This window comes from Pantoea sp. B9002 (assembly GCF_013385945.1).
Lineage (GTDB): Bacteria > Pseudomonadota > Gammaproteobacteria > Enterobacterales > Enterobacteriaceae > Pantoea.
Window position 1 is genome coordinate 57,672 of sequence record NZ_JACAPA010000001.1, and the last position, 57,671, is coordinate 115,342.

Annotated in this window: 55 protein-coding genes, 2 tRNA genes, 1 pseudogene and 1 other annotated feature (1 of these 59 only partly in view); of the genes and pseudogenes, 26 read left to right on the plus strand and 32 right to left on the minus strand. The window is 52.4% G+C overall.

Annotated features, from left to right (window positions below; translation table 11 throughout):
- Positions 1-125: 125 nt before the first annotated feature.
- Both kdgT and araD read right to left on the minus strand, forming a co-directional pair.
- Positions 126-1,109: a 2-keto-3-deoxygluconate transporter gene (kdgT, locus tag HX773_RS00235; protein WP_007892437.1), complete on the minus strand. Its 984-nt coding sequence runs from the start codon at positions 1,107-1,109 to the stop codon at positions 126-128.
- A gap of 548 nt (positions 1,110-1,657) precedes the next feature.
- The gene (araD, locus tag HX773_RS00240; RefSeq protein WP_176969979.1) at positions 1,658-2,356 is read right to left on the minus strand and encodes an L-ribulose-5-phosphate 4-epimerase; all 699 of its coding nucleotides are present in this window, start codon (positions 2,354-2,356) and stop codon (positions 1,658-1,660) included.
- A gap of 246 nt (positions 2,357-2,602) precedes the next feature.
- Here araD and osmB point away from each other — a divergent pair, with 246 nt between their 5' ends.
- A complete protein-coding gene (osmB, locus tag HX773_RS00245; RefSeq protein WP_008106509.1) occupies positions 2,603-2,821 on the plus strand; it encodes an osmotically-inducible lipoprotein OsmB in 219 nt (72 codons plus the stop codon).
- A 68-nt stretch (positions 2,822-2,889) separates the two neighbouring features.
- On the opposite strand, the gene yciH is transcribed toward osmB, so the two are convergent.
- The 5 genes from yciH to pgpB all read right to left on the minus strand — a co-directional run bounded on the left by yciH (position 2,890) and on the right by pgpB (position 6,496).
- Positions 2,890-3,213, minus strand: coding sequence for a stress response translation initiation inhibitor YciH (gene yciH, locus HX773_RS00250; RefSeq protein ID WP_176969980.1), 324 nt, complete (start codon positions 3,211-3,213; stop codon positions 2,890-2,892).
- The gene (pyrF, locus tag HX773_RS00255) at positions 3,213-3,920 is read right to left on the minus strand and encodes an orotidine-5'-phosphate decarboxylase (protein ID WP_176969981.1); all 708 of its coding nucleotides are present in this window, start codon (positions 3,918-3,920) and stop codon (positions 3,213-3,215) included. The genes yciH and pyrF overlap by 1 nt, the downstream gene beginning before the upstream one ends.
- Before the next feature lie 201 nt (positions 3,921-4,121).
- Positions 4,122-5,291: a lipopolysaccharide assembly protein LapB gene (gene lapB, locus HX773_RS00260; RefSeq protein ID WP_110866246.1), complete on the minus strand. Its 1,170-nt coding sequence runs from the start codon at positions 5,289-5,291 to the stop codon at positions 4,122-4,124.
- A gap of 6 nt (positions 5,292-5,297) precedes the next feature.
- A complete protein-coding gene (locus tag HX773_RS00265; protein ID WP_008106517.1) occupies positions 5,298-5,603 on the minus strand; it encodes a LapA family protein in 306 nt (101 codons plus the stop codon).
- Between the two features lie 128 nt (positions 5,604-5,731).
- Positions 5,732-6,496, minus strand: a complete 765-nt coding sequence (pgpB, locus tag HX773_RS00270) for a phosphatidylglycerophosphatase B (protein ID WP_176969982.1) — start codon at positions 6,494-6,496, stop codon at positions 5,732-5,734.
- A 227-nt stretch (positions 6,497-6,723) separates the two neighbouring features.
- Here pgpB and ribA point away from each other — a divergent pair, with 227 nt between their 5' ends.
- Positions 6,724-7,317, plus strand: coding sequence for a GTP cyclohydrolase II (ribA, locus tag HX773_RS00275; protein ID WP_008106521.1), 594 nt, complete (start codon positions 6,724-6,726; stop codon positions 7,315-7,317).
- 48 nt (positions 7,318-7,365) lie between these two features.
- On the opposite strand, the gene acnA is transcribed toward ribA, so the two are convergent.
- The 5 genes from acnA to topA all read right to left on the minus strand — a co-directional run bounded on the left by acnA (position 7,366) and on the right by topA (position 15,092).
- Positions 7,366-10,047, minus strand: coding sequence for an aconitate hydratase AcnA (gene acnA / locus HX773_RS00280; protein WP_176969983.1), 2,682 nt, complete (start codon positions 10,045-10,047; stop codon positions 7,366-7,368).
- 444 nt (positions 10,048-10,491) lie between these two features.
- Entirely contained in the window at positions 10,492-10,671 is a 180-nt protein-coding gene (locus HX773_RS00285; RefSeq protein WP_064738813.1) for a hypothetical protein, read from the minus strand.
- Positions 10,672-10,674: 3 nt separating this feature from the next.
- Positions 10,675-10,833, minus strand: a complete 159-nt coding sequence (locus HX773_RS00290) for a YmiA family putative membrane protein (RefSeq protein ID WP_071531660.1) — start codon at positions 10,831-10,833, stop codon at positions 10,675-10,677.
- A gap of 493 nt (positions 10,834-11,326) precedes the next feature.
- Entirely contained in the window at positions 11,327-12,301 is a 975-nt protein-coding gene (gene cysB, locus HX773_RS00295; protein WP_064738814.1) for an HTH-type transcriptional regulator CysB, read from the minus strand.
- 193 nt (positions 12,302-12,494) lie between these two features.
- Positions 12,495-15,092, minus strand: coding sequence for a type I DNA topoisomerase (topA, locus tag HX773_RS00300; protein WP_176969984.1), 2,598 nt, complete (start codon positions 15,090-15,092; stop codon positions 12,495-12,497).
- A gap of 370 nt (positions 15,093-15,462) precedes the next feature.
- Here topA and HX773_RS00305 point away from each other — a divergent pair, with 370 nt between their 5' ends.
- Complete coding sequence (locus HX773_RS00305) at positions 15,463-15,711, plus strand: DUF2498 family protein (RefSeq protein WP_176969985.1); 249 nt, start codon at positions 15,463-15,465, stop codon at positions 15,709-15,711.
- Between the two features lie 26 nt (positions 15,712-15,737).
- Here HX773_RS00305 and sohB read toward each other — a convergent pair whose 3' ends face one another.
- Positions 15,738-16,784, minus strand: a complete 1,047-nt coding sequence (sohB, locus tag HX773_RS00310; RefSeq protein ID WP_176969986.1) for a protease SohB — start codon at positions 16,782-16,784, stop codon at positions 15,738-15,740.
- A 173-nt stretch (positions 16,785-16,957) separates the two neighbouring features.
- Here sohB and HX773_RS00315 point away from each other — a divergent pair, with 173 nt between their 5' ends.
- Positions 16,958-17,722 (plus strand): YciK family oxidoreductase, encoded by a 765-nt coding sequence (locus HX773_RS00315; protein WP_176969987.1) that lies wholly within the window; start codon positions 16,958-16,960, stop codon positions 17,720-17,722.
- Complete coding sequence (cobO, locus tag HX773_RS00320; protein WP_176969988.1) at positions 17,719-18,306, plus strand: cob(I)yrinic acid a,c-diamide adenosyltransferase; 588 nt, start codon at positions 17,719-17,721, stop codon at positions 18,304-18,306. Before HX773_RS00315 ends, cobO begins: the two co-directional genes overlap by 4 nt.
- A gap of 36 nt (positions 18,307-18,342) precedes the next feature.
- Here the strand turns inward: cobO and rluB are convergent, their stop codons facing one another.
- Complete coding sequence (gene rluB, locus HX773_RS00325; RefSeq protein ID WP_101764266.1) at positions 18,343-19,218, minus strand: 23S rRNA pseudouridine(2605) synthase RluB; 876 nt, start codon at positions 19,216-19,218, stop codon at positions 18,343-18,345.
- A gap of 818 nt (positions 19,219-20,036) precedes the next feature.
- On the opposite strand from rluB, the gene HX773_RS00330 reads away from it, so the two are divergent.
- Positions 20,037-20,693: a serine protease gene (locus HX773_RS00330; protein ID WP_176969989.1), complete on the plus strand. Its 657-nt coding sequence runs from the start codon at positions 20,037-20,039 to the stop codon at positions 20,691-20,693.
- On the opposite strand, the gene HX773_RS00335 is transcribed toward HX773_RS00330, so the two are convergent.
- Positions 20,694-21,314, minus strand: coding sequence for an L-threonylcarbamoyladenylate synthase (locus HX773_RS00335; protein WP_110866253.1), 621 nt, complete (start codon positions 21,312-21,314; stop codon positions 20,694-20,696).
- 12 nt (positions 21,315-21,326) lie between these two features.
- Positions 21,327-22,211, minus strand: a complete 885-nt coding sequence (locus HX773_RS00340) for a PHP domain-containing protein (protein ID WP_176969990.1) — start codon at positions 22,209-22,211, stop codon at positions 21,327-21,329.
- A gap of 154 nt (positions 22,212-22,365) precedes the next feature.
- Positions 22,366-22,474: a sequence feature (Trp leader region), on the plus strand.
- A gap of 23 nt (positions 22,475-22,497) precedes the next feature.
- Here HX773_RS00340 and HX773_RS00345 point away from each other — a divergent pair.
- From HX773_RS00345 to HX773_RS00375, 6 genes and pseudogenes are all read left to right on the plus strand, one after another.
- Positions 22,498-24,060 carry an anthranilate synthase component 1 gene (locus HX773_RS00345; RefSeq protein ID WP_176969991.1) on the plus strand — a complete coding sequence of 521 codons (1,563 nt, stop codon included), beginning with the start codon at positions 22,498-22,500 and terminating at the stop codon, positions 24,058-24,060.
- Positions 24,060-25,653 (plus strand): annotated as a pseudogene (gene trpD, locus HX773_RS25860) (bifunctional anthranilate synthase glutamate amidotransferase component TrpG/anthranilate phosphoribosyltransferase TrpD). The gene HX773_RS00345 and the pseudogene trpD overlap by 1 nt, the downstream one beginning before the upstream one ends.
- A gap of 1 nt (position 25,654) precedes the next feature.
- Positions 25,655-27,022 (plus strand): bifunctional indole-3-glycerol-phosphate synthase TrpC/phosphoribosylanthranilate isomerase TrpF, encoded by a 1,368-nt coding sequence (trpCF, locus tag HX773_RS00360; protein ID WP_176969992.1) that lies wholly within the window; start codon positions 25,655-25,657, stop codon positions 27,020-27,022.
- A gap of 46 nt (positions 27,023-27,068) precedes the next feature.
- On the plus strand, positions 27,069-28,262 hold the full coding sequence (trpB, locus tag HX773_RS00365) for a tryptophan synthase subunit beta (protein WP_101764259.1): 1,194 nt from the start codon (positions 27,069-27,071) through the stop codon (positions 28,260-28,262).
- Entirely contained in the window at positions 28,262-29,065 is an 804-nt protein-coding gene (gene trpA / locus HX773_RS00370) for a tryptophan synthase subunit alpha (protein WP_176969993.1), read from the plus strand. Before trpB ends, trpA begins: the two co-directional genes overlap by 1 nt.
- 249 nt (positions 29,066-29,314) lie before the next feature.
- Entirely contained in the window at positions 29,315-29,629 is a 315-nt protein-coding gene (locus tag HX773_RS00375) for a BON domain-containing protein (RefSeq protein WP_101764257.1), read from the plus strand.
- Positions 29,630-29,675: 46 nt separating this feature from the next.
- Here the strand turns inward: HX773_RS00375 and ompW are convergent, their stop codons facing one another.
- Complete coding sequence (gene ompW / locus HX773_RS00380) at positions 29,676-30,308, minus strand: outer membrane protein OmpW (protein WP_176969994.1); 633 nt, start codon at positions 30,306-30,308, stop codon at positions 29,676-29,678.
- Positions 30,309-30,554: 246 nt separating this feature from the next.
- Here ompW and HX773_RS00385 point away from each other — a divergent pair, with 246 nt between their 5' ends.
- The 4 genes from HX773_RS00385 to yciA are packed head-to-tail and all read left to right on the plus strand — an operon-like array spanning position 30,555 to position 32,805.
- Positions 30,555-30,971 carry a YkgJ family cysteine cluster protein gene (locus tag HX773_RS00385; protein ID WP_176969995.1) on the plus strand — a complete coding sequence of 139 codons (417 nt, stop codon included), beginning with the start codon at positions 30,555-30,557 and terminating at the stop codon, positions 30,969-30,971.
- A 27-nt stretch (positions 30,972-30,998) separates the two neighbouring features.
- Complete coding sequence (locus tag HX773_RS00390) at positions 30,999-31,733, plus strand: YciC family protein (RefSeq protein WP_176969996.1); 735 nt, start codon at positions 30,999-31,001, stop codon at positions 31,731-31,733.
- Between the two features lie 58 nt (positions 31,734-31,791).
- Entirely contained in the window at positions 31,792-32,331 is a 540-nt protein-coding gene (locus HX773_RS00395; RefSeq protein WP_008106564.1) for a septation protein A, read from the plus strand.
- A gap of 54 nt (positions 32,332-32,385) precedes the next feature.
- Positions 32,386-32,805, plus strand: a complete 420-nt coding sequence (yciA, locus tag HX773_RS00400) for an acyl-CoA thioester hydrolase YciA (protein ID WP_007892397.1) — start codon at positions 32,386-32,388, stop codon at positions 32,803-32,805.
- Between the two features lie 52 nt (positions 32,806-32,857).
- Here the strand turns inward: yciA and tonB are convergent, their stop codons facing one another.
- Positions 32,858-33,586 carry a TonB system transport protein TonB gene (gene tonB / locus HX773_RS00405; RefSeq protein ID WP_176969997.1) on the minus strand — a complete coding sequence of 243 codons (729 nt, stop codon included), beginning with the start codon at positions 33,584-33,586 and terminating at the stop codon, positions 32,858-32,860.
- A gap of 204 nt (positions 33,587-33,790) precedes the next feature.
- Between tonB and HX773_RS00410 the strand changes: the two genes are divergently transcribed.
- A complete protein-coding gene (locus HX773_RS00410) occupies positions 33,791-34,087 on the plus strand; it encodes a YciI family protein (RefSeq protein ID WP_101764253.1) in 297 nt (98 codons plus the stop codon).
- A gap of 190 nt (positions 34,088-34,277) precedes the next feature.
- Here the strand turns inward: HX773_RS00410 and HX773_RS00415 are convergent, their stop codons facing one another.
- Positions 34,278-34,451 carry a YciY family protein gene (locus tag HX773_RS00415; RefSeq protein ID WP_007892390.1) on the minus strand — a complete coding sequence of 58 codons (174 nt, stop codon included), beginning with the start codon at positions 34,449-34,451 and terminating at the stop codon, positions 34,278-34,280.
- A gap of 162 nt (positions 34,452-34,613) precedes the next feature.
- Between HX773_RS00415 and cls the strand changes: the two genes are divergently transcribed.
- Both cls and HX773_RS00425 read left to right on the plus strand, forming a co-directional pair.
- On the plus strand, positions 34,614-36,074 hold the full coding sequence (gene cls, locus HX773_RS00420; protein ID WP_176969998.1) for a cardiolipin synthase: 1,461 nt from the start codon (positions 34,614-34,616) through the stop codon (positions 36,072-36,074).
- Positions 36,075-36,111: 37 nt separating this feature from the next.
- Positions 36,112-36,441 carry an HI1450 family dsDNA-mimic protein gene (locus tag HX773_RS00425; RefSeq protein WP_196761379.1) on the plus strand — a complete coding sequence of 110 codons (330 nt, stop codon included), beginning with the start codon at positions 36,112-36,114 and terminating at the stop codon, positions 36,439-36,441.
- A gap of 43 nt (positions 36,442-36,484) precedes the next feature.
- Here the strand turns inward: HX773_RS00425 and oppF are convergent, their stop codons facing one another.
- The 7 genes from oppF to HX773_RS00460 form a co-directional block, all read right to left on the minus strand.
- Complete coding sequence (gene oppF / locus HX773_RS00430) at positions 36,485-37,489, minus strand: murein tripeptide/oligopeptide ABC transporter ATP binding protein OppF (RefSeq protein ID WP_176969999.1); 1,005 nt, start codon at positions 37,487-37,489, stop codon at positions 36,485-36,487.
- A complete protein-coding gene (locus HX773_RS00435) occupies positions 37,486-38,505 on the minus strand; it encodes an ABC transporter ATP-binding protein (protein WP_061718771.1) in 1,020 nt (339 codons plus the stop codon). Before HX773_RS00435 ends, oppF begins: the two co-directional genes overlap by 4 nt.
- Before the next feature lie 11 nt (positions 38,506-38,516).
- Complete coding sequence (oppC, locus tag HX773_RS00440) at positions 38,517-39,425, minus strand: oligopeptide ABC transporter permease OppC (protein ID WP_176970000.1); 909 nt, start codon at positions 39,423-39,425, stop codon at positions 38,517-38,519.
- Positions 39,426-39,440: 15 nt separating this feature from the next.
- Complete coding sequence (gene oppB, locus HX773_RS00445; protein WP_007892378.1) at positions 39,441-40,361, minus strand: oligopeptide ABC transporter permease OppB; 921 nt, start codon at positions 40,359-40,361, stop codon at positions 39,441-39,443.
- An 80-nt stretch (positions 40,362-40,441) separates the two neighbouring features.
- Positions 40,442-42,082: an oligopeptide ABC transporter substrate-binding protein OppA gene (oppA, locus tag HX773_RS00450; RefSeq protein WP_176970001.1), complete on the minus strand. Its 1,641-nt coding sequence runs from the start codon at positions 42,080-42,082 to the stop codon at positions 40,442-40,444.
- Positions 42,083-42,241: 159 nt separating this feature from the next.
- A complete protein-coding gene (locus HX773_RS00455; RefSeq protein WP_176970002.1) occupies positions 42,242-43,876 on the minus strand; it encodes an ABC transporter substrate-binding protein in 1,635 nt (544 codons plus the stop codon).
- A 572-nt stretch (positions 43,877-44,448) separates the two neighbouring features.
- Positions 44,449-45,096, minus strand: coding sequence for a YchE family NAAT transporter (locus HX773_RS00460; RefSeq protein WP_176970003.1), 648 nt, complete (start codon positions 45,094-45,096; stop codon positions 44,449-44,451).
- Positions 45,097-45,542: 446 nt separating this feature from the next.
- Here HX773_RS00460 and adhE point away from each other — a divergent pair, with 446 nt between their 5' ends.
- Positions 45,543-48,218: a bifunctional acetaldehyde-CoA/alcohol dehydrogenase gene (adhE, locus tag HX773_RS00465; protein WP_176970004.1), complete on the plus strand. Its 2,676-nt coding sequence runs from the start codon at positions 45,543-45,545 to the stop codon at positions 48,216-48,218.
- A 55-nt stretch (positions 48,219-48,273) separates the two neighbouring features.
- Here the strand turns inward: adhE and tdk are convergent, their stop codons facing one another.
- Positions 48,274-48,894, minus strand: a complete 621-nt coding sequence (gene tdk / locus HX773_RS00470) for a thymidine kinase (RefSeq protein WP_101764244.1) — start codon at positions 48,892-48,894, stop codon at positions 48,274-48,276.
- Positions 48,895-49,308: 414 nt separating this feature from the next.
- Here tdk and hns point away from each other — a divergent pair, with 414 nt between their 5' ends.
- Complete coding sequence (gene hns / locus HX773_RS00475) at positions 49,309-49,716, plus strand: histone-like nucleoid-structuring protein H-NS (protein ID WP_176970005.1); 408 nt, start codon at positions 49,309-49,311, stop codon at positions 49,714-49,716.
- 98 nt (positions 49,717-49,814) lie between these two features.
- On the opposite strand, the gene HX773_RS00480 is transcribed toward hns, so the two are convergent.
- The 5 genes from HX773_RS00480 to rssA form a co-directional block, all read right to left on the minus strand.
- Positions 49,815-50,819, minus strand: coding sequence for an NAD-dependent epimerase (locus HX773_RS00480; protein WP_176970006.1), 1,005 nt, complete (start codon positions 50,817-50,819; stop codon positions 49,815-49,817).
- Between the two features lie 10 nt (positions 50,820-50,829).
- Entirely contained in the window at positions 50,830-52,173 is a 1,344-nt protein-coding gene (locus HX773_RS00485; protein ID WP_008106593.1) for a UDP-glucose/GDP-mannose dehydrogenase family protein, read from the minus strand.
- Between the two features lie 23 nt (positions 52,174-52,196).
- Positions 52,197-53,105, minus strand: coding sequence for a UTP--glucose-1-phosphate uridylyltransferase GalU (galU, locus tag HX773_RS00490; protein WP_008106595.1), 909 nt, complete (start codon positions 53,103-53,105; stop codon positions 52,197-52,199).
- A gap of 193 nt (positions 53,106-53,298) precedes the next feature.
- Positions 53,299-54,315 carry a two-component system response regulator RssB gene (rssB, locus tag HX773_RS00495; protein WP_176970007.1) on the minus strand — a complete coding sequence of 339 codons (1,017 nt, stop codon included), beginning with the start codon at positions 54,313-54,315 and terminating at the stop codon, positions 53,299-53,301.
- A gap of 102 nt (positions 54,316-54,417) precedes the next feature.
- Entirely contained in the window at positions 54,418-55,323 is a 906-nt protein-coding gene (gene rssA, locus HX773_RS00500) for a patatin-like phospholipase RssA (protein ID WP_101764238.1), read from the minus strand.
- Positions 55,324-55,419: 96 nt separating this feature from the next.
- Here rssA and HX773_RS00505 point away from each other — a divergent pair, with 96 nt between their 5' ends.
- The 5 genes from HX773_RS00505 to xthA form a co-directional block, all read left to right on the plus strand.
- On the plus strand, positions 55,420-55,875 hold the full coding sequence (locus HX773_RS00505) for a YchJ family metal-binding protein (RefSeq protein WP_101764237.1): 456 nt from the start codon (positions 55,420-55,422) through the stop codon (positions 55,873-55,875).
- Positions 55,876-55,932: 57 nt separating this feature from the next.
- A complete protein-coding gene (gene purU / locus HX773_RS00510; RefSeq protein ID WP_101764236.1) occupies positions 55,933-56,781 on the plus strand; it encodes a formyltetrahydrofolate deformylase in 849 nt (282 codons plus the stop codon).
- Between the two features lie 144 nt (positions 56,782-56,925).
- A tRNA-Tyr gene (locus HX773_RS00515) sits at positions 56,926-57,010 on the plus strand.
- Positions 57,011-57,052: 42 nt separating this feature from the next.
- A tRNA-Tyr gene (locus HX773_RS00520) sits at positions 57,053-57,137 on the plus strand.
- 135 nt (positions 57,138-57,272) lie between these two features.
- On the plus strand, positions 57,273-57,671 hold the start of the coding sequence (gene xthA, locus HX773_RS00525; protein WP_176970008.1) for an exodeoxyribonuclease III. Its footprint extends 408 nt past the window's final position; only the first 399 of its 807 coding nucleotides appear in the window; it begins with the start codon at positions 57,273-57,275; its stop codon lies beyond the right edge, outside the window.

A 57,671-nucleotide genomic window follows, 5' to 3' on the forward strand; every position in this document is an offset into this window, starting at 1 on the left:
TTTATGTAGTGCGTTAAACGCCACATCAGCGTAATCCAGAGTGAGGCCAGACCAAATGAGAGATTGATTTATAAAGCAAAATCCAGAGATATCCCCGACCAGCGGCCGGGGAAGCATTAGCGGGCTTACTTGATGGCAGCGCGTTGCCCCACGGCAACATGAGATCGCTTAACGCGTCGTGAATAAACCGCGGTGATGATGGGTACAATGACGGAGGTCACAATTACCGACGTGGCGACTAATGCCGTAGCGGCGGGTGCGACCGGTTTAAACTGTGGCAGCATCTCGGCAATCAACACTGGCGTGGCCACCGCAGCGCCGGCGGTACTCGATGCCGCAATCCCCGCCGTACCATCGCCACCGCCAATCAGGCGATCGGCAATAATCAGCGGAATGCCGGTGACAATGATAACTGCAACGCCCAGCATAATGCCCAGCAGGCCAGTTTGCGCGATAACGGTCAAATCAATGGTGTTGCCCAACGCGAAGGCAAAGAACGGAATCAGCGTGTGTACCGCTTTGCCAAAGAACTCGCGCAGTTCGGGATCAAGATTACCCAACGCGAACCCGACGATAAACGGCAGTACCGCGCCAACGAAGACATGTGGCTCGAATGAGGCTATGCCCGCGGTGCCAAGAATCACCATCGTCATCAGCGGCCCGGACTCCAGCGACATCAGGACAAACGCACCGGCCTCTTCTTTCGAACCGTATTGCTGCATGATGGAAGCGTATAAACCGCCGTTGGTCATATCCATCGCCGCCACTAACGCCAGCGTGGAGAGTCCGGCAAACATACCCACCTCCACGCCGTTTTCCGGCATCACACGTGAAGCAATCGCCGCGACAACCCACGCCACCGCAATCTTGGTTAGCACCAGCGTGCCCGATTTACGCAGCACCGTGCCGGTGGCGCTGAGTTTGATGGATGCGCCCATGCAGAAGAACCACACCGCAAGAATCGGTACGGTGCCAGTCATCAACCCATTGGTGAACGAACCAAAGTATTTACCTGCGCCCGGAGAGAACGTATGACACAGCGCGCCCAAAAACAGCGGAATCAGCATCATACCGCCAGGAATTTTATCGATTGCACGTTTGATATGCATAAGGGTGTCACCTTAACTGAGCCAGAGGGAGGTGTTTTTATGAATTGCCAGATGGCATGGCGAGCAAGATAACGATTGGCAGAAAGGAAAAAAGTGATCACAAATACATAAATGAAACGCTGTTTTATTTTTATTGATTGATCATTTTGTATTTATGATGCGCATCGCCATACCAGATGATTGGAAGTTAAAAGAGAGGAGCCAGCAGACGTTTTTGCTCAAAGGATGGATTATCTTTGCGGGCGCTGACACATCTGCCAAATCTGCCCTTTTCAACAACACGCACGGAAGCTTATGAGCAGGCCGGGGTCACTTTTGGGCCGGCAATCCGCAGCGCTGAACGAAGCGAGGAAGCCAGGAGAGCCCGCAGGACGCGGGCGAAAGGCGGAGCCGGGACATGGAAGTCCCGTCTCCGCCGGTCCGTCCGGCAGACGAGTGAAGTGAAGGTACCGCGCAAGCGGCGCGAGGACAGCCGGACCAAAAGTGACCCCGGCCTGCGCGCTCGTCATAGGCTTAATTGACGCAGGTACCTCTGTTATCAGCCAGCATTAATTCTGGCCATACCACGCATTTTTACCGTGCTTACGCAGGTAGTGCAGATCAAGCAAGGTTTGCGAGATCGGCGGTAACTCAGTGCGCAATTGTTCAGTATGCAACGCCATATAAGCCACTTCTTCTAATACCACCGCACTGTGTACCGCAGCATGCGCATCTTTGCCCCAGGCAAACGGGCCGTGGGAATTAACCAGCACGGCGGGGATTGCTGCTGGCTCAATTCCGCGCTGCGCAAAAGTTTCAACGATCACCTGCCCGGTATTCCACTCGTATTCCTGCTCAATCTCTTCGCGCTTCATCTGCCGCGTGCAGGGAATGGTGCCGTAGAAATCATCGGCGTGCGTGGTGCCCAACGCGATGATTTCACGTCCAGCCTGCGCCCAAATGGTGGCATGGCGCGAGTGCGTATGCACGATGCCGCCGATCTCTGGCCAGGCGAGATAAAGCGCGCGATGCGTGGCGGTATCCGAGGATGGGCGCATCTTCCCTTCAATCACTTCGCCGCTGGCGAGATCGACCACCACCATATCGTCGCGCTGCATCTGCTCGTACTTCACGCCAGACGGCTTGATCACCAATAAACCCCGATCCCGGTCCACCGCACTGACATTGCCCCAGGTAAAAGTGACCAGGTTGTAACGGGGTAAATCGAGATTAGCTTCCAGCACCTGCTGCTTTAACGCTTCCAGCATCTTTTTTCTCCTGCAAACTGTGATAGCTGAATTGTGCGGAGCAGGGAGAAAAAGCGTTATGGATGGAACGGCTGTAAAAGCTGCGGAAAGTGGCTAAGGCGTTAAATGTGTGGCGCGGGTTGGTTTCGATGATTAAACAAGAAGTGGCTTGCAAACTCGCACTTTAGGACCGTTTTACCCTGCCGAGTGTGGCGTAACATCTATACTTATAGCGTTACCTCGGTGTTAACAATCAAGGAGAAGTTAATGACTACAACAATGAAACGTCTTACTGCTGCCGTATTGGCAACAACATTAGTTGTCGCGCTGAGCGGCTGTTCGAATTGGTCTAAACGCGACCGTAATACCGCAATCGGTGCGGGTGCCGGTGCCATTGGTGGTTCAGTGCTGACCAACGGTAGCGGACTCGGTACCGTTGGTGGCGCAGCCGTCGGCGGCATCATCGGTCACCAGATCAGCAAATAAATTATAATTATCAGGCTACGCAGCGCATCTACTTAACAACGGGCCACCTAAAAGTGGCCCGAACTGCTTCAACCGCCCGCCAGTTTGACTTTCATGCCTTTGGCTTCCAGCAGCGTTTTTATCAAATCGCGTTTATCGCCCTGAATCTCAATCACGCCCTCTTTCACTGCCCCACCGCAACCACACTTTTTCTTCAGTTCAGCAGCCAATTTTTCGAGCGCGCTATCATCCAGATCGATACCGGTAATCAGACACACGCCCTTACCTTTTCGTCCGCTGGTTTGGCGCTGAATACGCACGATGCCATCGCCTTTCGGCCGCGGTGCTTTCTCTTCTTCATGAGTGATACGACCGCTATCGGTCGAATACACCAATCGATTGTCCTGAGCCATTAAGCCTCCTGTAAACTCTGCAGGATTTGCTGCAGCGTGGCGGCCGGATCGGCGGATTGGGTGATCGGACGCCCGATGACCATATAATCCACACCGGCGAGTTTTGCCTGCTGCGGCGTCATGATGCGGCGCTGATCGCCCGCATCGCTGCCGGCCGGACGAATGCCAGGCGTAACCAGCGCGAAATCCTGACCAATCACCTGCTTAAAGTGCGCGGCTTCCTGCGCCGAACAAACCACGCCGTGCAGGCCGCAATCGCGGGTCAAACGCGCCAGTCGCTCAGCCTGCTCGGCTGGAGACAAGGTAATGCCCAAACCTTTGAGGTCGTCCTCATCCATGCTGGTCAACACGGTGACGGCAATCAGCAGCGGCGCATCGTTGCCGAATGGCACGAGCGCTTCACGAGCCGCGTTCATCATGCGAGCGCCACCGCTGGCGTGCACGTTCACCATCCACACGCCAAGATCGGCTGCTGCCGCGACTGCATGTGCGGTGGTGTTTGGGATGTCATGAAACTTGAGATCGAGGAACACTTCAAAACCCCGTTCCTGCAGCGTTTTCACCAGCGATGGACCAAACAGCGTGAACATCTCTTTGCCCACTTTCAGGCGACACTGGCTTGGATCGATGCGGTCTACAAACTGCAGCGCGCTGTTGAGATCATGATAGTCGAGTGCCACCAGAATAGGTGAAGTGGTTACAGGCATAACGTTTCCTCAGTGACAGGCACCCGCAGGCGCGATGGACAAACGGCAAGCATTCTACCTGCGCAGGCCGGTGCCGACAATCACGCTGCCGCCAGAACTTGCCTGTTTGACCGCTTGCTGCACGATGTCGAGGCAGCGTCATAATTAGAATCATTAGTATGTTGTAACTAATAAGAGATAAACAGAAGAGATTTACGGCCATTATTGGCCGTCGAGCCCACGGATAGGTTTAACCGAAGACCAGGCGCGACAAGATGGGCAATGCCAGTAAAGAGCATGGGCAGTGAAGCCACATTTTTGGCAGCGATATCGCGGCTTAGTGCGAATCTGCTCGCCGACCATGTCGCGCAGCACCATCAAGCTCTCTTTCGCACGTCCGTCTTCCGCTTCGTGTAAGTGGAAATCCATCAAACGATGGAACACGCGCATAGTCGGATGACGCTGAAGCTGACGGTTGATATACAGCTGTGCCGCTTCCGGGCCCTGCTGCTGTTCAAGAATATCGGAGAGATAAAGCTCCGCTGCGGCGCCGGTATTCTCATCGACACAACGCTGTAAAAATTGTGCCCAGTTTTCGGGTTGGTTCAGGCGCTGGTAGCAAGTTTCCAGCATGGGTAAGGTTTCACTCACCAGCTCTTTGTCCTGCTCCAGCACGCGCTGCAATCGGCTGGCGGCTTTGGCGTACTCGCCCTGCTCCATCAAAATGCGGCCCATCATGATTGAGACGCGCGCGCTTTGGTGGTCGGCTGACTCGCCCTTCTTCAGTAAGCTCATCGCCCGATCAAGGTCGTCGCTGCTTAATGCCTGTAACGCCAGCTCACAGTAGAAATGGGCAATTTCGCCTTTCTGCTTGTCTTTGCCGAGCTTAACCAGCTTTTCCGCCACGTCGATGGCTTTTTGCCAGTCGCTGGTAGCCTGATGAATCAACAGCAATTGCTGCAGCGCGCCGATACGGAAATCGGTCTCTTCCACCAGTTGCCCAAACATATCTTCGGCACGATCGTACAAGCCCGCGGCCATGTAATCGCGGCCGAGTTGCTGGATCGCCAGTAAGCGCTGCTCATAACTAAGTGACGCGCTTTCCATCAGGGATTGGTGAATGCGAATGGCGCGATCAACTTCACCACGCGAACGGAACAGGTTGCCAAGCGTCAGATGCGCCTCAACCGTGCCGCTGTCCTCTTTCAACATGTCGAGAAAGAGATCAACCGCTTTGTCCTGTTGATTGGAGAGCAGGAAGTTTACGCCGGTCACATAATCGCGCGACAGGCGGTTCGCTTCCTGTTGCTTATCCTGATGTGCACTGCGTCGGCCCATATACCAGCCATATGCCGCAGCAACAGGAAGAAGCAGAAACAGCAATTCAAGCATCGAAAATTAATCCCGACGACTGGCAGTTGGTGATGTAGTCACTGCGGTTGATTGTTCATTCTGTGCCTGCATACGTTTAAGTTTACGCTGCGCATTTGCCAGGGAAACACGTAAGCGTAACCAGAACAGACCACAAATCGCCCATCCCAGCAGGAATCCAGCGCCAAACAGACTGGCGAGCAGTGTTGAAATGCGGAATTCGCCCTGCGCTAGCAGATAGTTAAAGGTGATGACTTGGTCGTTGTGCGCTCCGAGCGTGACGGAGATGATGAAAATGACCAATACCACGAGAAAAATAAGCAAATATTTCACAATGCGTCCTGTCGAGAGGTTATCCAATAGAAGTATGCCAAAAAACCGCCGTCGATGCTGCTTATCCCCACTTCTGTTAGCGCTTTTTTCTGCAAGCACAATCAATCATATGGGGATGAATAGCCTAATTACAATCCATCATCACGTTGCGCGATCTCACGATGTTCTTCTGGCGGGATGGTGAGCGGGCCGCAGAAACGCTGAGCCAGCAGCGTGGCAACGGTCACCAACAACCAGGATATCAGCGTTGCCATCACTAAATCACGCGGCCAGTGCATTCCTAATACCAGGCGGCTGCCCATCACCGCGGTCGCCCAAACGAATAATACGGCAACCGTGGCAAAATGGCGGCGCGGCCACAATAAGCCGATGGCTAAAAGCGCCCAGCTGGCGGCAAACATGGTGTGTCCGGAAGGAAATGCATAGCCGGTTTCAAACGCCCAATGATTCTTCAGCCATTGCGGCAGTTGGGTATCGTTGGCCAGCAAAGTTGAGACCATTTCGCCGCGCTGCTGGCGATGAAGCTGATAAAACTCATCACCGTTAATGCCATGACTTTTTTCCAGCCAGATAACATACGGGCGCGGTTCCTGCACACGCTCTTTGATTGAGGATTTGGTGTACTGACCGGCAAGAATCGCGCCGTTCATAATGAGAAGGAGCAGAATCGCGGGTTTAAGTCGAAAACGTAAACACCACAACACCCATGCGCTGAGGATAATACTGGTAAGGATTCCCCACGGATTGGTGACGGTTTCCGTCATCCAAAACAGCACGCGAAGTAGATTGCCACTTTCCCCGGGTTGCCATTGCCAGTTAGATATCCATACGCCCAACGGCATCAGCAACAATAAAAACGCCCCTAAGGTGGTGCGCTGAATGATTTTTAACATTCGCTTCCTTTTAGATCCGCATTAACAGGTGCGTTATGCATAACTTTAGCTGAAAAAAGAATAACATACCCATTGCGACTTGGATAATTGTGCTTTATCACTACAATCACTCTGACCGATTAACGGCAGCCGTTCGGGTTGTGGCACAATAGCGTAAGTTTCACCGGGCACATGGCCCGTGCGTTATCATGATGATAGCGCATCCTCTGAAGGTTCTGGAGAGTCACATGCAGCTTAAACGGGTAGCAGAAGCCAAACTGCCCACGCCATGGGGAGATTTCCTGATGGTTGGTTTTGAAGAACTGGCAACCGGCCACGACCATGTCGCGCTGGTTTATGGTGATATTAGCGATCACAATCCGGTGTTGGCGCGCGTCCATTCCGAATGTCTCACCGGCGATGCCCTGTTCAGCTTGCGCTGCGACTGCGGCTTCCAGCTGGAAGCGGCGTTAACGGCGATCGCGGAAGAAGGTCGTGGCATTCTGATGTATCACCGTCAGGAAGGACGTAACATCGGATTACTGAATAAAATCCGTGCTTACGCGTTGCAGGATAAAGGCTACGACACGGTCGAAGCCAACCATCAGCTCGGTTTCGCCGCTGATGAGCGTGACTTCACGTTATGTGCAGATATGTTCAAACTGTTGGGCGTCAATGAAGTGCGCTTGCTGACGAACAATCCGCGCAAAGTTGAGATTCTGACCGAAGCCGGTATCAATATCGTTGAACGCGTGCCGTTGGTTGTCGGGCGTAACCCGAAAAACGCGCACTATCTCGATACGAAAGCCGAGAAAATGGGCCATCTGTTGCCAAAGTCTTAAGCAGTCTTTATAGCAAATAAAAAAGCCGGGAAATCCCGGCTTTTTCTTTTAGTTCAGCATGTTGCGGATCACGTAATGCAAAATGCCGTCGTTCTGGTAATAGGTTAGCTCATTACCGGTGTCAATACGGCAGCGCGTCTCCAGCGTCTCTTTGCTGCCATCCGCGCGCGTCAGAATTACGGTTACCGTGCCACCCGGCTTCAGCTGCGACAGGTTCGCCACATCAATAAACTCTTCACCCGTAAGCTGCAGCGTTTTACGCGTCACGCCAGCCGGAAACTCGAGCGGCAGAATTCCCATACCAATCAGGTTAGAGCGGTGAATACGCTCGAAGGATTCGGAGATAACCACGCGCACGCCTTGTAAGCGCGGCCCTTTCGCTGCCCAGTCACGGCTGGAGCCGGAACCGTACTCTTTACCGGCAATCACCGCTAACGGCACGCCTTCCTGCTGATACTTCATCGCCGCGTCGTAAATCGCCAGCTGCTCGTTAGTCGGGAAGTGTTTGGTATAACCGCCCTCCACACCCGGCACCATTTCGTTACGAATACGGATGTTAGCGAAGGTGCCGCGCATCATTACTTCGTGGTTACCACGACGCGAACCGTAAGAGTTGAAATCGGTGCGCTCAACGCCATGCGACAGCAAATAGCGTCCGGCTGGACTTTCGGCTTTGATGCTCCCCGCCGGAGATATGTGGTCGGTGGTGACGGAATCACCCAGCATCGCCAGAATGCGCGCGCCTTTGATATCCTGCACCGGCTTCGGCGTTTTCTCCATGTCGTCAAAGAATGGCGACAGACGAATGTAGGTCGAATCGCCATCCCAATCGTAGGTAGCCGCTTCGCTCACTTTGATTTGCTGCCACTCCGGCGTGCCGTCAAACACCTCGGCATACTCTTTGTGGAACATATCGCTGGTGACTTTCTGCACCGCTTCCGTAATCTCTTCCGGCGACGGCCAGATGTCCTTGAGGAAAACATCGTTGCCCTGTCGATCCTGGCCGAGCGGATCGGATTGAAGATTGAGCTTCATATTACCCGCTAAGGCATAAGCAACCACCAGCGGCGGCGAAGCCAGCCAGTTGGTTTTAATCAACGGATGAATACGTCCTTCGAAGTTACGGTTACCTGAAAGCACGGCGGCAACCGTGAGATCGCCCTCTTTAATCGCGCTTTCAATCGCATCCGGTAATGGACCGGAGTTACCAATACAAGTAGTACAACCGTAACCGACCAGATTGAATCCTAACTTGTCCAGATATGGCGTGAGCTGGGCTACAGCGAGATAGTCAGAAACCACTTTGGAACCGGGTGCCAGCGAGGCTTTAACCCAAGGCTTGCGCATCAGACCGCGTTCAACGGCTTTCTTCGCCAGCAAACCGGCAGCCATCAGCACGCTTGGATTTGAGGTATTGGTACAGGAGGTAATCGCCGAGATCACGACCGCACCGTCATCCAGCTGATAGCTTTCTCCGGTTTCGCTATCGCGGTAGCTGACGGTTTTGTGCGGTTTTTGCGCCTGATTGACTTCCAGTTCATTGCTGGCATCAAAGGCGGTGGGCACATCGCCCAGTGATACGCGATCCTGCGGACGTTTTGGTCCGGCCAGGCTGGATTCAACTTCATCCATATCCAGCGCTAAAGAGCTGGTGAACACCGGCTCATCACCCGCGTTGCGCCACATGCCTTGTTGCTTAGCATAAGCTTCAACCAGTTCAACCTGCTCCGCATCGCGGCCGGTGAGCGTCATATAACTCAGGGTGACGTCATCGACAGGGAAAAAGCCGCAGGTCGCGCCATATTCTGGTGCCATGTTGGCGATAGTTGCGCGATCGGCAAGCGGCAGGTCGGCTAAACCGTCGCCGTAAAATTCTACGAATTTACCTACAACGCCGTGTTTGCGCAGCATTTGCGTGACGGTTAACACCAGATCCGTTGCGGTAATGCCCGGACGCAACTTACCAGTGAGTTTGAAACCGACTACGTCAGGAATCAGCATTGAGACCGGCTGGCCAAGCATCGCCGCTTCAGCTTCAATGCCACCAACGCCCCAACCTAGTACGCCGAGCGCATTGATCATGGTGGTGTGCGAATCGGTGCCCACCAATGTGTCGGGATAGGCAACCTCTTGCCCATTCAGCGTCTCATGCCAGACAGATTTACCGAGGTATTCCAGATTGACCTGATGACAAATCCCGGTGCCCGGCGGCACTACGCGAAATCGATTGAAGGCTTTTTGCCCCCAACGCAGGAAGACGTAGCGCTCATGGTTGCGCTCCATTTCCAGGTGCACATTTTCACCAAAGGCTTTGTCATCACCGAAATGATCCACGGTGACAGAGTGGTCGATGACCAGATCTACCGGGGATAAGGGATTGACTTTGGCGACGTCGCCGCCGAGACGTTTCACCGCTTCGCGCATGGCAGCCAAATCTACAACCGCCGGTACGCCGGTAAAATCTTGCATTAATACACGCGCAGGACGATAGGCAATCTCACGATCGGCGTGAGCATCTTTTTGCCAGGCGACCAGCGCTTCAATATCTTCAAGCGTGACAGAATCACCATCCTGCCAGCGCAATAGGTTTTCCAGCAGGACTTTCATCGACTTGGGCAAGCGATCGATATTGCCCAATTGCTGAGCTGCTTTGGGCAAGCTGTAGTAATGATATTTTTTTGCCCGAACATCCAGCGTGTCCTGACTCTGCTCGCGTAACGTTAACGACATAGCGCCTCCATGTAAGTGAATCTCTTTTTAAACCTCAGTGACTGCAAGGTTTAACTTAAAGATAGACTACATTGCCGTTAACGTTTTGATAACAACACGAATTGACACATTAAAACACAATGAAAAATGCCCCGACGTTTGTCAGGGCATTTATATCATTCAGTTTAATTTGAGTTAGGGCTTAAATCATCGCCCAAAAGGCGGCGGCCCAAAAAGCCAGGGAAAAGGTATATACGCTTACCCAGGATAATGTCGTTGTATTGATGTTCATAATTCACTCCCTCCCGGATTCCGGGCAAAAAAAGTCCACCGTCTTCAGCGTTGTACTGATGACACCGTTTTTTTAATGCTGAGTGTTAAAGGACGGGCTTTTAACTTGCCCACCGGATAATCCGGCAAAAAGAGGGACTAAACGTCTAAATATGGAACGGAACGCAGGCTGCGTTATTTCGACTTCATATCCATGAAGGATTCAATAAAGTTGCGCTGATTCTCACTGAGTTCCCACGAAGTCGGAATGGTGACCTGTGGTTCAGTTGAGACAACGTCTTTAACTTTGCACGCAGGCGTTTGCGGCTGACGCGCAGAAACCGGATGCTTACGACTGAGTGTATTTGCCCACATGGCTTAACCCCACATACGCCAAATCATTAACGCCACCACTACCCAGAACAGTGCTGAAGCAGCGAAGACAGTCATCCAAGCTTTGCGACGGGTGTTGCCAGTACGCTCAACTTTGGTGCTTTTAGTCCGGAAGCCCGGCTGTACAGTTATTCTCGTATTCATAGTTTTTGATAATCACTCTCAATAAAACGATTGATGACAACGATTAAGATTTAGGACGAATCCTAAACTTGTTAAGACCGAAAATCCAGTTATTTTTATTGAGCACAACGATTAACGCTATTTATCAAAACGCAAAAGATTGATGAGATAAATTTAATTGCCAACATAACTATTAATTAAATAGTTACATTGTAAATTTGGGTTAACAGCAAATTAGATCCAATCTAAATTTGAGTTTAATTTACTAACCCAGTAAAAAAGCCCTTCTCCATCAACTCTTAACTAGAGTATGGGAATATTCCTGGCGAGCTGCAAAGTAGCATCGTAAAAATTGTGTACTGATTCGCATTTAAGAACTAACAATAGAAAAACATGTGACCCATGTTTCATTTACATAAAAATAATGATTTTTTTTGAGGTACTCGTGGCGCTAAGCGCTAAGGGATTCCGAAGGTGCCCACTGGACACCTTGGCAAAAGAATGAGTTAGGAATTTACTTGAAGGGTAATTTGATATCGCGGAACATGGCTTCGATGTCTTCATTGGAGCGCAGTGCGACCGCCGCATCCACCACATCACGCGTCAGGTGTGGTGCGAAACGTTGAATGAAATCATACATATAGCTGCGCAGGAAGGTGCTGCGTCTAAAGCCAATCTTGGTCGTACTATTCGTAAAGATTTCTGAAGCTTCAATCCGCACCAAATCGGGGTCTGCGACCGGATCCACCGCCATGCTGGCAATCACGCCCACGCCCAAGCCTAAACGCACGTAAGTCTTGATTACGTCAGCATCCGTTGCAGTAAAGACGATGCGTGGCGTTAATCCGGCGCGATTAAACGCGGTATCCAGCTCTGAACGGCCGGTAAAGCCGAAGGTGTAAGTCACCAACGGGAAATCCGCCAGCTCTTCTATCGTCACATTTGATTTCCCCGCCAGCGGGTGATCTGGCGTTACCACAATAGCGCGATTCCAGTGATAGCACGGCAGCATGATCAAATCGTCATACAGATGCAGCGCTTCGGTAGCAATGGCAAAGTCCGCATTGCCCTTTGAAACCGCCTCAGCTATTTGCGTCGGCGATCCTTGATGCATATGCAGAGAGACGCGAGGATAGCGCTCAATAAAACCTTTAATCACGCCAGGCAGCGCATAACGTGCTTGCGTATGGGTAGTCGCAACATACAGCGAGCCTTTATCTGGCCAGGTATGTTCACCGGCCACAGATTTAATCGCGTCTACTTTGGACAGCACTTCACGCGCAATCCGAATAATCTCTTCGCCTGCAGGCGTTACTTGCGTCAGATGCTTACCACTGCGCGCAAATATCTGCACGCCCAGCTCATCTTCTAACATACGGACTTGCTTACTGATGCCTGGCTGCGAGGTATATAAGCCTTCGGCGGTCGATGAGACATTGAGATTGTGATTAACCACTTCGACGATGTAACGCAACTGCTGCAATTTCATAGTTATATCTTCCTGGTAGCGACAGAGGTGCATTCCCGGCAGGCGTGTTTCCGCCTTAATAGCGGTGAGGGAGGGAAAGCGAGTCAGCGAAACGAAAAGAGTTCTATAACTACTATATCAGTTAAAGGAAGAATGTAGAACGATTAGCTATAAGGATAAGAGAAAGGCCAGCGAATGCTGGCCTTGCGGGGAATTACTTTTTCGCTTCCTGCCATTTGCCGTCAATATAGAACATTGACCAGCCGGTGGCTTTGCCATCCTTTTCGGAAGAGACATATTGCTGTTTCGTCTTGCGACTGAAACGCACCATCGTCTTATTCCCTTCCGGATCGGCGGCCGGCGCTTCTGACAGATATTTCAGCTTCTCTGGCAGACGGTCGGCAAAGCGTTGCAGCTCTTCCACCAGCGGCGCGCGCGTTTCACGTGATTTCGGGAAGGTATTCGCGGCAAGGAACACGCCTGCTGCACCATCACGCAACACAAAGTAAGCATCCGATTTTTCACACTGCAGTTCTGGCAGCGGCACCGGATCTTCTTTCGGCGGCGCGACGTCACCGTTACGCAGAATCTTACGGGTGTTTTTGCACTCGTCGTTGGTACACGCCATGTACTTACCGAAACGCCCCATTTTCAGGTGCATTTCGGAACCGCACTTCTCGCACTCAACAATCGGACCGTCATAACCTTTGATGCGGAACTCGCCCTGCTCGATCTCATAGCCATCGCACTCTGGGTTATTACCGCAGACGTGCAGCTTGCGCTGGTTATCGATCAGATAGCTGTCCATCGCGGTGCCACACTTCTGGCAACGACGACGGGCGCGCAACGCGTTGGTTTCAGCATCATCGCCTTCCAGCACGTTGAGCACTTCATTTTCCGGGATCAGGTTGATGGTCTGCTTGCAGCGCTCTTTCGGCGGCAAAGCATAACCCGAGCAACCCAGGAACACGCCGGTACTGGCGGTGCGAATCCCCATCGGGCGGCTACAGGTTGGACAATCAATCGACGTCAACACCATCTGGTTCGGCTGCATGCCGCCCTCTTCCGGATCTTTCTCAGCATCATCTAACTGCTGGCTGAAATCACTGAAGAAGGAGTCGAGCACCGCTTTCCATTCGGCTTCATTATTCGCCACCTGATCGAGGCTATTTTCCATGCGTGCGGTGAAGTCATAGTTCATCAGCTCGCGGAAATTAGACTCCAGACGGTCGGTAACAATTTCACCCATTTTTTCAGCGTAGAAACGGCGGTTCTCAACACGCACGTAACCACGATCCTGAATGGTGGAGATAATCGAGGCGTAGGTTGATGGACGACCAATGCCGCGTTTTTCCAGCTCACGCACCAGTGACGCTTCACTGAAGCGCGCCGGCGGTTTGGTGAAGTGCTGGCTTGGCATCAGCTCTTTAAGATCCAGCATGTCGCCAACATCTACCGGCGGCAGTGTCAGATCTTCATCATTTTTACGCAGCGCAGGCATCACGCGTGTCCAGCCATCGAAGCGCAGCGTGCGGCCTTTAGCTTTCAATTTGAATTCAGCCGCGCCCACGGTCAGCGTGGTGGAGTCGTACTGAGCCGGTACCATCTGGCAGGCCACAAACTGACGCCAAATCAGCTGATACAATTTCTGCGCGTCAGCTTCCATATCTTTCAGCTGCTCAGCCACGATATTCACATCAGAAGGACGAATCGCTTCGTGCGCTTCTTGTGAGTTCTCTTTGCTGGCATAGGTATTCGGCGCTTCTGGCAGATACTTTTTACCGAAGCTGCTCTCAACATAACCCCGCGCCATCGCCACGGCATCCTGGCTCAGGTTGGTGGAGTCGGTACGCATATAAGTGATGTGGCCCGCTTCATATAAGCGCTGCGCCATCATCATGGTCTTCTTCACGCCGAAGCCCAGACGCGTACTCGCCGCCTGTTGCAGCGTTGAGGTAATAAAGGGTGCAGAAGGCTTGCTGCTGGTCGGTTTATCTTCGCGATCCAGCACCTGGTAACGCGCTTTCTGCAAAATCGCCACCGCCGCGTGAGTTTGCTCACGATTAACCGGACGGAACGCTTTGTCATTCTGATGCGTCACCTGCATGGCAAGATCGGCGCCTTTCGGCGTGGCGAAATCAGCATCGATTTCCCAATACTCTTCTGGCACGAAGGCTTTGATTTCGTGCTCGCGCTCAACCACCAGACGCACCGCAACCGACTGAACGCGACCAGCTGACAGGCCACGCGCAATTTTCTTCCACAGCAGTGGCGACACCATGTAACCCACCACGCGATCCATAAAGCGGCGCGCTTGCTGTGCGTTGACACGTTCGATATTAAGCTCGCCCGGCTTGTCAAACGCCTGACGAATCGCATTCTTGGTGATCTCGTTAAACACCACGCGGCTAAAGCGCTTATCGTCCCCACCGATCACTTCCCGCAGGTGCCAGGCAATGGCTTCCCCTTCGCGGTCAAGGTCGGTTGCGAGATAGATATGGTCTGCATCGGCAGCCAGGTTTTTCAGCTCAGCGACAACTTTTTCTTTGCCCGGCAGAATTTGATAATCCGCTTCCCAACCATGCCAGGGATCCACACCCATGCGGTTTACGAGTGCGGCTTTCTCATCCTTTTTAACCTTTTTTCCAGGTTTCGCTTTTTCCCCGTCGGCACTTTTACGGGCAGTTGAACCGCTGGTCGGCAAATCACGGATATGACCGACACTGGATTTCACCACGTAGTCATTACCGAGGTATTTATTGATTGTTTTGGCCTTTGCCGGGGACTCAACGATTACGAGTGATTTACCCATATGTACCTTTACCTAAATGAAACGTCCTGATAAACGGGAGAGAATTGGAGGTCCCAAAACCCAATGGGTTCAATATTGCTGCCAGCATTTCGCATTTCAAGGCAGCTGGGATAATCTCAGGTCAGATTGCGTCGACTTCTGCAACTTTATGATTAGGAGCGAGTTTTCCATCTGACAGAACCACACATCCGGGTGTGATCTCCCTGAAAGCTGAATCGCCCACACTCTACCTGATAAAATCCGTTACGCAACTTAATTAGCATTCTGCCTAATTTTGCGCCAGTTTTATGACGCAATGCTGATTTGCTGAACGCGATGGCTCGCAAGTAATATAGAAGGAGAAAAATGGCTGTCAAAAAAGAGGTGAAAAATGTCAGTGCCAACGGAATCTATTTCACGCCAGGCGTTACTGGAAATAGCCAATCAGATAATCACGCAGCACGACGATTATTTTGTCGGATTAGAAGCCAATGATGTGATTCAGCAAGGTGATGTTTTGGTGTTTCGCGGACCCTATTTTCTCGATGATGAAGGCTTGCCCACCGCCAAAACCACCACGGTATTTAACGTGTTTAAACACCTCGCGGTCGAACTCTCCTCTCAATATCATCTGGCATAAAAAAGCCCGGCAATTGCCGGGCTCGGTTACAACAGCGGCTTCTCGCCGCGCTGCCAAATTTTCAGAATCAACCGCTCTGCCGCCAGACTGGCGCTGTTGGTAAAGCGATCCATCATTTTACGCTTACGTGCGTAGTGCACGCCCAGCACGGTGAAGCTATCCATATGCTTGATAATCAACGCATCGCTGGTGCCGATTTCGTCAATCAAACCCAAATCCAGCGCCTGACGGCCATACCAATGCTCGCCGGTCGCCACTTTGTTCAGATCAAGCGACGGACGCATCTGCTGCACAAAATCTTTAAACAGCTGATGCGTTTCATTGAGGTCTTCCTGGAATTTCTCGCGCCCTTCTTCGGTGTTTTCACCAAACAGCGTCAAAGTCCGTTTGTACTGACCGGCGGTATGCAGCTCGACGTCAATATCGTTGCGCTTTAACAGGCGGTTGAAGTTAGGGATCTGCGCGACCACGCCAATCGAACCAATAATAGAAAACGGTGCAGCCACGATGCGATCCGCCACGCAAGCCATCATGTAACCGCCACTGGCAGCGACTTTATCCACCACCGCCGTCAATTGCAGGCCGGCATCGCGCAGGCGTTGCAGCTGCGAAGCCGCCAAACCGTAGCCGTGAACCACGCCGCCGGGGCTTTCGAGGCGCAGCAGCACTTCATCGCCCGGCACCGCAACTGCCAGCACGGCGGAGATCTCCTCACGCAATGAGGTAACTTCACTCGCGTCCATGCTGCCTTTGAACTCCAGCACATACAGCGTGGGCTTTAGCGTCTCGCTCACGCCCGCTTTGGCATTGCGTTTATCAGCTTTCGCCTTTTGCTTCTCTTCTTTCTTATGCTGCTTGAGCCACACTTTTTGCGCCTGTGGCTTCATTTTGGCAAGCTGCAGGTCTTCCTTCATCTCACGATAATCATCATCGAGATGCGTCAAACGCAGCTGACCGCTGCTGTGACGTTTACGCAGCGCGGCATTAAGCACAATCAGAACAATAGCTGCGATCGCCACCACCACGGTGACAGCCTTAGCCAGAAATAATCCGTAACTGGAGAAAAAATCCATTCTGCCGCCTTATTAAACAGTAAATTACAACAGCTGCAAGTTTACCCGCTTTACGCGCTGTCGTCGCCTGAAATGCCCGCAGGCGGCACAGAATGCGAGGCTCAAGCGTTGCACCGCGCGGCAAATTCAGGCATAAAGCCAAAAACCTTCTGACCAGAGCAAAGGACATCGCTGTGCATTATCAACCGAAAAGCGATCTGCTGGAAAATCGCATCATTCTCGTCACCGGCGCTTCCGACGGCATTGGCCGTGAAGCGGCGCTGACCTATGCGCGCTACGGCGCGCGCGTCATCCTGTTGGGGCGCAATGCCGACACGCTGCAGAAAACTGAGCAGGCCATCAACCAGTTAAACAAGCAGCCAGCCGCTTCTTTATTACTGGATTTGGCTGAAGCCACGCCAGAAAGCTGCCAGCAGTTGGCCGAGCAGGTCGCTGCGCTGGTACCGCGTCTGGATGGCGTGCTGCACAATGCCGGCATTCTGGGCGAGATCGTACCGCTGGAAGAACTCGATCCGCAGATCTGGCGTAACGTGATGCAGATTAACCTCGATGCTACCTTCTATTTAACCCAGGCATTACTGCCGCTGCTGCTGAAATCAGATGCCGGATCGCTGGTGTTTACCACTTCCAGCGTAGGCCGCACCGGCCGCGCAGGCTGGGGCGCGTATGCGGTTTCGAAGTTTGCCACTGAAGGCATGATGCAGGTGCTGGCCGACGAGTATAAAAACCGTCACTTGCGGGTCAACTGCATCAATCCTGGCGGTACGCGCACCAAAATGCGCGCCAGCGCCTTCCCGGAAGAAGATGCTAATTTACTCAAAACTCCCGCGGATTTGATGCCGCTCTACCTCTATTTAATGGGCGATGACAGCCGACGTAAAACCGGCACCAGCTTTGATGCGCAGCCGGGACGTAAAGCGGGGCCAGCAACCGCATGAGCGATCGCCATCAGCAACGTCAGCAGCGACTGAAAGAGCAGGTTGATGCCCGTATCGCCGCCGCCACCGAGACGCGTGGCATCCTGATGGTGTTCACCGGTAACGGCAAAGGGAAAACCACCGCCGCTTTTGGCACCGCGTTGCGCGCCTGCGGACACGGTAAAAAAGTGGCGGCGGTACAGTTCATTAAAGGCGAATGGCCCAACGGTGAACGCAACTTGCTGGAACAGCACGGCGTCGAATTTCAGGTGATGTCCACCGGTTTTACCTGGGATACGCAGAACCGCGAGACCGATACCGCCGCCTGTCAGTTGGTGTGGCAGCAGGCGCGTCGCATGTTGGCCGATAGCAGCGTCGATCTGGTGATCCTTGATGAAATCACGTACATGGTGAGCATGGATTATCTGGATTTAGCTGAGCTGGTCGATGTGCTGCAACAGCGCCCTGCACAGCAAAGCGTGATCATTACCGGTCGCGGCTGTCATCGTACGTTACTGGATTTGGCGGATACCGTGACGGAAATGCGTCCGGTGAAACATGCGTTCGATGCGGGAATTCAGGCACAGCAAGGAATAGATTGGTAAAACGCTGACGCCGCAGAGCGCGGCGTCAGGCTGGCATCAGGAACCGCGTTTGGTGTTATTACGACGCGGATTGTTGCTCACCACACCGTGACGTTTTACCGCACGACGGATTTGGTTAGCCTTGGTGCGACGACGATCCTTTTCGACGGCCACCTTAGTTACCGTCTCTTCCGGCATACTGACTAACGTACGCAGATAATTGACCGCCGGTAATTCCATCTCAATCCAACCGCCGCGTGGCAAGCCTTTCGGCAACTGGATATCACCGTAACGCACACGCATCAGACGGCTAACCTGCACGCCAACCGCTTCCCACAGACGGCGCACTTCGCGGTTACGTCCTTCGGTCAGCGTCACGTTGTACCATTGGTTGATCCCTTCGCCACCGGCAAACTTAATGGTTTTGAACGATGCCGGGCCATCTTCCAGCTGCACGCCTTTGCTCAGCTGACGGATTTTATCGTCATCCACTTCGCCAAACACGCGAACCGCATATTCACGCTCGACTTCACGGCTTGGGTGCATCAAACGGTTAGCCAGTTCACCATCGGTGGTGAACAGCATCAAACCGCAGGTATTCACATCCAGACGACCGACGGCGATCCAGCGTGAACCACGCAGACGCGGCAGACGATCAAACACGGTTGGACGCCCTTCCGGATCGTTACGCGTGCAGAGTTCACCTTCCGGTTTGTAGTACGCCAGTACGCGGCACACTTCGGTCGCCGACTCAGCGATGGAAACCAGATGGCCATCGATACGAATTTTCAGGGATTTATCACTTTCGATGCGATCGCCAAGCGTCGCCAGTTTGCCGTCAACGCTGACGCGTCCGGCTGAAATCATGGTTTCGATTTCGCGACGCGAACCGTGACCGGCGCGCGCTAATACTTTCTGTAATTTTTCGCTCATGGAGCCTCGTTGTCGCCTTCCCAGGCGTCGTGGTAAGAAGAGGTACGATACAGGGATTACCAATTCCCATATCAGAATCTGTTACCGCTCTGCATCGCTTCTGCAATCTCAGACGGCCCGCGATTTTACACTAACGCAAGTTTTGTTAACACCTTTTCCTTTGCTGCCGATAACAGAGGGCCCGTTAAAAACGGGCACATTAAGACCCTGACAACAAACATTCAGCTGACTGATAGATCGATCTCATTTTCGTCCGCGGCATTCACGCCAAGTGACTGAATTATTATCACTTGCCCCTCACCTTTTCCGATTGAATCTGTTACCGACTTAAGCCAGCTGATACATTAGCGCTTTGCAAGGCTGCTTGGGCAGTATTGCTCGCCATGCTAAAGGATAACCACAAACTTTAAATCTAAGTAAAAACGCCAAAACAGCATAAAAAACTACTTAATGGCGTTAAATAAGACCTTTTTTAATAATAAATGTAAATTGATAGTTTATTGGCACTACAGGTTGGATTAAGTCTGTATTTTTGTATTTTTTGAATCATATTAAATTTGATGAATTGTTCTGCAGAAAAAACTGTGTAAAATTTAAGCCTGAAATCCAGTGTGTCGTCATAATAACATAGCTTTAATTTACTATTTATATTCGTTCAACTAACAAATTGTTAACGAACCACTGTGTAATTTCACTGATATTATAAACCGGCGCGCGCGGGATTTGACGCGTTTATTCATTTACGGAATGAATTTAATTCGCATGTCGAAAGTCTTCACCAGGGATTTTACGGACATGCTTTAATGAAGATCACTGCCATGAAAACCACTCTGCTTTGGCCTGCGCTCGCTGCGCTGGCACTGAGCGGTTGTTCCGTGGGCCATACTGAGTACAGTCGTACTGCGATGCAACACGTTGATATGAGCGTGACAGGCATCCCGACTGTGCTGGGTTTAGGCATCCTCGGCACAACCATTCCTCTGACGCCAGAATACAGCCTGACGGCGGCGCACGTGGCAAAAACTGCCGTGCAGCGCGTCAAGGCTTATCATCCCTATTGCGACGTCGCGATTATTTATCATAAAAACAGCCCAGAAACGCTGGCTAAATTCCGCAGCGGTGCCATTGGCGAACCGATTAAAATGTACGGTTACAGCTTTATTTCCGCTATGCCGGTGGAATCGAGCGGCGTTAATTTAGCGCGCACCGCAATCACCAATAAATGGAATAAAAAGCCCTGTATGGCGATGGCATCAAATGCTGGCGTTGTGCAAGGCATGTCGGGTGGCGCGGTATATAATGCTGACCAAACTATTGGCGGCGTGATTGTCGGTTACAGCCATGAAATATCTAACGTGCGCAGCAAGAAAGTCATCTTAAAAGATGTCTCGCTGTATATTCCGTATGGGGATTTTAAAAATTGGCTGGAATCCAATATTGGTCAGACGCAGAACGTCACGCCTGACCATGTATGATTACTGGAACGGGCGCGTGTCACCGACGCCTTCGCGCACCACCACCGGCGCATCGCTGGTGAGATCGATCACCGTGGTCGGCTGCTGTCCCAGCGTGCCGCCATCGATGATCAGATCCACCAGCTTGCCAATGCTGTACTGAATCTCTTCCGGATCGGACTCGGTAAAATCGTTGCCGGGCAACATCAGCGAGGTCGACATCATCGGCTCGTTGAGACGCTCCAGCAGCGCCAGCGCCACCGGATTGGACGGCACGCGCAGACCAATGGTTTTACGTTTGTCATTCATCAGACGACGCGGCACTTCTTTCGTCGCCTTCAAAATAAAGGTGTAATTGCCCGGCGTGTTATTTTTCAGGAGGCGAAACGCGGAGTTATCCACCTGCGCGTAAGTCGACAGCTCCGACAGATCGCGGCACATCAGCGTAAAGTTGTGATTGCCATCCAACTGGCGAATGCGACAAATGCGCTCCATGGCATTTTTCTCTTCCAGACGACAACCCAGCGCATAGCCCGAGTCGGTTGGATAAACAATAACGCTGCCTTTATTCAGATAATCAACGGCCTGATTTACCAGGCGCGGCTGCGGATTGTCGGGATGAATGTGAAAATATTGACTCATAAAAACCTCATATCACCTGTCTGCAACAGCAATGCTGGGCGCCAACTCGGGGAAGCGTTCCCAAACCGGCTCCACGCCGCCCGGTAGCCATAACTTGCGTCCCAGTTCTATCCACGGACAAGGTTGGTGGAAATCTGATCCCTGCGACCCGGCTAACTGATGGTCACGCGCATAGGTTGCCAGCTGCGTGCGCTCGTTGGGCGCTTGCTGGCACTGCGCGACTTCCATGGCATCGCCGCCCACGTCGGCAAAATGCGCAATCAGCCGCTTTAACCATTTAGCCGACAAACCATAACGACCGGGATGCGCCAAAACGGCATAGCCGCCAGAATGATGAATAGCATCAATGGCTTGTTTAATTGTACACCATTGCGGAGGCACGTAGCCGGTTTTCCCGCGCGCCAGATAATTTTTGAATACCTGCGCCATATTATCGGCTTTGCCAATCTCTACCAGATAACGCGCAAAGTGGCCGCGCGTGATCAGGCCGCCTTGCGCCAAACGCTGGGCACCGGCTAGCGCATCAGGAACGCGAGCGCGCTCGAGGCGTTCGGCAATCTGCTGCGCACGATCAAGGCGAGTCTGATACTGCTGCGCAAGGAATTCAGTCAGCGCGGGATGCTGGCAATCGACATTCAGCCCCACAATGTGGATTTCGTGATTTTCCCATAAGGTTGATGCTTCTAAACCCGCCAGTACGCGGATCGGCAGATCCTGTTGCACCACTGCCGCCTGCGCTTCTGCCACGCCCGCCACTGTGTCGTGATCGGTAATAGCCAGCACACCGACTTTCATCTCAACCGCACGCTGCACCAGCGCGGTCGGCGTCAATAAGCCGTCAGAAGCCAGCGTATGGCTATGTAAATCGTAAAGGGGAAAACGAGCGATGTCCGACAAGATAACTCCAGCAACTGCATAAACCGGCAGGCATGATAACGATTTTGCCCCTGGCTGAAAAAGGGTATTGACATTTTTCGGCCGAACCAGTTAACTAGTACACAAGTTCACACGTAACGGGTATTTAATCATGACTATTTTTGGTACGCATTTAAATGGTTGGTGGCGCGAAGATCCCTTTATCGGGCGACATCGTCGTGCACAACTTGCGTAACCGCAGTGCAGATTGATACCTAAGCCCGCCACCGAGCGGGCTTTTTTTTGAGCGAAATTCAGAGAATCCATTATGGCTATTGCGAAACCTACATTGAAGTTGATAACCGGTACCGCGCCCTACCGCGAAGATCCGGCCGCAGTGTTTCATCAGTTATGCGGCGCACGTCCAGCAACTCTGCTGCTTGAATCCGCTGATATCGACAGCAAACAAAACCTGAAAAGCCTGTTAATCGTCGATAGCGCGCTGCGCGTCAGTGCGCTGGGCAATATCGTCACCATCAAAGCGCTGTCAGAAAATGGTCGCGCTATCTTGCCGCTGCTGGACGAGGCGCTGCCCTCTGAGGTGCGTATCGAAGTGCGCCCTGATGGCCGCGAGCTGCATTTCACCCAGCCGCAAGGCATGCAGGACGAAGATTCCCGCCTGAAGGCCCTTTCCGTGTTTGATGCGCTGCGCCTGATCCCACAGCTGGTGAACAGCCCGGAAGAGGAGCGTGAAGCGATGCTGCTTGGCGGCTTGTTCGCTTATGACTTAGTCGCCGGTTTTGAGGATCTGCCGGAACTGCGTAACGAACAGCGTTGCCCGGATTACTGCTTCTATCTGGCCGAAACTTTACTGGTGATCGACCACCAGCAGCGCACTGCGCGCCTGCAGGCCAGCTTGTTCAGCCCATCGACCAGCGAGTTCCAGCGTCTGCAAGGTCGCATTGAACAACTGCGCGGCCAGATGACGCAAGCTGCGCCCGCATTGCCGGTACAGCGCGTCGAGCACATGACGCTGAGCACTAATCAGAGCGACGAAGAGTATTGCAGCGTAGTCCGTGAGATGCAGGAAGCGATTCGCATCGGTGAAATCTTCCAGGTTGTTCCTTCACGTCGCTTCTCGCTGCCGTGCCCTTCTCCACTGGCGGCTTACGACACGCTGAAAAACAGCAATCCAAGTCCTTACATGTTCTTTATGCAGGATCAGGATTTCGCGCTGTTTGGTGCCTCGCCAGAGAGCTCACTGAAATATGACGCGACGTCGCGCCAGATTGAGATCTACCCGATTGCTGGTACGCGCCCACGCGGCCGCCATGCCGATGGTTCGCTGGATCGCGATCTCGACAGCCGCATCGAACTGGAAATGCGCACCGACCATAAAGAGATGGCCGAGCACCTGATGCTGGTGGATTTAGCGCGTAACGATTTGGCGCGTATCTGCGTGCCGGGCAGCCGTTACGTAGCTGACCTGACTAAAGTTGACCGCTACTCGTTCGTGATGCATCTGGTGTCACGCGTTGTCGGCACGCTGCGCGCTGACCTCGACGTGCTGCACGCCTACCGCGCCTGCATGAACATGGGCACGCTGAGCGGCGCACCGAAAGTGCGTGCCATGCAGCTGATTGCCGGGAAAGAAGGCACACGTCGCGGCAGCTACGGCGGCGCAGTCGGCTATTTCACCGCTAACGGCGACCTTGATACCTGCATCGTTATCCGTTCCGCGTGGGTTGAAGACGGCGTAGCCACCGTGCAAGCCGGTGCCGGTGTGGTGCTGGATTCCCAGCCACAGGCAGAAGCGGACGAGAGCCGCAATAAAGCGCGCGCGGTATTGCGTGCCATCGCAACAGCCCATCACTGCAAGGAGATTTTCTGATGGCCGATATCCTGCTGCTCGATAACATCGACTCCTTTACTTACAACCTCGTTGATCAGCTGCGTACCTTCGGCCACAACGTGGTGATTTATCGCAACAACGTGCCCGCTGAGGTGCTGATTGAACGCCTGCAGCAGATGGAAAATCCGATTCTGATGCTGTCGCCGGGTCCGGGCGCGCCGAAAGATGCTGGTTGCATGCCAGATTTGCTGCAAGCGCTGCGCGGTCGTCTGCCAATTATCGGCATCTGTCTCGGTCATCAGGCGATTGTTGAAGCTTACGGCGGACATGTCGGCCAGGCCGGCGAGATCCTGCACGGCAAAGCCTCTTCTATTACCCACGATGGTGAAGGCATGTTCGCTGGCCTGAGCAATCCGCTGCCGGTGGCGCGCTATCACTCGCTGGTCGGCAGCAATACGCCAGCCGAATTGACCGTTAACGCCAGCTACAACGGCATGGTGATGGCCGTGCGCCACGATGCCGACCGTGTGTGTGGCTTCCAGTTCCACCCCGAATCCATTCTCACCACTCAGGGTGCGCGCTTGTTAGAACAGACGTTGGCCTGGGCGCTGGCGCAGTAATAGGGAGATTATGATGCAAACTATTCTGGAAAAACTTTATCAGTCCGAAACGCTGAGCCAGGGCGAAAGCCACCAGCTATTTAGCGCTATTATCACCGGTCAGCTGGAGCCAACGCAGTTAGCCGCCGCGCTGATCGCCATGAAAGTCCGTGGCGAGCGTCCGGAAGAGATCGCCGGTGCCGCTTCCGCGCTGCTGGCCGATGCGAAACCGTTCCCGCGCCCGGATTACACCTTTGCCGATATCGTCGGTACCGGCGGTGACGGCAGCAATAGCATCAACATCTCGACCGCCAGCGCCTTTGTCGCGGCAACCTGCGGCCTGAAAGTGGCAAAGCACGGTAATCGCAGCGTCTCCAGCAAATCGGGTTCTTCCGATCTGCTGGCGGCATTTGGCATCAATCTGGATATGCCTGCCGAACAGGCACGCCAGGCGCTGGACGATCTCAACGTCTGCTTCCTGTTTGCTCCGCAATATCACAGCGGTTTTCGTCACGCGATGCCGGTACGCCAGCAGTTGAAAACCCGGACCATCTTTAACGTGCTGGGTCCGCTGATTAACCCTGCACGTCCACCGCTGGCGGTGATCGGCGTGTATAGCCCGGAGCTGGTGTTGCCGATCGCCCAAACGCTGAAAGTGCTCGGCTATCAACGTGCGGCTGTGGTCCACGGCGGTGGCATGGATGAAGTGGCGCTGCACAGCCCAACGCAGGTCGCCGAGCTGCGTGATGGCGAAATCACTGGCTATCAGCTGACGCCAGAAGACTTCGGTTTTGGCTTCCATGATAAAGACGCGTTGGCCGGCGGCACGCCGGAAGAAAACCGTGACATTCTGACCCGTTTACTCCAGGGTAAAGGCCAGCCCGCCCATGAGCAGGCGGTGGCGGTGAACGTCGCAATGTTACTGAAAGTGTTCGGAAATGAAGATTTGCGCGACAACGCACAGCGCGCCATCGCTGCCATTCGCAGCGGACAGGCCTACGAGCGCGTTGTCGCTCTGGCAGCGAGAGGATGAGATGAGTATTAAGGGCACTGTTTTAGAGAAAATCGTACAAGATAAAGCCGTCTGGGTTGAAGCGCGCAAAGCACAGCAGCCGCTGGCCACCTTCCAGAACGATTTGCAGCCTGCGGAACGTCATTTTTACGATGCACTGCGCGGATCACGCACCGTATTCATCCTGGAATGCAAAAAAGCATCGCCCTCTAAAGGGCTGATTCGCGAGGATTTCGATCCCGCCACCATCGCTGGCGTGTATCGTCATTACGCTTCTGCAGTCTCGGTGTTAACCGATGAGAAATACTTCCAGGGCGATTTTGCGTTCCTGCCGATTGTCAGCGCCGCCATCACGCAACCGGTGTTGTGCAAAGACTTCATCATCGATCCTTACCAGATCTATCTGGCACGTCATTATCAGGCCGATGCCATTTTGCTGATGTTGTCGGTACTGGATGATGAGCAATACCGTCAGCTCGCCGCCGTGGCGCACAGCCTGAAAATGGGCGTGCTGACCGAAGTAAGTAATGAAGAAGAGATGGAACGTGCCATCGCGCTGGAAGCCAAAGTCGTCGGCATTAACAACCGCGACCTGCGCGACCTGTCCATCGACCTGAATCGCACGCGTCAGTTAGCCCCGCGCCTCGGACATGGCGTCACCGTCATCAGCGAATCTGGCATTCACAATTATGCGCAGGTACGTGAACTGAGCCACTTCGCTAACGGCTTCCTGATTGGCTCCGCGCTGATGGAAGAAGCCGATCTCACCGCTGGCGTGCGTCGCGTATTGCTCGGTGATAACAAAGTCTGCGGCCTGACCCGCGCCGAAGATGCACGCGCAGCGCAGGAAGCCGGTGCCATTTACGGAGGCTTGATCTTCGCCGAAGGCTCGCCGCGTAAAATCAGCAGCGAGCAGGCGCAGGTTGTTCAGGCGGCTGCCGCGCTGAAGTATGTTGGCGTGTTCCGCAACAGTGCGATAAGTGACATTGTCACGCTGACAGAAGCGTTAAAACTTTCTGCGGTGCAGCTGCACGGCGATGAAGATCAAGCGTTTGTCGCACAATTGCGTCAGGCGCTGCCAGCAAGCACCAAAATCTGGAAAGCGCTGAGCATTAAAGAGCAGTTACCTGCGCGCGACTGGCCGCACGTCGATCGTTACGTGTTTGATAACGGCCAGGGCGGCACCGGCCAGCGTTTCGATTGGTCACTGTTGCAAGGCCAGGATCTCAGCAATGTGCTGCTGGCCGGTGGCCTAAGCGCTGACAACTGCGTTGAAGCCGCGCAGCTGGGCTGTGCCGGCCTCGATTTCAACTCCGGCGTAGAATCTGCGCCAGGCATTAAAGATGCCAGCAAAGTCGCGGCGGTATTCCGCACGCTGCGCGCCTATTAATTTCGCTTGCCCGCCGTTGCGCGGGCCGAATAAGGAAGATGAAAAAATGACCACGTTATTGAATCCCTATTTTGGCGAGTTTGGCGGCCAATACGTACCGCAAATCCTGATGCCAGCCTTGCGCCAGCTGGAAAATGCGTTTGTTGAAGCGCAGCGCGATCCCGAGTTTCAGGCCGAGTTTACTGACCTGCTGAAAAACTACGCTGGACGCCCAACGGCTTTGACGCTGTGCAGCAACCTGACCAAAGGCAGCAAAACCCGCCTCTATCTGAAGCGTGAAGATTTGCTGCACGGTGGCGCGCACAAAACCAACCAGGTGCTGGGTCAGGCGCTTTTGGCCAAGCGCATGGGAAAAAACGAGATCATCGCGGAAACCGGCGCCGGTCAGCATGGTGTCGCGTCAGCGTTAGCCTGTGCCCTGCTTGGCATGAAGTGCCGCATCTATATGGGCGCTAAGGATGTTGAACGTCAGTCGCCAAACGTATTCCGTATGCGTTTAATGGGCGCGGAAGTGATTCCGGTGCATAGCGGCTCAGCCACGCTGAAAGATGCCTGTAACGAGGCGCTGCGCGACTGGTCTGGCAGCTATGAAACCGCGCACTACATGCTCGGCACCGCCGCGGGCCCGCACCCGTTCCCAACTATCGTGCGTGAATTCCAGCGCATGATTGGTGAAGAGACCAAAGCCCAGATTCTGGAGCGCGAAGGTCGCCTGCCGGATGCGGTGTTAGCCTGCGTGGGCGGTGGTTCAAACGCTATCGGCATGTTCGCTGATTTCATCGAAGAAGAAAGCGTTGGGCTGATCGGCGTGGAACCGGCGGGTCACGGTATCGAAACCGGAGAACACGGTGCGCCGCTCAAGCACGGCCGCGTGGGGATCTACTTCGGCATGAAAGCGCCGATGATGCAGACCGAAGAGGGGCAGATTGAAGAATCCTACTCAATCTCTGCGGGTCTGGACTTCCCGTCAGTGGGTCCTCAGCATGCGCATCTGAACAGTATCGGCCGCGCGGAATATGTTTCGATCACCGATGATGAAGCGCTCAGCGCCTTTAAAGAGCTGTGCCGTGCGGAAGGTATTATTCCTGCGCTCGAGTCCTCACACGCGCTGGCACATGCACTGAAAATGATCCGCGAGAATCCGGAAAAAGAGCAGTTGCTGGTGGTTAACCTTTCTGGCCGCGGCGATAAAGACATCTTCACCGTTCACGATATTTTGAAAGCCAAGGGAGAGATCTGATGGAACGTTATAATCAGCTGTTTCAACGTCTGTCGGCGCAGCAAGAAGGCGCGTTTGTCCCCTTCGTTACCCTCGGCGATCCGTCACCTGAACTGTCGCTGAAAATTATCGATACTTTGGTGGAAGGCGGTGCGGATGCATTAGAGCTCGGTATTCCGTTCTCGGATCCGCTGGCCGATGGCCCAACCATTCAGGGCGCGACACTGCGTGCCTTTGCTTCCGGCACCAACGTGGCGCAGTGTTTTGAAATGCTGGCGACCGTGCGTCAAAAGTATCCTGACCTGCCGATTGGCTTGCTGATGTACGCCAACCTGGTGTTCAGCAAAGGTATCGACAACTTTTATGCGCAGTGTGAAGCGGTGGGCGTCGATTCAGTGCTGGTTGCGGATGTGCCGCTGGAAGAGTCTGCGCCCTTCCGTCAGGCTGCGCTGCGCCACAATGTGGCTCCGATCTTTATCTGTCCGCCAAATGCTGACGATGAACTGCTGCGTGAGATTGCTGCGCACGGTCGCGGTTATACCTATCTGCTGTCACGCGCAGGCGTAACCGGTTCGGAAAACCGTGCCAGCCTGCCGCTGCAGCATCTGATCGAAAAGCTGCGCGAGTTCAATGCTGCGCCGCCGCTGCAGGGCTTCGGTATCTCTGAACCTGGTCAGGTGAAAGAAGCGATCGCTGCCGGTGCGGCTGGTGCCATTTCCGGTTCGGCAATTGTGAAAATCATTGAGCGTAACCAGAACGATCCGGTAACGCTGCTCAGCGAACTGAAAGCCTTTGTTAGCAGCCTGAAAGCGGCCACCCGCTAAAATCCTTCAGGGCCTTATTCGCTGGCGCGGATAAGGCCTTTTTATCGCACTAAACCTCCCCAGCTCATTTTTCCGGCTACTCTCAGATTTTCATACCCAGCCAAAACTGCGATTGGATCAATAAGTGGCAAAAAACCCCTATTTCTGACTTTTTCGCACGTGCCGATTTGCCGATTTCGCATCTCCAGACCACAATTAACTGCGCCGCCCCATTGCGGCGAAACATCATCTAAGACAGGGAGATAACCAATGAAATTTTTCAAAGTCGTTGCAGGATTTATGATGGCTGCGGTAATGGCGCTGGCTCTTAGCGCGTGTGCACCCACAGCAACCAAAGAAGGCACTGGCGGTTACATCGACGATACCGTGGTAACCACCAAAGTTAAGGCTCAGCTGTTGAATGACGAGTCGCTGAAATCGACCGAAATTAACGTTGAAACCTTCAAGGGTAAAGTTCAGCTGAGCGGTTTTGTCAGCTCACCGCAGATGGCAAATCGCGCGGTTGCCGTAACGCGTAGCGTGGCGGGCGTGAAATCTGTGGTTAACAATATGCAGATCAAATAACACAACGGGCGACCTTCTGGTCGCCCGCTTCATTTCTGATTGCCGATCAGAACCGATATCCCGCACCAAAGAAGAACACCCACGGATCGATACGCGTGTTGATGTTTTGCTGCTCACCGCCAGCTTTGAATTTCACTTCGGTATCAATGTCCATGTACCATAGCGATGCGTTCAGCATCCAGTCGCGGTTGATTTGATAATCCAGACCGACCTGGCCCGCCATTCCCCACGAATCTTTGACGCTCAGGTCGCTTAAACCGGCATCCTCACCCGTTTGGTTGAATTTGGCATCGTAGAAGGTGGTGTAGTTGATACCCACGCCAACGTACGGGCGGACTTTGCTTTTGCTATCAAAGAAATAGTACTGCGCCATTAAAGTTGGCGGCAGCTGGCGCACGGTGGCCAGATTTCCGGTGGCGCCCAGGCCAACCTTATGACGGAACGGGGTTGCAGCCAGCAGCTCAATGCCGATGTTATCCGTTGCCATATAGGTGAAGGTCAAACCCAGCTGCGTATCGTTGCTAACGTTAAAGCCGCCCATACCCAGCACATTGTCAGAGCCTTCGGTCGGACGAACAGTAGCGCTACCTGCGCGCATAAAGAAATCACCGGCTTCATGAGCCAGAGCCAGTTGCGGAATTGCCAGCGCCATCAGCAGTGCGCATTTTGCCAGTTTCATAATCACTCCTTTGCCAAATAAAGATAGGTCTCGATGTTGAATGCGGCACAACATTTACCCCTTTTTTGGTAAAAGATCATCTGCATCAATATAAATTAATCACTTAAAAAACAATGGATTGATTCAGATCAATTTTGGCTTTACAGCGCGTAATAAAAGTCCGCTTGCGAAAATTTTTCGCCGTGATTATTTTACTTCTCCCCTGTGTGATTTTGGTTCGATGCCTTAGAGGTGGCGGGCGATCAGATGAGCGATTCACAAAACCCTTGCGTGACCTGTGGCGCATGCTGCGCGCACTTCCGTGTCTCTTTTTACTGGGCCGAAGCCGATGATGGCGCCGGTGCCGTTCCGGTTGAATTAACCGAACCTTTAACCCCGTTTATGCGCAATATGCGCGGCACCAACCAACGCCAACCGCGCTGTATTGCGCTGCAGGGCGAGGTCGGCGGCTGCGTCTCCTGCGGCATTTATCAGCAGCGCCCTTCGCCCTGTCGGGAGTTTTCGATGTCCGGCGAGAACGGTGAACTGAACGAAGCCTGCGATCGCGCCCGTGCTCGCTACGGTCTTCCTGCGCTTTTTAACCCTTCTTTACCTGAGATGACAGAAAGTTATCGCAATGCGGGTGCCAGCACACCGGTAGAACATGTACAATCGCCGGGTTAATTAATCCGGTTCTTTCAAGGAGTTTACATGTCTATCACGGCAAGCTCGTTATACCGTGACACAGGAAATTTTTTGCGCCATCAGCTGCTTACTATTTTACTGCTGGCGCTGCTGACCTCGTTCATTACTGTGATCGTCGGCCACGCGTTAACGCCAGGTGAAGACCAGCTCTCGTTGTTGAGCCAGTCAGATGACAGCGCCTCGTCGCTGTTTGAGCTGGTACAAAATATGTCTCCGGATCAGCAGCGTATTTTGCTGCGCGCTTCCGCTGCGGGCACGTTTGCTGCGTTGATTGGCAACACGTTGCTGCTGGGTGGCATGCTGCTCCTGATCCCAATGGTATCGGGTGGACAACGCGTCAGCGCGCTGCGCGCTATTGGTGCATCTGCGCCCATCCTGCCAAAGCTGCTGCTGCAGACCTTCCTGATCACCCTGCTGGTTCAGCTGGGCTTTATGGTGCTGATGGTGCCAGGCGTGATTCTGGCGATTCTGTTTTCGCTGGCGCCGGTGATTCTCGCCAATGAGAAGCTCGGCGTGATTGGCGCGATGCGTGCCAGCATGCGTCTCGCCTGGAAGAATATTAAGGTTATCGCACCGGCTATTGTGCTGTGGCTGCTGGCCAAAATAGTGCTGATGTTCTTCTTTTCATCGCTGACCGTGCTGCCCGCTAACATCGCCTCCGTGGTGTTGAACGCGCTGGGTAATCTGGTCTCCGCAGTGCTGATTATCTATCTGTATCGGCTGTATATGCTGTTACGTTAATCGTTATGGCGCTCACCCGGGCGCCATAACTGTACGCTCCTGCCTAATTGGAAACGCTATGAAGCAGTTACTCGATTTTCTTCCCCTGGTGGTTTTCTTCATCTTCTACAAGCTGTACGACATCTTTGTCGCCTCCGGCGCATTGATCGTTGCCACCGGTCTGGCGCTGGTCGTCAGTTGGGTGCTCTACCGCAAGCTGGAAAAGATGACCATTTTTACCTTTGTGCTGGTTGCGGTATTCGGCACGCTGACGCTGGTGTTCCATAACGATGAATTCATCAAATGGAAAGTCACGGTGATCTATTCGCTGTTTGCCGTCGCGCTGCTCTACAGCCAGTGGTTTATGAAGCAACCGCTGATCCAAACTATGTTGGGTAAAGAGTTACAACTGCCGTCAGGCGTGTGGCGCAATCTCAACATTGCCTGGGCAATCTTCTTCCTCGCCTGCGGCTTAGCGAATATTTATGTTGCGTTTTGGTTATCGCAGGAATTTTGGGTTAACTTTAAGGTGTTTGGTCTGACCGGCCTGACCCTACTCTTTACCCTGTTAAGCGGCGTGTATATCTGGCGACAGATGCCGCAACAAGAACAAAAATAATGCCACTCCGCCCGACAGCGTCGGGCTTCTCTTCACCTGCAGAAGAACTGAGCAATGGACGAAAAACATAAGTCGCCGCAAGGCGAGATGGTGTTGCGTACCCTGGCAATGCCAGCGGATACCAATGCTAACGGTGATATCTTTGGTGGCTGGTTGATGTCGCAGATGGACATGGGCGGCGCAATCAAGGCGAAAGAGATTGCCGAAGGACGTGTCGTCACCGTGCGCGTGGACGGAATGACCTTCCTTAAACCGGTGGCGGTTGGCGATGTGGTGAGCTGCTACGCACGCTGCATCCGCACCGGCAACAGTTCCATGACCATTAACGTCGAAGTGTGGATTAAGAAAGTGTCGTCCGAACCGATTGGACAGACCTACTGCGCAACCGAAGCGGTGTTTGTCTACGTCGCTGTCGACAATACCGGGCAATCTCGCCCGCTGCCGCCCGGCAGAAGCAATTTAAGTGATCTGTAACACAAAAAAAGCGGTCATCTGACCGCTTTCTTTTTGCCTCTCAATCCTGAGCTTATTCGATATTGGCGCCGCCGTTGATGCGGAACACGATGTTCATGGTCAAATTCTTGCCCGGACGACCCGGCTGATAACGCCACTTCTTCATCGCCTGCTTCACTTCGCGCTCGAACATGTTGCGCGGTTCTGCCGACAAGATCTGAACGTTATCCACGCGACCGTCGCTATCAACATCAAACTGCACCCGCACACGCCCCTCAACGCGCAGCGCGAACGCACGTGCCGGATAGGCAGGCTTGCTGACGTTCATCGCTTTCGGGCCATCAGAGATGCTCGGCGTTGCGGTCGGATTGGCTTTCGGCGCAGTTGTTGGACGCGTCTGCGTGGTTGGCGCTTCCTGCTTCACCGGATTTTCCTGCGGCTTCACTTCCTGACGCGGTTTCGGCTCAACCTTCTTTTCAACCTTTGGCTTCGGTTTAGGTTTTGGCTTCGGCTTAGGTTCCGGTTTAGGAATTGGCACCGGCTCAACCTTTGGCGGCTCTGGCGCTACTTCAGGTTCCGGCTCAGGTTCAGGAGGCGGCGGCGTGACCTGGGCAGGCGCAGGTTCGGGTTGCACTTCCGGAGCCACCAGCGAAACGCTGATAGGCTGCGACGCTTTTGGAACTTCAATCACCTGATGAAACGATGCATAGAGAATGCCAGCGATCAACGAACCGTGAAGTACCACGGATAAAATTACAGCAATGGGGGTACGTGTAGGTAAAGGCGTAGTCAACGTGGTCATATCATTCATGTTCATTGAGTGAAGCGCAGATTTTAAATGCAAATAGCAATCAGTTTCAATAAGCGATGTGCAAGCGCCCTCAGAAAGGCCTTTTTTAACCCTGATTGCGCTGAATGACAGCGTATTTATCTTTCGTTTGCACTCTGATTAACGATCACTTAACGTGTCACGCAATTTCGGCAAGTCTAACGGGAGTATCCCATCGTGCTTTACGTCATTTATGCGGAAGATACCGCTGATTCACTGGAAAAACGCAACTCGGTACGTCCCGCGCATCTTGCTCGTTTGAAGCTGTTGCAAGATGAAGGTCGACTGATTGCAGCGGGTCCGCTGCCAGCGGTTGACAGCAACGATCCAGGCCCGGCCGGTTTCAGCGGTTCCGTGATCATCGCCGAATTCTCTTCACTGGAAGTCGCGGAATCATGGGCCAAGGATGATCCCTACATTGCCGCAGGCGTGTATGAGAAAGTCGCGGTCAAACCGTTCAAACGCGTTTTCTAATCTATGTGGCAGTCAGTTTTACTGCTGGTGATAGCATTCGCTCTCATCGGCAGAGCACTTTGGCTATGGCGTCAGCAAGGCTGGCGCAACGCTCGGCAGCACATTGTGATGTTAATTGTGCTGGCAGCGGCAGTCGAGATGGTCAATGTCATTCGGGTGCTACGCGGCGCATGATGGCCGCGTAAGCCCATCAGACCATTTGCGAGATAAACAGGATGGAGCGGCGATGCTGCTGCGCCACCTGATGACGAATGGTGTGGATGCGTTTATAACGACGCGACTGCCCTTCCAGCCAGCGAGAACGACGACGGTGTACCTGACGTAACATTCTCCAGCGCGCCACTTCATTTTTGCTGCGTCTCATCACATCCTCTCAGACAGGCTAAACTCGGCAGGCATTATAAAGATCTGTTGGGAAATGCCAAATCGAAAGCTTCATCGAAACGTCATTCACGATTAAAGGTTTCACTACCTGTGATCAGCACGTAAACTTTGCACAACAAAGCGCGAACAGGACGTCCACTTAATGACCACATTTTATACCCTAATCAGTTGGTTGCTGCTGTTTGGTTACTGGCTGCTGATTGCGGGTGTCACGCTACGTATTCTGATGAAACGCCGCGCAGTCACCTCAGCAATGGCCTGGCTGCTGATCATCTACATTCTGCCGCTGGTGGGTATAATCGCCTATCTCTCCTTTGGGGAGCTGCATTTAGGTAAACGGCGGGCCGAGCGCGCGCGCACTATGTGGCCCTCCACCGCCAAATGGCTCAACGATCTCAAGCAGTGCCGCCATATCTTCGCCACTCAACACAGCGATGTGGCGCGCTCCTTATTTGATTTGTGCCGCCATCGTCAGGGCATTGCCGGCGTGAAAGGCAATCAGCTGCAGTTACTCACCAGTTCCGACGACGTGATGCATGCACTGATCCGTGATATCCAGCTGGCGCGTCACAACATCGAGATGGTGTTCTATATCTGGCATCCTGGCGGGCTGGCCGATGAAGTGGCGGAATCGTTGATGGCCGCTTCGCGTCGCGGTGTACACTGCCGTTTGATGCTGGATTCAGCGGGCAGCGTCACCTTCTTCCGCAGTCCGTGGGTCAATATGATGCGCAATGCCGGCATCGACGTGGTTGAAGCATTGCAGGTTAGCCTGCTGCGTGTGTTCCTGCGGCGCATGGACTTGCGTCAGCATCGTAAAGTGGTGCTGATCGATAACTACATCGCTTATACCGGCAGCATGAATCTGGTCGATCCACGCTTCTTTAAGCAGGAAGCGGGCGTGGGCCAGTGGATTGATCTGATGGCGCGCATGGAAGGTCCGGTGGCAACTACCATGGGTATTGTGTATGCCTGCGACTGGGAGATTGAAACCGGCAAACGCATTCTGCCGCCCGCGCCGGATGGCAATGTGATGCCCTTCGAACAGGAGAGCGGACATACCATTCAGGTGATCGCTTCTGGTCCCGGCTTCCCGGAAGATATGATCCATCAGGCGTTGCTCACAGCGGTTTACTCCGCACGCGAGCAGCTGATTATGACCACGCCCTACTTTGTGCCGAGCGATGACCTGCTGCACGCCATCTGTACCGCAGCGTTACGCGGTGTGGAAGTGAGCATTATTGTGCCGCGCCACAATGATTCGCTGCTGGTAGGCTGGGCGAGTCGTGCCTTTTTCACCGAACTGCTGGAAGCCGGCGTGAAGATTTACCAGTTTGAAGATGGCCTGTTGCATACCAAAAGTGTGCTGGTAGACGGGCAGCTGAGTTTGGTCGGCACGGTAAATCTGGATATGCGCAGCCTGTGGCTCAACTTTGAGATCACGCTGGTGGTTGATGATGACGGCTTTGGCAGCGATCTCGCTACCGTGCAGGATGATTACATCGCCCGCTCACGCTTACTGGATGGTGCTCGCTGGGCTAAACGTGCGTGGTGGCAACGCATCGTTGAACGACTGTTTTACTTCTTTAGTCCTTTACTGTAAAACGAGCGAAAATATTACCGCCTCAGGGCAAGCAGGAATGACCATGGATTTAAATAATCGCCTTACTGAAGATGAAACGCTGGAGCAGGCTTACGATATTTTTCTTGAGCTGGCTGGCGACAATCTCGATCCCGCTGACATTATTCTGTTCAATCTGCAGTTTGAAGAGCGCGGTGGCGCAGAACTGTTCGATCCTGCAGAAGACTGGCAGGAACATGTTGATTTCGATCTCAACCCAGACTTCTTCGCAGAAGTGGTGATTGGATTGGGTGAAGCCGACGGCGAGCCGATCACTGATGTGTTCGCACGCGTCCTGCTGTGCCGCGAGAAAGATCACAAACTCTGCCACATCCTGTGGCGCGAGTAAGCGACAGACAAAAAAACGCCGGGCAATCGCCCGGCGTTTTCATTTACAGCGGATCGACTTTTAAACAAGACACCGCATGACGGAAGCTGCCTTCCAGCAGCGGACGCGTTTTCGCGCACTCTGGGCCGGCAATCGGGCAACGGGTGCGGAACACGCAACCCGATGGCGGATTGATTGGCGATGGCAGCTCCCCTTCCAGCAGCTGGATTTGCTTGTTCTTCTCCAGGTCTGGATCGGGAATCGGCACCGCTGACATCAACGCGCGTGTGTACGGATGCTGCGGATTGTTATACACCGCATCGTAAGTACCCAGCTCAACCGCATGCCCGAGATACATCACCAGCACGCGATCGGAGATGTGTTTTACCACCGCCAAATCGTGCGCGATAAAGATCAGTGACAACCCCATTTCTCGCTGCAATTGCTGCAACAGGTTGACGACCTGCGCCTGAATCGACACGTCCAGCGCCGATACCGGCTCATCGCAGATGATCAGCTTCGGCTCCAGAATCAGTGCACGCGCGATCCCAATACGCTGACACTGGCCGCCCGAGAACTCGTGTGGATAGCGGTTGATAAGGTTAGGTAACAACCCAACCTTCATCATCATGGTTTTGACCTTATCCTTCACTTCCTGACGCGGCATCTTCGGGTAATAGGTGCGCAGCGGTTCAGCAATGATATCGCCAATAGTCATACGCGGATTAAGCGATGCCAGCGGATCCTGGAAGATCATCTGGATATCGCTGCGCGCCTGGCGCCATTGCTCCTGACTTTGCCCGAGCAGATCGCGTCCTAACCAGGCGACGCGCCCTTCTGTGGCTTTCACCAGGCCAATGATGGCGCGGGCCAGCGTCGATTTACCGCAGCCTGATTCACCCACCACGCCCAAGGTTTCACCTTCGTACAAACGCAGGCTGACGCCGTCGACCGCTTTCAGGGTGTGCGGTGGCTGCCAGAACCATTGTTTGCCATCCTTAATCTCAAAGTGCACCTTAAGATCGGCGATCTCCAGCAGGACTTTTTTCTCTTCGACTACGGTGCTCATACTAACTCCTCCACCGGCTTGAAGCAGGCACGCAAGCGACCTTCAGCGAAAGGCTCCAGCGGCGGTGCCTTGGCGCAAATGTCCATGGCGTAGGCGCAGCGAGGCTGGAACGGACAGCCTTGCGGCAGGCGCAGCAGGTTCGGCGGGTTGCCTGGAATGGTGGTCAGCGATTCGCCCTCTTCAGCGTCCAGACGCGGCACCGCACTCAGCAAGCCAATCGAGTACGGATGTGCAGGATGATAGAACACATCGCGTGCACGGCCATATTCCATGGTACGACCAGCGTACATCACCAGCACTTTGTCACAGATACCCGCTACCACGCCGAGATCGTGGGTAATCATCACAATTGCGGTATTGAATTCGCGCTTCAGCTCATTCAGCAGCGTCATGATCTGCGCCTGCACGGTAACGTCGAGCGCGGTAGTCGGCTCGTCGGCAATCAGCAGCTTCGGCCGACACAGCAGCGCCATCGCAATCATCACACGCTGACGCATACCGCCAGAGAATTCATGTGGGAACATCTTCATGCGCTTACGCGCTTCCGGCATTTTCACGGCATCTAGCATGCGCACCGACTCTTCAAATGCCTGGGCGCTGTTCATGCCTTTATGCAGCTTCAGCACTTCCATTAACTGCTCGCCGACGCGCATGTAAGGGTTAAGCGACGTCATCGGGTCCTGGAAGATCATCGCAATCTGCTCTGCGCGCAGTTTGTTAAGCTTGTTCTCCGGCAGATTGAGGATCTCTGCGCCGTTAAATTTTGCTGAACCGCCAATACGCCCATTTTTTGCCAGCAGCCCCATCAAGGCAAACGCGGTTTGCGATTTCCCCGAGCCGGATTCGCCAACAATGCCCAGCGTTTCACCCGCATGCAGTGAAAAGTTGAGGTCGTTCACAGCGGTGACATCGCCATCGTGGGTGCTGAAGGTGACGCGCAGGTCTTTTACATCAAGCAGCAGGTTATTGTTTCCCGCACGTGCAGCCATGGCTGGCTGAAATTCATGAATGGTCATCGGGAAACTCCTTAACGATCTTTCGGGTCGAGGGCATCACGCAAGCCATCGCCGATAAAGTTAAAACAGAACAGCGTGACCACGAGGAAACCTGCCGGGAACATCAGCAACCACGGCGACACTTCCATCGAGTTGGCGCCATCGCTCAGCAATGCGCCCCAACTGCTCAGCGGTTCCTGTGTGCCGAGGCCAAGGAAGCTGAGGAAAGATTCGAACAGGATCATGCTTGGCACCAGCAGCGAGGCATACACCACCACCACGCCCAACACGTTCGGCACAATGTGACGCAGCACGATTTTGAAGGTGCTCACACCGCCGACCTGCGCCGCTTCGATGAACTCTTTACGCTTCAGGCCCAACGTCTGCCCGCGTACGATACGCGCCATATCCAGCCACGACACCATGCCAATCGCCACAAAGATCAGCAGAATGTTGCGACCAAAAAAGGTCACCAGCAGGATGACGAAGAACATGAACGGGAAGGAGTTGAGGATCTCCAGAATACGCATCATCACCGAGTCGATTTTACCGCCCAGATAACCCGCCAGTGAGCCATACAGCGTACCGACCAGCACCGCGATGAGCGCGGAGGCAATGCCCACCATCAGCGAGATACGGCCACCAATCGCAACACGCACCAGCAGATCGCGACCCGATGAATCGGTGCCAAACCAGTGACCGGAAACGGTATCCGGCGCGGCAGACATCATTCCCCAGTCGGTATCGTCATATTTGAACTGCGACAGCATCGGGGCAAACACCACGAACAGTGTGATCACCAGCAGCACCAGCAGGCTGATAAAGGCCGCGCGGTTGTGAATAAAGCGGCGACGCGCATCCTGCCAGAGGCTGCGCCCTTCGACTTCCAGTTTTTCACTGAAGGTATCCAGAGCTTCGCTGTTTTTCTTACTTAACATCATGGGCGAGCTCCACAATCAGTAACGGATTTTCGGATCGATCACGGCGTACAGCACATCAACGATCGCGTTAAACAGAATGGTCAGCACGCCAACCAGAATGGTCAGACTCATCACCAGCGAGTAGTCACGGTTCAATGCCCCGTTAACGAACAGCTGGCCGATGCCCGGCAAACCATAGATGGATTCAATCACCATGGAACCGGTGATGATGCCGACAAACGCCGGTCCCATATAGGAAAGCACCGGCAACATGGCGGGCTTCAGCGCGTGACGCAGCACGATACGGCGCAGTGGCAGACCTTTGGCGCGCGCGGTACGGATGAAGTTTGAGTGCATCACTTCAATCATCGAACCACGGGTGATACGCGCGATGCTGGCGATGTAGGCCAGCGACAGCGCCACCATCGGCAGCAACATGTAATTCCATTGGCCGCCGTTCCAGCCGCCGCCTGGCAGCCAGCGTAAGGTAATCGCAAACACCAGCACCAGTAACGGTGCTACGACAAAGCTGGGGATCACCACGCCGGTCATCGCGACCCCCATCACGGCATAATCCCACAAACTGTTCTGCTTCAGGGCGGCGATCACGCCAGCCGTAACGCCCAGTACCACGGCGAGGAAGAAGGCAGCCAGACCGAGTTTCGCTGACACCGGGAAGGCGTGGCCGACCAGATAATTGACCGAGTAGTCTTTATATTTAAACGAAGGGCCAAAGTCGCCATGTGCCAACTGCACCAGATAACTCAGGTACTGTTTGCCAATCGGATCGTTGAGATGGTACTTCGCTTCGATATTCGCCATCACTTCCGGCGAGAGAACACGTTCGCCGGTAAATGGACTGCCGGGTGCCAGTCGCATCATAAAGAAAGAGATGGTAATGAGGATAAACAGCGTCGGGATGGCTTCAAGGAGCCGACGCAGGATGAATTTTAACATTGCCGTACCTACCAGGCTGTTGCTTCACAAAGTAAAAAGGCGGTGCCGCAGCACCGCCACTATCGATAGCCTGAGTGCTATTAATGTTTAATGATATACAGGTTTTTATCGACGGTTTTATCCAGCGGATCGTTGCCGGTGTAACCGCCCACGTAAGGTTTCACCAAACGCGCATTGACGTAGTAGTAAACCGGCACGATGGTGCTGTCTTTATCCAGGATCTGCTCAGCTTTCTGATAATCCGCTACGCGCGCTTTATCGTCTGTGGCTTTAACCGCATCGTGGATAACTTTATCGAAGTCAGCGCTCTTGTAGTGCGAGGTGTTACTGCTGCTGTCAGACAGCATGATGTTCAGGAATGAAGTCGGTTCGTTGTAATCCGCACACCATGCCGCACGAGAGACATCAAAGTTGCCCTGATGACGCGTGTCGAGGAAGGTTTTCCACTCCTGGTTTTCCAGCTTGATGTTGACGCCGATGTTTTTCTTCCAGATAGAAGAGGCCGCGATCGCCAGTTTCTTGTGCAGATCGGAGGTGTTGTACAGCAGGTTAAAGGTCAGCGGTTTATCTGCAGTGTAACCGGCTTCAGCCAACAGCTTTTTCGCTTCTTCGTTGCGCTTGTTCTGATCCCACTTGAACCAATCCGGCGGCAGCAGTTCCATGCCATCGGTGGCTGGCGGGGTGAAGCTGTAAGCCGGTTGCTGACCTTGCGCCAGAACCTTGTTCACCATGATGTCGCGATCCAGACCGAGTTTCAGCGCGGTACGTACGCGTGGATCGGTGAATGGCGCTTTCTGGTTATTGATTTCGTAGTAATAGGTGCACAGGTATGGCTTCACCATCAACTCTTTGCCGTTATCACGCTGCAGCTTTTTGAACAGCTCGATAGGCATGTTGTTGTAAGTGATATCGCTGCCGTTCTCAGAGAAGTAACGGTTAACGTCGCTGACTTCAGAGTTAATTGGCAGGAAGGTGACTTTGTTCAGCACGGTGTGCTCGTTATCCCAATACTGCGGGTTACGCACCAGCGTTACGCGTTCATTGATCACGTGAGATTCAAGTTTAAAGGCGCCGTTACCAACCCAGTTTTGCGGTTGGGTCCACTGATCGCCAAACTTGTCGATAGCCGGCTTATACACCGGAGACATCACGGAGTTAATCAGCAGCTTATAGAAGTACGGCACGGGCTCGCTCAGCGTCACTTCCAGCGTGTGATCGTCGATGGCTTTTACACCCAGCTCGGATGTCGGCTTTTTACCGGCGATGATGTCGTCAACATTGACGATGTGGCCATATTGCGGATAGCTGGCGTATGGCGATGCAGTTTTCGGATCGACCAGACGCTGCCAGCTGTAAACGAAATCTTGTGCGGTGACCGGTTCACCGTTGGACCATTTGGCGTTCTTGCGCAGGTGGAAAGTCCAGACTTTGAAATCTTTGTTTTCCCAGCTTTCCGCCACGCCAGGGACCGGTTTGCCATCGCTGTCGCTGGTGATCAAACCTTCATACAGGTCACGCGCAATGTTGTCTTCCGGAACACCTTCAATCTTATGTGGATCCAGCGACTGTACTTCATCGCCGTTACCGCGAACCAGTTCCTGTTTTGCTGCCAATTCAACGCCTGCTGGCACTTTTGCTGCCAGCGCGGCATTCCCTGCCAGCGCGCCGATTGCGGCTAATACGCCCGCTGCAATCAGGCTTTTTTTTGTGATGTTGTTCATTATTACGCTCCAGTTTTATTATCTTTACCGGGTCGATTTAACGCCCGGCGTACCCCGTTTCCAGGTGATCTTCGCGTGTCTGAACGAAGACCCTAATCACCCTTCAGGGTTTACCACGGTAAAGTGCCGCCCGACTGTAGCGCCGGATCGGCCCATTACTCAATGTTTCTTTATGTAATAGTATTTCAACGTCAGCATGTCCTGAGGATCCTTGCCGGTAAAACCGCCCACCCAGGGTTTTACCAACCGCACGCTAACACGGTAATAGACCGGCACGATTGGCGAGTCTTTATCGAGTTGCGCTTCCGCTTGCTGATAAAGCGAGGCGCGCTTTGCTTCGTCTGCGCTGGTTAATGTTTGCTGCATTAACTGGTCAAACGCCGGGCTGTGGTAAAACGCCGTGTTAATGGATGAACCGCTCAACAGCATATTCAGGAAGGTAGAGGGTTCGTTGTAATCCGCGCACCATGTGGCGCGTACCACGTCGTACTGCGCCTGATGACGCGTCTCCAGCAGCGTTTTCCACTCCTGATTCTGTAATGTCACCACCGCACCCAAATTTTTCTGCCACATCGAGGCCGCAGCAATCGCCTGCCGCTTGTTTTGCTCGGAGGTGTTGTACAGCAGCGTAAAACGCAGCGGGTTTTGCTGATTAAAGCCAGCATCGGCTAATAACTGTTTGGCGCTGGCATTACGCTCGGACTGCGTTTGTTGCGCCCAGGCCGGTGGGGAAAGCGTGATACCGTGGGTAAACGGCGGCGTCAATCCGTAGGCAGGAATCTGCCCCTGACCCATGATCTTCTGCGCAATGATGTCGCGATCGAGAGTTAACTTCAGCGCGGCGCGTACGCGCGCGTCATCGAATGGCGCTTTTTTGTTGTTGATTTCGTAATAGAAGGTGCACAGCAGCGGACTAATTTTGACCTCATCGCCGAGATCCTGCTGTAACTTTTTGAACATTTCCGGCGGCACCACACTGTTGGTCATATCAGTGCCTCCGCTGCGATAGCGGTTGATATCGCTGTTCTCTGAGGAGAGCGGTAAAAATACGCCCTCTTCCATCACCGTGTGAGCATTATCCCAATAGAGTGGATTGCGTTTAACCACGATTTTTTCATTTACCACCCATTCCGAAAGCGTAAATGCGCCGTTGCCAACATAATGTTGCGGCTGCGTCCACTGTTCGCCCCACTGCTCTATCGCCGGACGATAGACCGGTTTCATCGCGCTATGAGCCAGCATGGCTACAAAATAGGGAACAGGTTCAGAAAGGGTGACTTGCAGATGGCGATCGTCGAGGGCTTTAACGCCAAGTTCAGCGGGTGCGGCTTTGCCAGACAGAATGGCATCAACGTTCGCCACATGCGCAGCCTGTAAGTAGCTGGCGTAAGGCGATGCGGTTTTAGGATCGGCGAGGCGCTGCCAGCTGTAGACGAAATCCTGCGCGGTAACCGGCTGGCCGTTACTCCAGCGCGCATCGTCACGCAGCGTGAAAGTCCAGATGCGCCCCTCTTCGCTTTGCCACTGCTGAGCCACGCCAGGGACGAGTTGACCGTTATTATCGGTTTCAACCAGACCTTCCAGCAAATTACGCATGACATTAGATTCCGGCACGCCTTCTGCTTTCTGCGGATCAAGCGTTGCCACCTCACTGCCATTATTAATCACGATACGCTGTAATTCTGATAATTGCGTGCCCGCGGGAATTTGTGCTGCCTGGCTTGCTGCCAGTGTGCCTGTAAGGCATAAGGCAAGCACTGAACGTACGGCCGTTTTCGCTACCATGCATTTCATCAACAAATATCAACCTTAATCATAAGCCTGATAGCCTGTAAGCAAGAAGCGTACACATTTGTCGCTATCAGATAAAAAATTTGTGATGTGCCGAAAATTATCAGAACCGATGCCCGCACGCCAAAGCTAAACTGCAAAAATGTTAGCAGATTCTCTTTTATCACGTTCGGGTGAGTAGGAAAAGTGTTAATTCTTTTATTGAATTATCGATTAAGTTAATGATTTTAATGTTATTTATAGGATAATCGCATGTAATTTATTCGTTATTGTTCTTTAAATATAATTTTTACGAATTCGACTATTAAAATAGCCATTAACCGCATAATGAGTTATCGATTAACTTATCGACTTTTCTCTCATGCTAATTTACAGAACGTGCACAGAACAATTAACTGTGACAATTGTCACATTTTAATGTGAGGTTTTGCTCGGATGGGAAGAGGATAGTAGTAAAAGTGATGCTGGGCGTTTGCAGTTAAGATCAATGAATAAATTAACCAAAATGGTGCAATAAAACGAAGATATGCACCATTTTGGATCGTGAGTTCTCTAAAGGCAAAAAATAACCCGGTTTAATTCAGTAAGCCGGGGAAAATAGATTTCATTCCCGTGACAATAAACTCGATGCCCAGTGCCATTAACAATAAGCCCATGATACGGGTAATCACGTTAATCCCGGTTTGACCAAGCACCCGCACCATCAACGGTGCCGCGCGGAACAATAGCCAACAGCAAAAGGCGAAAATGGCAATCGCGATACTAAAACCAATTAAGTTCTGCCAGCTGTGATAGCGCGTACTCCAGACAATAGTTGAACTGATGGCGCCGGGACCGGCCATCAACGGTAACGCCAGCGGCACCACGCCGATGCTTTCACGAATGGCGCTCTCTGACTTCTCCTGCTTGTTCTGCTTATCCTCACCCAGTTTTCCGCTGATCATCGACATCGCGATGGTGACCACCAAAATGCCGCCAGCAATGCGGAACGAATCTATCGAAATGCCAAACAGATGCAGGATGCCATCGCCAAGAAACAGTGACGTCCAGAGAATGATGGCCACGGCCAGGTTGGCGGTGAGATTGGTTTTATTACGCTCAACAGCAGCCTGATAGCTGGTCATGCTGATAAAGACCGGGATGATACCTACCGGATTTACCAGGGCAAACAAACCGACAAAAAACTTAATGTAGCCGGAAAGATCGAGTAGCACGGGATTCAAAGTGGGCTCCGGTAAAGTCTGAGTAGAAAAGCGCGCTTAATGTAGTGCATAAGCCGGGCGGAAAACCAGAGGTGACGGCAGAAATTTATGCTATCTGTCTGGCTTCAAGCCAGTTTTTTCAGCTGCTGTTAACCTTTGGTTATTACGATGCAGCCGATGCGTGCAGAATATGTGGCACATCACGCTAACTTTACTTGCGAAAGTTAGTGCTGAAAGGTGTCAGCTTGGATCAGGATTGATCTGCATCAAAATTTACCTACCCCATCAGGGGTAATCTTACCCCGTCGAAACAACTTCCTGACGCTTAAGTATCTTGACCAGGAAACCCTTTTAGTAAGCAAAGGCAAATCAGTCGCCAACCTGACCAAAATATAAGCATAGCGTGACTATACTTCTGGATTCAGGCTTGTTTACTAAAAGAGTTTAACTTCCTTCAGGAGAGCACTATGGCCGTTACTAATGTTGCCGAACTTAATGCACTGGTTGAACGTGTAAAAAAGGCACAGCGCGAGTACGCTAATTTTAGTCAGGAACAAGTTGATGCAATCTTTCGCGCTGCCGCCCTCGCCGCTGCAGATGCACGAATTCCACTGGCCAAGCTGGCCGTTGCCGAATCAGGCATGGGTATCGTGGAAGATAAAGTCATCAAGAACCACTTTGCTTCTGAATACATTTACAACGCCTACAAAGATGAAAAAACCTGCGGTATTCTCGCCACAGATGACACCTTCGGCACGATTACTATTGCTGAACCGATTGGCCTGATCTGCGGCATCGTTCCTACCACCAACCCAACTTCTACGGCTATTTTCAAAGCGCTGATCAGCCTGAAAACCCGTAACGGCATTATCTTCTCTCCGCATCCACGTGCGAAAGATGCGACTAACAAAGCCGCTGACATTGTACTGCAGGCAGCGATTGCGGCGGGTGCACCAAAAGATATCATCGGCTGGATCGACACCCCATCTGTCGAGCTTTCTAATCAGTTAATGCATCACCCCGATATCAACCTGATCCTTGCAACCGGCGGTCCGGGCATGGTGAAAGCCGCTTACAGTTCCGGTAAACCCGCGATTGGTGTCGGTGCAGGTAACACGCCAGTAGTAATTGATGAAACAGCGGATATCAAACGCGCTGTCGCATCCATCCTGATGTCGAAGACCTTCGATAACGGTGTAATTTGTGCATCTGAGCAATCCGTGATTGTGGTTGATTCGGCTTATGACGCGGTACGTGAACGTTTTGCCAGCCACGGCGGCTATCTGCTGCAAGGTAAAGAGCTGAAAGCGATTCAGGATATCATCCTGAAAAATGGCGCATTGAATGCGGCAATTGTTGGCCAGCCGGCGACGAAGATTGCTGAATTAGCCGGAATTAGCGTGCCTGCAACCACCAAGATTCTGATTGGCGAAGTGAAACTGGTTGATGAATCTGAGCCTTTCGCGCATGAAAAACTCTCTCCAACCTTAGCGATGTACCGGGCGAAGGATTACCACGACGCGGTCGATAAAGCTGAAAAACTGGTAACGATGGGCGGTATCGGCCACACCTCATGTCTGTATACCGATCAGGATAATCAAATCGAGCGTGTGCACTACTTCGGCGACAAGATGAAGACGGCGCGTATTCTAATTAATACGCCGGCGTCACAAGGCGGCATCGGTGACCTGTACAACTTCAAACTGGCTCCTTCACTGACGTTGGGCTGTGGTTCATGGGGCGGTAACTCCATTTCTGAAAACGTGGGACCAAAACATCTCATCAACAAGAAAACCGTGGCCAAGCGAGCTGAGAATATGTTGTGGCATAAACTTCCGAAGTCTATTTACTTCCGTCGCGGCTCACTGCCGATTGCTCTGGAAGAAGTGGCAACTGATGGTGCCAAACGCGCCTTTATCGTTACCGACCGTTTCCTGTTCAATAACGGCTATGCCGATCAGGTGACTCGCGTACTGAAATCTCACGGTATCGAAACCGAAGTCTTCTTTGAAGTTGAAGCTGACCCAACGCTGAGCATCGTGCGTAAAGGTGCAGAGCAGATGAACAGCTTCAAACCTGATGTGATTATTGCACTCGGCGGCGGTTCACCGATGGATGCAGCCAAAATCATGTGGGTGATGTACGAACATCCAGAAACGCATTTCGAAGAACTGGCACTGCGCTTTATGGACATCCGTAAACGCATCTATAAGTTCCCGAAAATGGGCGTTAAAGCGCGTATGGTTGCCATCACAACCACTTCCGGTACCGGTTCTGAAGTTACACCGTTTGCAGTGGTGACTGACGATGCAACCGGTCAGAAATATCCATTAGCGGATTATGCGCTGACACCAGATATGGCCATTGTTGATGCCAACCTGGTGATGGATATGCCGCGTTCACTCTGCGCCTTTGGTGGTCTGGATGCGGTGACGCACTCACTTGAAGCCTACGTTTCCGTATTAGCGAATGAGTATTCTGATGGTCAGGCTTTGCAAGCACTGAAATTGCTGAAAGAGAACCTGCCAGCCAGCTATCGCGATGGCGCAAAAAATCCGGTAGCACGTGAACGTGTTCACAATGCGGCGACTATCGCGGGGATTGCGTTCGCAAACGCCTTCCTGGGTGTGTGTCACTCAATGGCGCATAAACTGGGCTCTGAGTTCCACATTCCACACGGTTTGGCAAACGCCCTGCTGATTTCAAACGTCATTCGCTACAACGCCAATGACAACCCGACTAAGCAGACGGCTTTCAGCCAGTACGACCGCCCACAAGCACGTCGTCGTTATGCTGAGATTGCTGACCATCTGGGACTCTCCGCCGCTGGCGACCGCACCGCGCAGAAAATTGAAAAACTGCTCGCCTGGCTTGAGGAGATGAAAACGCAGTTGGGCATCCCAACCTCAATCCGTGAAGCTGGCGTGCAGGAAGCTGATTTCCTCGCGAAAGTGGACAAACTGGCTGAGGATGCATTCGATGACCAATGTACCGGTGCGAACCCACGCTATCCGCTGATTGCTGAGTTAAAACAAATCATGCTGGATACCTTCTACGGCCGTGAATTCTCCGAGGCACTCGGTGAGAAAGCGGAAGAAGTAAAAGCCGAAGTGAAAATCGACAAGAAAACCAAAAAAGCGTAAACCGCTTTAAACAAAAAACCCGCTACGGCGGGTTTTTTTATGGCTTGCTGATGAGTTAAACCTGCGGCGATTGTGAGCCATATATCGCCTGAAGTGAACCCTCATCAATCGCCTGCTTATAATGTTTACGGCAGACCGATATATAACGCTCATTGCCACCAATCACCACCTGCTCGCCTTCGCTGAAGGGTTTACCCTTTGCATCAAGACGAAGCACCATGCTGGCTTTTCTACCACAGTGGCAGATGGTTTTAAGCTCAACCAGCTTATCCGCCCATGCCAGTAAATATTGGCTGCCAACAAACAGCTCTCCACGGAAATCTGTGCGCAGGCCGTAGCAAAGCACCGGAATATCCAGATTGTCGACAACATCAGATAACGCTTTGACCTGTTCGCGCGTAAGGAACTGGCTTTCATCGACTAACACGCAATGCACGGGTTGCTTCGCATGTTCTGCCGCTATTTCCTCATCGAGCTTAGTCTCATCGTTATATAAAAATGCAGGAGACGAAAGACCGATACGTGAACTGACTTTGCCTGCGCCAAAGCGGTTGTCGATCTCGGCGGTATAAACCAGCGATCGCATACCGCGCTCATGATAATTATAAGAAGACTGTAGCAAAGCCGTTGATTTACCCGCATTCATCGCAGAGTAATAAAAATAAAGTTGAGCCATTAGAAAATCTCATCGCAGCCTATATCTGTTGCGGCGCAGTTTACCATAAACCTGTATAGCTGTAGCGATGCATTATTTTTATCATCTGCTCAAATTAACATCACCATTAAGATGGATATCACAGCGCCCGCAAAAAGAGAGCACGTTTTGACAAAGTAGCGATTACGCCGATATTTTATTCATTTAAATTAAAGCCGAAGCGTCAGGATTAGCGTGGGGCTTAGCAATCGGCCTACTAAGCCAGTTAGAAAAGATTACCAAATAAGTAAATATATTCTGAAGAGCGATATAAATTTGCACTTCTTTTTTATTTTTACGTTTTGCTTTTAAATCTGGCTATTGCAGTTATTTTTTTGCACCACTATTATGAGTCGGCAGAACAACTCCCATTTATTATATTTTGAGATTAGGACAATGAGCGAAGCACTTAAAATTCTTAATAATATCCGTACATTGCGCGCACAAGCTCGGGAATGCTCTCTGGAAACATTGGAAGAGATGCTGGAAAAACTCGAAGTTGTGGTCAATGAGCGTCGTGAAGATGATACTCATGCACAAGCGGAAAATGCAGAGCGCACACGCAAGCTTGAACAATATCGTGAGATGCTGATTGCCGATGGTATCGATCCAAACGATCTGTTGCAGGCATTATCTGAAACGAAAGTTCCGGGTAAAACCAAGCGCGCTGCGCGTCCCGCTAAATATTCTTACGTTGATGAAAACGGTGAAAACCGTACCTGGACTGGCCAGGGCCGCACTCCTGCTGTGATTAAAAAAGCAATTGAAGAACAAGGTAAACAACTGGACGATTTCCTACTGTAATCATTCCAGCGCTCAGCATTGTAATTAGTTCATCGCTAATTCACTTTGACCAGGTAAGAAAAAGGAAGCCATTGGCTTCCTTTTTTTATGCTTAATTATTAATGATAGAAGCGGCGATACCAATCAACAAAATGCTGCACACCCTGCTCTACGCTCGTTTGAGGGCGGAAATTGATCGCCTCATACAAAGGTTGCGTGTCAGCGCTGGTGCCCAGCACGTCGCCGGGTTGCATAGGCAACATATTTTTCTTCGCTTCTATGCCCAATGCTTTTTCCAGCGACTCAATATAAGTCATTAAGCTGGTCGGCTGGCTATTGCCGATGTTGTAAACGCGGTAAGGCGCGGAGCTGCTGGCGGGAGAACCCGCTTCCACCGTCCACTTGTCATCCGGTTGAGGAATCACATCCTGCAAACGCACGATTGCTTCAGCAATATCATCGATATAAGTGAAGTCACGCGTCATTTGTCCGTTGTTATACACGTCAATTTGCTCACCCGCTAACATCGCGCGTGTAAATTTGAACAGCGCCATATCCGGACGGCCCCACGGGCCATACACGGTGAAAAAACGTAATCCCGTAGTGGGCAACTGATAAAGGTGTGAATAGGTATGCGACATCAATTCGTTGGCTTTTTTTGTGGCCGCATAAAGTGAAACCGGATGGTCAACGGAATCGTCCGTTGAAAAAGGCATTTTGCGATTCAGGCCATAAACTGAACTGGATGAGGCATACAAAAGGTGGCCGATTTTATGATGACGGCAACCTTCAAGAATATTGAGGTGGCCGATTAAATTTGCTTCGGCATAAGCATGGGGATTTTCGATTGAATAACGCACACCGGCTTGGGCGCCTAAATGAATAACGCGTTCAAACGCATGCTCAGCGAATAAAGAAGAAATGGCCTGGCGATCCGCCAGGTCCATTTTTACGAAAATAAAATCAGGATGTTGGGTGTTCTGGTCTAAACGAGCCTGTTTAAGGCTGACATCATAATAGTCATTCAGGTTATCGATGCCGACAACCTGGTGACCAGCGGCCAGCAAGCGCTGACTGACGTGAAATCCAATAAAACCTGCCGCGCCGGTGACCAGAAACTTCATACATCCCTCATTATTCTACGATTTTAATTGATGCTCCGCGGCCGATTGCATAGTACGTGAAACCGCGCTTGCTGATACGTTCAGGATCATACAGGTTACGACCATCAAAAATCACGGGTTCTTTTAACGCACTTTTGATGACGTCAAAGTCTGGCGCACGGAAGTTTTGCCATTCAGTACAGATAACTAAGCCATCCGCACCCTGCAGCGCTGCTTCCTTAGTGCCCATCAACTTCAAATCGTTACGATGACCGTAAACGCGTTGTGCTTCGTCCATCGCTTCTGGGTCGAACGCCTGAACCGTTGCACCGGCTTCCCACAGTGTTTCCATCAGCACGCGGCTGGAGGCTTCACGCATGTCGTCAGTGTTCGGTTTGAACGCCAGTCCCCACAGAGCAAAGGTTTTGCCGCGTAGGTCGTCGCCAAAATGACGCTTGATGAAGGTCGGCAGCTTGTTCTTCTGCGAATCGTTAACGTCTTCAACCGCCTGCAGCAGACGCGGCGTGTAACCAATTGACTCAGCAGTACGAATCAGCGCCTGCACGTCTTTCGGGAAACAAGAACCGCCGTAACCGCAGCCTGGATAGATGAAGTGGTAACCGATACGTGAATCTGAACCAATACCCTGGCGAACTTTCTCAACGTCGGCTCCCAGACGTTCTGCCAGGTTAGAGATCTCGTTCATGAAGCTGATTTTGGTTGCCAGCATGCAGTTAGCCGCATATTTGGTCAGCTCTGCACTACGGATATCCATCAAAATCATACGATCATGATTACGGTTGAACGGCTCATACAGCTCGCGTAACAGCTCAACCACTTCATCATTATCGGTACCGACAACGATACGCTCAGGACGCATGCAGTCATTAACTGCTGCACCTTCCTTAAGGAATTCCGGGTTTGAAACCACGTCAAAGGCGATGTTTACATCACGCTTTTGCAGGGTTTCTGTCATTACCGCACGCACGCGATCTGCGGTACCAACGGGTACAGTAGATTTGTCGATAACAACTTTGTGATCGTTCATGTGCTGCGCAATGGTGCGCGCAACAGCAGTCACATACTTCAGATCGGCAGAACCGTCTTCATCCGGTGGCGTACCCACGGCGATAAACTGCATCACGCCATGATTAACGCCTTCTTCCGCATTTGTACTGAACTTCAGGCGACCCGACTCGTAATTAGACATAACAAGGGGCGTCAGGCCCGGTTCAAAGATCGGAATATTGCCTTTCTTTAAGTTCTCGACTTTCTTTTCGTCGACATCAATGCAGAGAACGTCATGTCCGACTTCGGCCAACACCGCAGCCTGAACCAGACCGACATAGCCGATACCAAATACAGTGACTTTCATTGAATTATCCTGTGTTTATTGAGTTACTTTTTGTTGCCTACCGCGCCTTCGAGCCACTGGGTGAAATCTTTACCCAGGACTGGATGGCGAACGCCGTACTCAACAAACGCTTGCATGTAACCCAGTTTGTTACCGCAGTCATGGCTGACACCGTTCAGGTGATAAGCTTCAACGGTCTCTTTTTCCATCAGCATCGCAATGGAGTCAGTCAGCTGAACTTCGCCACCTGCACCTGGAGGCGTTTTCGCCAGCAGTGGCCAGATTTCAGCAGACAGCACGTAACGACCAACAACCGCCAGGTTTGATGGGGCTTCAGAAGCTTTAGGCTTCTCAACCACGCCAACCATTGGCGCGCTCTGACCTGCAGAAAGATCGGCACCCTGACAGTCAACCACACCGTAAGCGGTTACATCAGCAACCGGCTCAACCATGATCTGGCTGCGACCGCTCTCTTCGTAGCGAGCCAGCATCTCTGCCAGATTATCTTTGGTTGGGTCTGATTCGTATTCGTCGATGATCACGTCTGGCAGGATTACGGCGAATGGCTCATCACCAATCAGCGGATGTGCACACATTACTGCGTGGCCCAGGCCTTTCGCGATACCCTGACGAACCTGCATGATGGTGACGTGTGGAGGGCAGATTGACTGGATTTCATCCAGCAGCTGACGCTTAACACGTTTTTCCAACATAGATTCCAGCTCAAAACTGGTATCAAAGTGGTTTTCGATGGCGTTTTTAGAAGAGTGTGTAACCAGCACAATCTCGTTAATGCCTGCTGCAATGCACTCATTCACGACATACTGGATCAACGGCTTATCGACCAGCGGTAACATCTCTTTTGGAATAGCTTTGGTGGCAGGCAGCATACGCGTGCCGAGGCCTGCAACTGGGATTACCGCTTTTTTTACTTTAGTCTTATAGGCAGACATCTAAATACCTCTCTTAATAGGCCGTTCAAGTTAATACTTGATATGTCGGTTTAAAAACGAAATGAGTATACCAGTTACTATCAGACGGATTTATCCTGGATGGAGCTAATCCGCGGAAATTAAGACTATTACCCAAGTGTAAAGCTTGCCCCTGGTCCTGTCTTCAACCCGCGGAAAAATTAATTCCAACGGGTTATTCTTCGGCTGATAGCATCAAACGTAGCCTGCCTCCGGCGCCCCAAATATGGCACTGCCAGGCGTCGGCACGTTGACTGATTTGATTGAGATGGGTGCTGCCCATAGTACCAAGCGGCACACCATTACTGAGTTGAATTTGATGAGTGTTGATATGCAACGTGGCATTGAGCCCTGCTGAAACCAGGATCAGATTTTTTAACTGGCGATGGTAATAGCCCACCAGCAATGGAAATTGACCGCTGAGATTCGCCTGCCTCAACAGCATGTTGACCTGTCGCAGCAGGCCATTTAACTCAGGCAATCGCTGCTTCTGGCCGGAGAGCTGTTCCTGCAGCAAACCATTAAACAGTGCGCGCAGTAACAGCGCGGCTAACACGCCATTATCGCCAGCGCGCGTCACATCAAGGCAATAGAATGCCAAATCGTTATCTGACAGCGCCGCGATATCCAGTACTAAGCCCGGCTGTTCCGCCATGGTGAGCTGACGATAATTGATACGGCAGTTGGCAATGGTTTGCTGCACCGGCGGCTGGAGTTGTTTAAGTAATTTAGATGCCGCCAGCGGATCGCTGACCAGCGCATCCCAATCCTGAAAGAGTTGTTCATCCTCCTCGACTTTGGAGGTGAACATTGATGGATAGAGACACTCAAACACCGCCTCACGGAAGCGTTCAAGATTTTTGAGCGGTTTTAGCAATACGTCCTGCACGCCCAAACGCAACACATGCGCGATATCCGCCATATTTTGTGTGGCGGAGATAATCAGAATGGGCACATTGTTGCCGCGCGTGCGAAGACGCTCAACGAAAGGAATTCCGCCCATACGCGGCATTTCAAGATCGCAAATAACCAGATCCACTGACTGCGCCGACAACAAGGTTAAGCCATCAACACCATCACCTGCCTCAAGCGTCGTTGCCCCTAAGCTGGTTAATAAATTGTCTATCAGTGAACGGAAAACGACCTCATCTTCGACAATGAGTATCTTTTTGCCGATTAGCGGTTTTTCCATTCTCTCCCCCTGCGTACCAGATAATTCAATAGTGGTTCATAAAATGCCGTTGCGCCTTTCAGAATTAGCTGAAGTAGCAACACCTGTGAATGAACAACCTGACTATCTGCCACGGACCAGCGGTAATAGTTCATCCATTTTTTTCTCAACGGCGGCCTTGCCAGCCGCAATGGCTTCTTCTGCACGATGGAAGTCCAGTGTGGAAATTTGTGGACAAAACGGCTGAATCAGCACATCCGGCGGATCGCCCGCCATGCGGTTACGTTTCAGGCGATTTTCCAGAACCTGGATGGATGTCGACATAATCTCCATCGCACCCGGCGTTTGATTAGCACGGCGATGCGTCAGGCCAATCAGGCGTTGACGCAGTTTCTTTCCCCAGCTCAGCGCTTCTACTGCCGCCGCTTCTTCACCGCTTTGCGGCGTGACTGACAATAAATCTTGCTGCATCAGATGTGCGTCATGCTGTAAATCCACGGCGATAACGATGTCAGCACCTAATGCGCGGGTTAATGAGATTGGCACGGGATTCACCACCGCACCATCCACCAACCAATAACCATTGTAAGCGATGGGTGGCAATAAGCCTGGCATACTACAGGACGCACGCACAGCTTGATGCAAATCGCCTTCGGTCAACCACACTTCACGTCCGGTACTGAGATTGGTCGCGACGACGCCAAATGGCTTATCGCACTCATCGATCAGGTCGTTGGGAATCAGCTGGCGAATGTGGCTAAACACCCGGTCGCCGCGCAATAAACCACCGCGCTGCCACGACAGGTCCATTAATCGGATGACATCCCAATAACGGAATGCACTCACCCACTTCTCCATCACGCCCAGACGTCCATTCACGTAAGCCGAGCCGACCAACGCGCCAACAGAACATCCGGCCACCACATCGATTTCAATCCCCGCGCGTTCCAGCGCATTGATCACGCCGATGTGCGACCAACCTTTGGCAGCACCTGAACCCAGTGCCAGCCCGATCCTGACCTTTCTCATCTCACCTCATGATTGGCATGGTACGTAGCATCACGCCTGACAGTCGGCTACCATAGCGCACGCTTAAATTTACTTTAATCACTTCCAGGAGATGACGTGTCTGAAAAGTGCCCTTGCTGCAGCGGAAAGGAGTATAGCGTATGTTGCCAACCCTTTCTGAATGGCCAAGCGAACCCGTCCAGCGCGGAGCAATTAATGCGCTCACGCTACACCGCCTACGTCGTGAAAGATGCCGCGTGGCTGGCGAAAACCTGGCACTCCAGTAAACGCGTGGCCGACCTTGAGACGTTATTATCCGAAAGTTTTGCCGGTACTGAATGGCTGGGCTTGAATGTAACTCGTTGTAATCATGGAAGCCATGAGAATGAAGCCTTCGTGACGTTTTTTGCGCGTTACCTCGAAAAAGGCCGCACTTCAGCCATCTATGAATGTTCGCGCTTTCTTCGTGAGGATCAACGCTGGTACTATGTTGACGGAACAACGCCTGAGTTGGGACGTAACGATCGCTGTCCTTGTGGCGCCGATAAAAAATACAAAAAATGTTGTGGGTAATCTGGACAGATACACAACGGCTTTACCATTCATCGCTTTGACAGGACTCTGATCGAGATGCAAGCGCAAACCATCCAACGAAAAGTTTTACGAACCATTTGCCCTGATGCGAAAGGTCTAATCGCCAAGATCACCAACATTTGCTACAAGCACGAACTCAATATTGTGCAGAACAATGAGTTTGTCGATCATCGTACCGGACGCTTTTTCATGCGCACCGAGCTGGAAGGTATTTTCAACGACAACACCTTGCTGGCCGATCTCGATAGCGCGCTGCCCGTCGGTTCAGTGCGTGAACTGCAAAGTGCCGGTCGTCGCCGTGTGGTGATTCTGGTGACCAAAGAGGCGCATTGCCTGGGCGATCTGCTGATGAAAAGCGCGTTTGGCGGTCTGGATATGGAGATTGCTGCAGTCATCGGTAACCACGAAACGCTGCGCTCACTGGTTGAACGTTTCGATATTCCGTTTGTGATGGTGAGCCACGAAGGCCACACGCGTGAAGAGCACGACAACCGCATGGCGGATGAAATTGACCGTTATCAGCCCGATTACGTGGTGCTGGCTAAATATATGCGTGTGTTAACGCCCGCCTTCGTGCAACGTTATCCAAACCAGATCATCAATATTCACCACTCCTTCTTGCCGGCGTTCATTGGCGCGCGTCCCTATCATCAGGCTTATGAGCGCGGCGTGAAAATCATCGGTGCCACCGCGCACTACGTGAACGATAACCTCGATGAAGGCCCAATCATCATGCAGGACGTGATCAACGTCGATCACAGCTACACCGCAGAAGAGATGATGCGTGCAGGACGAGACGTTGAGAAGAATGTGTTGAGCCGCGCGCTGTATAAAGTGTTAGGCCAGCGCGTGTTCGTTTACGGCAACCGCACGATCATTCTTTAACCACTTCGGCGCTGAACTGCACAACTCTTCAGCGCCACGCATAAAAAGTGGGCAAACAGTTTTTATTTTCAGTGACGGCGCTTTACAGGCTGAGCGCATTTGTTATGATGCGCCCCGCTTTAAGACGCAATGATTCAGGCCAGTGGTGGGATTCCCGAGCGGCCAAAGGGAGCAGACTGTAAATCTGCCGTCACAGACTTCGAAGGTTCGAATCCTTCTCCCACCACCATCTGAATCGTCTCTGCCTGAAGCCACAATATGTAATATCCCCGGTGGGATTCCCGAGCGGCCAAAGGGAGCAGACTGTAAATCTGCCGTCACAGACTTCGAAGGTTCGAATCCTTCTCCCACCACCATCACATGTTCTCCTTAGTTATCCTTCGTTCTCCCCTTCTGCTTTAATCGCTGTTTTCTCCCGTTTCACACCATGACTTTTCCCCAAAAACTCGTTACCATCGCGCCATACTTTTGCGGATAAAAATGGCAGCGAAATGAAATTTGTCTCTTTCAACATCAACGGCTTGCGTGCGCGTCCTCATCAATTAGCCGCGCTGGTTGAACAGCATCAACCCGATGTCATCGGCTTGCAGGAAACCAAAGTGCATGACGATATGTTCCCGCTCGAGGACGTCAGCAAACTGGGTTATCACGTGTTTTATCACGGACAGAAAGGTCACTACGGCGTCGCGCTGCTGACCAAAGCTGAGCCTGTCAACGTCTCCCGCGGTTTTCCTGGCGATGAGGAAGATGCACAGCGTCGTTTGATCATGGCAAAAATCCCGAGTCCGATTGGCGATATCACGGTGATCAACGGTTATTTCCCGCAGGGTGAAAGCCGCGACCATCCCACCAAGTTCCCGGCGAAAGAGAAGTTTTATCGCGATCTGCAA

Excerpts from the sequence above, each read along its gene's own strand:
- kdgT (WP_007892437.1), bottom strand. The coding sequence starts at position 1,109 with ATGCATATCAAACGTGCAATCGATAAAATTCCTGGCGGTATGATGCTG.
- araD (WP_176969979.1), bottom strand. The coding sequence starts at position 2,356 with ATGCTGGAAGCGTTAAAGCAGCAGGTGCTGGAAGCTAATCTCGATTTA.
- osmB (WP_008106509.1), top strand. The coding sequence starts at position 2,603 with ATGACTACAACAATGAAACGTCTTACTGCTGCCGTATTGGCAACAACA.
- yciH (WP_176969980.1), bottom strand. The coding sequence starts at position 3,213 with ATGGCTCAGGACAATCGATTGGTGTATTCGACCGATAGCGGTCGTATC.
- pyrF (WP_176969981.1), bottom strand. The coding sequence starts at position 3,920 with ATGCCTGTAACCACTTCACCTATTCTGGTGGCACTCGACTATCATGAT.
- lapB (WP_110866246.1), bottom strand. The coding sequence starts at position 5,291 with ATGCTTGAATTGCTGTTTCTGCTTCTTCCTGTTGCTGCGGCATATGGC.
- pgpB (WP_176969982.1), bottom strand. The coding sequence starts at position 6,496 with ATGTTAAAAATCATTCAGCGCACCACCTTAGGGGCGTTTTTATTGTTG.
- ribA (WP_008106521.1), top strand. The coding sequence starts at position 6,724 with ATGCAGCTTAAACGGGTAGCAGAAGCCAAACTGCCCACGCCATGGGGA.
- acnA (WP_176969983.1), bottom strand. The coding sequence starts at position 10,047 with ATGTCGTTAACGTTACGCGAGCAGAGTCAGGACACGCTGGATGTTCGG.
- HX773_RS00285 (WP_064738813.1), bottom strand. The coding sequence starts at position 10,671 with ATGTGGGCAAATACACTCAGTCGTAAGCATCCGGTTTCTGCGCGTCAG.
- HX773_RS00290 (WP_071531660.1), bottom strand. The coding sequence starts at position 10,833 with ATGAATACGAGAATAACTGTACAGCCGGGCTTCCGGACTAAAAGCACC.
- cysB (WP_064738814.1), bottom strand. The coding sequence starts at position 12,301 with ATGAAATTGCAGCAGTTGCGTTACATCGTCGAAGTGGTTAATCACAAT.
- topA (WP_176969984.1), bottom strand. The coding sequence starts at position 15,092 with ATGGGTAAATCACTCGTAATCGTTGAGTCCCCGGCAAAGGCCAAAACA.
- HX773_RS00305 (WP_176969985.1), top strand. The coding sequence starts at position 15,463 with ATGTCAGTGCCAACGGAATCTATTTCACGCCAGGCGTTACTGGAAATA.
- sohB (WP_176969986.1), bottom strand. The coding sequence starts at position 16,784 with ATGGATTTTTTCTCCAGTTACGGATTATTTCTGGCTAAGGCTGTCACC.
- cobO (WP_176969988.1), top strand. The coding sequence starts at position 17,719 with ATGAGCGATCGCCATCAGCAACGTCAGCAGCGACTGAAAGAGCAGGTT.
- rluB (WP_101764266.1), bottom strand. The coding sequence starts at position 19,218 with ATGAGCGAAAAATTACAGAAAGTATTAGCGCGCGCCGGTCACGGTTCG.
- HX773_RS00330 (WP_176969989.1), top strand. The coding sequence starts at position 20,037 with ATGAAAACCACTCTGCTTTGGCCTGCGCTCGCTGCGCTGGCACTGAGC.
- HX773_RS00335 (WP_110866253.1), bottom strand. The coding sequence starts at position 21,314 with ATGAGTCAATATTTTCACATTCATCCCGACAATCCGCAGCCGCGCCTG.
- HX773_RS00345 (WP_176969991.1), top strand. The coding sequence starts at position 22,498 with ATGGCTATTGCGAAACCTACATTGAAGTTGATAACCGGTACCGCGCCC.
- trpCF (WP_176969992.1), top strand. The coding sequence starts at position 25,655 with ATGAGTATTAAGGGCACTGTTTTAGAGAAAATCGTACAAGATAAAGCC.
- trpB (WP_101764259.1), top strand. The coding sequence starts at position 27,069 with ATGACCACGTTATTGAATCCCTATTTTGGCGAGTTTGGCGGCCAATAC.
- trpA (WP_176969993.1), top strand. The coding sequence starts at position 28,262 with ATGGAACGTTATAATCAGCTGTTTCAACGTCTGTCGGCGCAGCAAGAA.
- HX773_RS00375 (WP_101764257.1), top strand. The coding sequence starts at position 29,315 with ATGAAATTTTTCAAAGTCGTTGCAGGATTTATGATGGCTGCGGTAATG.
- ompW (WP_176969994.1), bottom strand. The coding sequence starts at position 30,308 with ATGAAACTGGCAAAATGCGCACTGCTGATGGCGCTGGCAATTCCGCAA.
- HX773_RS00385 (WP_176969995.1), top strand. The coding sequence starts at position 30,555 with ATGAGCGATTCACAAAACCCTTGCGTGACCTGTGGCGCATGCTGCGCG.
- HX773_RS00390 (WP_176969996.1), top strand. The coding sequence starts at position 30,999 with ATGTCTATCACGGCAAGCTCGTTATACCGTGACACAGGAAATTTTTTG.
- HX773_RS00395 (WP_008106564.1), top strand. The coding sequence starts at position 31,792 with ATGAAGCAGTTACTCGATTTTCTTCCCCTGGTGGTTTTCTTCATCTTC.
- yciA (WP_007892397.1), top strand. The coding sequence starts at position 32,386 with ATGGACGAAAAACATAAGTCGCCGCAAGGCGAGATGGTGTTGCGTACC.
- tonB (WP_176969997.1), bottom strand. The coding sequence starts at position 33,586 with ATGACCACGTTGACTACGCCTTTACCTACACGTACCCCCATTGCTGTA.
- HX773_RS00415 (WP_007892390.1), bottom strand. The coding sequence starts at position 34,451 with ATGAGACGCAGCAAAAATGAAGTGGCGCGCTGGAGAATGTTACGTCAG.
- cls (WP_176969998.1), top strand. The coding sequence starts at position 34,614 with ATGACCACATTTTATACCCTAATCAGTTGGTTGCTGCTGTTTGGTTAC.
- HX773_RS00425 (WP_196761379.1), top strand. The coding sequence starts at position 36,112 with ATGACCATGGATTTAAATAATCGCCTTACTGAAGATGAAACGCTGGAG.
- oppF (WP_176969999.1), bottom strand. The coding sequence starts at position 37,489 with ATGAGCACCGTAGTCGAAGAGAAAAAAGTCCTGCTGGAGATCGCCGAT.
- HX773_RS00435 (WP_061718771.1), bottom strand. The coding sequence starts at position 38,505 with ATGACCATTCATGAATTTCAGCCAGCCATGGCTGCACGTGCGGGAAAC.
- oppC (WP_176970000.1), bottom strand. The coding sequence starts at position 39,425 with ATGATGTTAAGTAAGAAAAACAGCGAAGCTCTGGATACCTTCAGTGAA.
- oppB (WP_007892378.1), bottom strand. The coding sequence starts at position 40,361 with ATGTTAAAATTCATCCTGCGTCGGCTCCTTGAAGCCATCCCGACGCTG.
- oppA (WP_176970001.1), bottom strand. The coding sequence starts at position 42,082 with ATGAACAACATCACAAAAAAAAGCCTGATTGCAGCGGGCGTATTAGCC.
- HX773_RS00455 (WP_176970002.1), bottom strand. The coding sequence starts at position 43,876 with ATGAAATGCATGGTAGCGAAAACGGCCGTACGTTCAGTGCTTGCCTTA.
- adhE (WP_176970004.1), top strand. The coding sequence starts at position 45,543 with ATGGCCGTTACTAATGTTGCCGAACTTAATGCACTGGTTGAACGTGTA.
- tdk (WP_101764244.1), bottom strand. The coding sequence starts at position 48,894 with ATGGCTCAACTTTATTTTTATTACTCTGCGATGAATGCGGGTAAATCA.
- hns (WP_176970005.1), top strand. The coding sequence starts at position 49,309 with ATGAGCGAAGCACTTAAAATTCTTAATAATATCCGTACATTGCGCGCA.
- HX773_RS00480 (WP_176970006.1), bottom strand. The coding sequence starts at position 50,819 with ATGAAGTTTCTGGTCACCGGCGCGGCAGGTTTTATTGGATTTCACGTC.
- HX773_RS00485 (WP_008106593.1), bottom strand. The coding sequence starts at position 52,173 with ATGAAAGTCACTGTATTTGGTATCGGCTATGTCGGTCTGGTTCAGGCT.
- galU (WP_008106595.1), bottom strand. The coding sequence starts at position 53,105 with ATGTCTGCCTATAAGACTAAAGTAAAAAAAGCGGTAATCCCAGTTGCA.
- rssB (WP_176970007.1), bottom strand. The coding sequence starts at position 54,315 with ATGGAAAAACCGCTAATCGGCAAAAAGATACTCATTGTCGAAGATGAG.
- rssA (WP_101764238.1), bottom strand. The coding sequence starts at position 55,323 with ATGAGAAAGGTCAGGATCGGGCTGGCACTGGGTTCAGGTGCTGCCAAA.
- purU (WP_101764236.1), top strand. The coding sequence starts at position 55,933 with ATGCAAGCGCAAACCATCCAACGAAAAGTTTTACGAACCATTTGCCCT.